We start from the raw sequence: 56229 nt of genomic DNA, 5'->3' as shown, positions 1-56229 counted from the left end.
TGGACCGCGCGGCCGCCGCCGTCCTCGCCCCCGCCTACCTGCTCGCCGTCTCCTCCCCGCGCGGCGGCGCCCCGCTCGTGCACAGCTCGGGCCTGGCCCCCGGCGAGGTGCCGCGGCTGGTCGCACGGCTGCTCGCCGGTGACGACCTCGGCCCCGGCGCGGTGACCGTCGACGTCGCCTCCGCCCGCCGGACCCACGGCCGGCTGGCCGCCCTGCACCGCGCCGGCGACGGCGGCCTCGGCGACGAGCGGGCCATGCTCGCCGCCTACGCCGGCCACGCCGCGGCCGCCCTCGACCTCGTGCTGGCCCTCGAGGACAGCCGGCTGGAGGCCCGCCGGGCCGGCGCCCTCCTGGAGCTGGCGCACGGCCTGGCCCAGGCAGGCGAGGCGGCCGAGGTCTGCGCCGTCGTCGCCCGGGCGCTGACCGGCATCGTCGGCTGCGGCAGCTCCGGCGTCCTGCTCTGGGACCCGGCCGGGGGTGTCCTGCGGGCGGAGTCCTGCGCCGGGCTGTCCCCGGAGCAGGAGGAGGTCCTGCGGTCGGCGGCCCTGCGGGCCGGGGACGTGCCCGAGGTCTTCGGCATCCTCACCGACCGCGAGCCCCGGGTGGTCAGCGCGACCGGCGCCAGCGCCCCGATGCGCGACCTGCTCGCCGCCCTGCACCTCACCGACGTCGTCGCCGTGCCCCTGCTCGCGGGCACCACCTTCCTCGGCGTGGTCACCGCCAGCTGGGCCGACGGCGAGGTCAGCCAGGCCCTCGACGCCGACGTCCTCGCCCGGCTGCGCGGCGTCGGCGACCAGGCCTCCACCGCCCTGCAGAAGGCCCGGCTGCTGGAGACCGTCCGGCACCAGGCCACCCACGACGCGCTCACCGGACTGCCCAACCGGGTGCTGTTCCGCGACCGGCTGGCCGCCGCGCTGGCCGCCGTCGCCCCCTCCGGCTCCGTCGGCGTGCTCTTCTGCGACCTCGACCGGTTCAAGGCGGTCAACGACACGCTCGGCCACGCGGCCGGCGACGAGCTGCTGCGCCAGGTGTCGGCCCGGCTGCGCGCCGCGGTGCGCCCCGGCGACACCGTCGGCCGGCTCAGCGGCGACGAGTTCGCCGTCCTGCTGCCGCGGCTGGCCGCGCCCGCGGACGCCGAGGCGGTCGTCGGCCGGGTGGCGGCGGCCTTCGCCGAGCCGTTCCGTCTCGACGGCGTCCCCGCGGCGGTCGGGACGAGCACCGGCGTCGCCGTGCACACCGGCCCCGGCGGCGACGCCGAGCGGCTGCTGCGGGAGGCCGACGCGGCCATGTACCGGCACAAGCACCGCGACCGCCCGCCGGCCCCGGCCACGCGGACGGCGGACTAGCGGCGGTCCACGGGGTCCGCCAGGAGCCGCGCGCCGGACAGCCCGCTCAGGGCGTCGAGGCGGGCGGGATCACCACGCGTCCACGGCCCTCTCCACGGCCTCGAGAGGGCCGCCGACGTGTGTTGATCTCGGGAACGGCCTCAGTCGCGGAGCCTCGCGCGCAGGGCGGCCCGCTCGTCGGCGCCGAGGCCGTGCTCGTCGAGCCAGCCCAGCGGCCCGCCGTGCCGCTCGCCCAGGATCTCCAGCAGCCGGCGCATGGTCGCCGCCCGCGGTGTGTGGCTGGCGACGCTGCGGCGGGTCATGTCGTCGGCGTACGTCGGCGACTGCCGCAGCTTGGCCACCAGGGCCTCGATGACCTCGGCGGTCAGCGCGTAGTCGGCGACGATCTCCTCGTCGGGCACCCCGGCCGCGGCCAGGGCGAACATCGCGACGACGCCGGTGCGGTCCTTGCCCGCCGCGCAGTGCACGACCGCCGCGCCGTCGCCGGCCACGATCGCCCGCAGCGCCGCCAGCACGTTCTCGGGGCGGTGGTGCAGGTAGCCGAGGTAGGAGCGCACCGCCGGCGGCTCGACCTCGTCGGCCTCGGTGGTCTGCCGCGGCAGCACCGTCTCGGCCCAGTCGGCCGGCAGGTCGGGGACCTCGTCCTCCTCGACGGCGAAGACGTCGGTGTGGCGGCCCCGCTCGGGCAGCAGGCTGAAGTGCCGGTGCGTGACGTCCGCGACCGCGCGCAGCGGGCCGCGGCCCTCGAGCAGCACCTCGGCGGTGGTGCGCAGGTCGATCACCTCGCGCACGCCCAGGTCCTCCACCAGCCGCCGGACGTCGGCGTCGCTGAGGGTCTGCAGGTTGTCGCTGCGCAGCACGCGGCCGAACGCCGTCGTCCCGCCGTCGGTGGTGGGCAGGCCGCCCAGGTCGCGCGTGTTCGTCGTCCCGTCGAGCCGCAGCCAGCGGTCGGTGCGCACGTTCCCGGAGGTGGAGGTCACGCGACCGACGGTACGGCCCCGGGGTGAACGGCCCGTGCCGGTCGGGGACGTGTGCTGCGTCACCACAGCGGCGGGTGCGGCTGTAGGGGGTCGCGACATGGGCAGCCCGTGACCGTCTCCCTACGGTGTGGTCCAGCCCACGCCGGACGGGACCGTCCGGAGCAGCAACCGTGCACCGTCGCACACACCGAGGAGCTCGCCATGTCGCGTCCCCGTCAGCGGTCCCGGACCGCCGTCCTGGCCACCGGTGCCGCGCTGGCCCTGTCGGTGGCCGCCTGCGGCAGCCCCACCGCCACCTCGTCGGGCGGGAGCGGCGGGGACGGCGGCGGCGAGGGCGAGCCGATCCGCGTCGGGCTCGTCTTCTCCTCCACCGGGCCGCTGGCCACCTACGGCGAGCAGTACCTGCAGGGCTTCGAGGCCGGCCTGGACTACGCCACCGACGGCACCGGTGAGGTCGACGGCCGGCCGATCGAGGTCGTCGAGCGCGACGACGCCGGTGACCCGGCCAAGGCCGTCGCCGAGGCCACCGACCTCATCGGCCAGGGCGTGCAGGTGCTCGCCGGGTCCACCGCCTCGGGGGTGGCCACCCAGGTCGCGCCGCTGGCCGAGCAGAACGACGTGCTGTTCATCTCCGGGCCGGCCGCCACCGACGCGGTCACCGGCGTCAACGACAACACCTTCCGGTCGGGCCGGCAGACCTACCAGGACATCCTCACCGCGCAGTCGTTCATCGGCGACGCGCAGGGCAAGACCGTGCTGGTCTTCGCCCAGGACAGCGCGTTCGGCCAGGCCAACGTCGGCGCCGTCACCGCCGTCCTCGGCGAGGCCGGGGCCACCGTCACCCCGCTGCTGGTGCCGGCCAGCGCCACCGACCTCACGCCGTTCGCCTCCCAGGCCCGCGACGCCGGCGCCGACCTGGTCTTCGTCGCCTGGGCGGGGGAGACCGCGCCGGCCATGTGGCAGGCGATGGGCCAGCAGGGCGTGCTCGACTCCACCACCGTCGTCACCGGCCTGGACATCCGCGCCAGCTACGCCACCTACGGCGCCCAGGCCACGCAGATCGACTACCTGTCGCACTTCTTCGCCGAGGCGGTCGACAACGAGGTCAGCCAGGCCATGACCGAGCGGGTCGAGGAGGCCGGCGGCACGGTCGACCTCTTCACCCCGGACGGCTTCACCGCCGCCCAGATGGTCGTGCACGCGCTCCAGGAGGGCGGCGACGACGTCGGCGCCATGGTCGACGCGCTCGAGGGCTGGACCTTCGACGGCGTCAAGGGCGAGCTGACCATCCGCGAGGAGGACCACGCGCTCCTGCAGCCGATGTTCCAGGCCCGCCTGGAGCAGCAGGGCGACGAGCTGGTCCCGGTGCTCGTCGAGACCCTCGACCCGGAGGCCACCGCGCCGCCGGTCGCCACCTCCTGACCCGGACGCCGCTCCCGAGGACCGGGCAGTGACCACCTCCCTCCCCGCCCCGGCACCGGCCGCCCGCCCCGCGGGCGAGCCGGTGCTCCGGGTGGCCGGCCTGACCTGCGCGATCGGCGGCGCGGTCATCGTCTCCGACGTCTCCCTCGACGTCGCCCCCGGCGAGTTCGTCGCCGTCATCGGGCCCAACGGGGCGGGCAAGACGTCGCTGTTCAACCTGCTCTCGGGGCTGCTGCCGGTCACCGCCGGCACGATCACCCTGGACGGCGCCGACATCACCCGTGCCGCCCCGGCCGCGCGGGCCCGGCTGGGGCTGGGTCGCACCTTCCAGTCCTCGTCGGTGTTCGCGGGCCTCGGCGTCCGGGAGAACGTGCGGCTGGCGGCGCAGGCCCGGCTCGGCGGCAGCCTGCGGCCCTGGCAGCGGGTGCGCCCCTCGGACCGGGCGTTCGAGGTGGCCGAGCGGGCGTTGGCCCGGGTCGGCCTCGCCGCCCGCGGCGACGCGCTCGCCGGGTCCCTCTCCCACGGCGACAAGCGCAAGCTGGAGCTGGCGATCCTGCTGGCCACCGACCCCGCCGTGGTGCTGCTCGACGAGCCGATGGCCGGCGTGAGCACCGGGGAGGTCGCCGGCCTCACGCAGGTCATCGCCGACGTGCACCGCGAGGAGGGCCGGACGGTGCTCATGGTCGAGCACCACATGGACGTCCTGCTCGGCCTCGCCGACCGGGTCGCCGTCATGCACCACGGCTCGCTGCTCGCGCTGGACACCCCGGCGCGGGTCACCGCCGACCCCGTCGTCCAGGAGGCCTACCTGGGGGACCAGCTGTGACCGCCGACCGGCCGGTGCTGCTCCGGCTCTCCGACGTGCACGTCCGGCTCTCCGGCTCGCACATCCTGCAGGGCGTCGACCTCACCGTCCGCCGCGGCGGCGTCACCGCGCTGCTCGGCCGCAACGGCGCGGGCAAGACGACGACGGTGAAGTCGGTGCTCGGCCTGGTGCCCTCGACCGGCCGCATCGAGCTCACCGACGCCGCCGGCCGGGTGCACCGGCTGTCGGGCCGGCGCACCCACGACGTCGTCCGGCTCGGCGTCGGCTACGCCCCCGAGGACCGCGAGGTCTTCGGCGGGCTGACCGTCGCCGAGAACCTCACGCTGGCCGAGCGGCGCGACTCCGCGCACCACCACGACCGCGTGTACGAGCTGTTCCCGGAACTCGCGAAGCGCAGCCGGCAGCTCGCCGGGACCCTCTCGGGCGGCCAGCAGCAGATGGTGGCCATCGCCCGGCTGCTGCTCAACGACAACCAGCTGCTGCTCGTCGACGAGCCGACCAAGGGCCTGGCGCCGCTGCTGGTCGCCGAGGTCGCCGACGTGCTCGCCCGCGCCGCCGAGGAGGTGACGGTGCTGCTCGTCGAGCAGAACCTGTCCGTGGTGCGCCGCATGGCCACCGACGCCGTCGTCGTCGACCAGGGGCGCGCGGTGTGGAGCGGGTCCGCGCCGGAGCTGCTGGCCGACGCCGACCGCACCCGCGAGCTGCTCGGCGTGGCCACGAGCGGGGGTGCGCACGCAGTGGGCGAGCTCGCGAGCCCACCGGGGACAGAGCCACGGGTGCGCATGCACCGGACGAGCGCCAGCGAGGCCGGCGCATGAGCACGATCGTGCTGCTGACCGTCACCGGCCTCGGGCTCGCGGCGCTGTACTTCCTCGTCGCCTCCGGCCTCTCGCTGATCTTCGGGCTGATGGGCGTGCTCAACTTCGCCCACGGCGCCTTCCTCACCATCGGCGCCTACGGCACCTGGTGGGCCTCGGAGAACCTGCCCGGCGCCGGGTCCGGCGGGTGGGGCTTCGCGCTCGCCGTCGCCTTCGGGGTCGCCATCGGCACGGTCGTCGCCGCGTTGATCGAGCTGCTGCTCATCCGCCCGCTCTACGAGCGGCACATCGAGCAGGTGCTGGTCACCGTGGGGCTGAGCCTGGCGCTGGTCGCGCTGGTGCGGGCCGTCTGGGGCGCCGACCCACGGCCGTTCCCGGCGCCCGCCTGGGCCGAGGACACGACGTCGGTGCTCGGCGCCAGCGTGCCCAACGACCGGTTCCTGCTCATCGGCAGCGCCGTCGTCGTGCTGCTCGCCGTGCTGGCCTTCCTCCGCTACACCCGCTTCGGCCTGGTCATCCGCGCCGGCGTGGAGAACCGGTCGATGGTGACCGCGCTCGGCATCGACGTGCGGCGGGCGTTCACGCTGGTCTTCGCCATCGGCGGCGCGTTCGCCGCGCTGGCCGGCGCGCTCGGCGGCGTCTACCTCGGCTCCATCTCCCCGGGCCAGGGCACCTCGCTGCTGATCTTCGCCTTCATCGTCGTCGTCATCGGCGGGATGAGCTCGATCACCGGCGCCGCGGTGGCCGCGGTCCTCGTCGGGCTGGTGCAGCAGTTCGCCAACTACTACGCGGCCAGCGGGGTGGGGGACCTGTCGGTCGTCCTGCTGCTCGCCGTCGTCCTGCTGACCCGCCCCGGCGGGCTGACTGCGAGGGTGGCATGAGCCGGAAGCTGACGCGGCTGGCGCCGCTGGTCGTGCTCGTCGTCCTGGCGGTGCTGCCGTACTCGACGCTGCAGGTCCCCGGCCTGTTCGACGGCGTCCTCAACAGCCCCGGCACCCTGCAGCTGCTGGCGCTGTGCCTGGTGTTCGGCGGGGTGGCGCTGTCCTACGACCTGCTGTTCGGGTTCACCGGGCTGCTGTCGTTCGGGCACGCGCTCTACTTCGCCGCCGGCACCTACGTGGCGAACCTGGCGCTCACCGAGCTCGGCTGGGGCCTGGGCGCGGCGCTCGCGCTGACCACCGTCATCGGCATCGCGCTGCCGCTGCTGGTCGGCGGGGTGGCGCTGCGGGTGTCGGGCATCGCCTTCTCGATGGTCACGCTGGCCATGGCGCAGGTCGGGTCGATCGTCGTCCTGCGCGACCCCGGCGGCCTGACCGGCGGCGAGGAGGGCCTGGCGCTGGACCGCTCGAACGTGCCCGACGCGTTCGTCGGTGTGCTCAACACCGTCAACCTGTACTGGCTGGCGCTGGCCTACCTCGCCGTCGTCTACGTCGTCGTGGCGTGGGTGACCGGCTCGCGGGCCGGTCGCGTGTGGCAGGCGATCCGGGAGAACGAGCGCCGCGTAGAGGTGCTGGGCCTGCGCCCCTACTCGTTCAAGCTGGTCGTCTTCGTCCTCGCCGGCCTGCTCGCGGCGCTCGGCGGGGTGGTGCACCTGCTGCTGCTCGGCGGCTCCACGCCCCGGACCACGACCGCCGACTTCACCCTCGGCCTGCTGGTCATGGTGGTGCTCGGCGGCGCGGGCAGCCGGTGGGGCGCGGTGCTCGGCGGCGTCCTCTACACCTACCTCGACAGCCGGCTCACCGACCTCGCCTCCTCGCCCGCCGTGCAGGACCTGCCGGCCTGGCTGCGGGTGCCGCTGTCGGAGCCGCTGTTCCTGCTCGGCGCCCTGTTCGTGGTGGTCGTCTTCTTCGTGCCGGGCGGCATCGCGGGCCTGGTCGCCCGGCTGCGCGAGCGCCGCTCGGGCCGCCGGCCCTCGGCGCCCACCGGCGGGGAGACCCCGCCGCCGGGCCGGGTGGTCGAGCAGCTGCGCGAGACGGCGGCCCGCGGGGTCGGGGTCGGCGCGGCCGGCCCCCGCGACGGCGTCTGACGCGGGCTCCGCGGCACGCTCAGGTGACCTGATCGTGCTGCGTCCTGGCTCACCGCCGACCGTGAGCCAGGACGCGCCGCGGTGGGCTAGGACGCCAGCAGCACGTCGCAGACCTCGACCAGCCGCCGCCGCAACGGGGCGGCGCGCTCGGCGAAGCCCCGCTGTGCGGTGACGTACTCCGCCTTGCCCTCGGCCGTCTCGATCCGCACGGGGGCGTACCCGCGGTCGGCCAGGTCGTACGGCGAGGCCCGCATGTCCAGCTCGCGCACCTCGACGGCGAGCTCGAAGCAGTCGGCGACCAGCTCGCCGGGCACCGCGGGGGAGAGCTTGTAGGCCCACTTGTAGAGGTCCATCGTCGCGTGCAGGCAGCCCGGCTGCTCCATCGCGACCTGCGTCTCCCGCGTCGGCCGCAGCCGGTTGAGCCCCACGGCGGACGGCGTGAAGAACCGGAACGCGTCGAAGTGGCTGCACCGGATCGCGTGCGCCTCCACGACGGCGTCGGTGCCCGCCCGTCCCAGCCGCAGCGGGACCGCGTGCCGCCGCTCGTCCGCGCGGTGCACCATCGCCCACTCGTGCAGCCCGAAGCAGCCGGTCTGCGCCGGCCGGGACGCGGTGGCGGCGAGCAGGTCCCGCACGAAGCGGACGGTCGGCGCGCGGTCGGCCAGGTACGCCGCGACGTCGAGCCGCACCGCGCCGTCGTCGCCGGTCGCGTACCAGCGCCAGGCGGCGTGCGGCGCCGGTCCCTCCGCCGACGGCGCCAGCGCGACGCCCGCGCCCGGGTGCCAGCGGCGCAGCCGCGACGGCGTCTCCGAGTAGTAGGTGAACAGGAAGTCCAGCACCGGGTGCGCCTCGCCCCGGCGGCGGCGGTCGCGGTGCGGCGCGGTCCACCGCTCCACCCGCGCGTCGTGCGCGGCCGCCCGCGCCGTCCACTCGGCCGCCGGCAGACAGGGCAGGACGGCGGTCACCGGACCAGGGTAGGAGGGTCCTCCGGCCCACCGGCCGGGGGCGGGACGGTGCCAGCCTGGGGGTCTGCCACGAGGGAGGCGATCGCCATGGCCGGCGACGCGCGGACCACCCCGAAGCCGCTGCTCTGCCGCCTGGGGCTGCACGCCTACGTGCAGCGGCACCCCGACGACGAGCGGCTGCGCGGCCCGGACCAGAAGGTCTGCCGGCGCTGCGGCAAGCACCACGACATCGTGAACACGATCGTCCCCGGGGGCTTCGGCCCCGCCTGACCGGTCACACGCCCTCGGCGGCGGTCAGCCGGTGCAGCCGCAGCGCCAGCTGCACCTCCAGCGCCCGCTCCGGCGCCGACCAGTCGCGGCCCAGCAGCCGGCCCACCCGGTCCAGCCGCTGGGTGACCGTGTTGACGTGCACGCTGAGCACCTCGGCCGCCCGCGCGGGGGAGCCGCCGGCGTCGAACCAGGCCCGCAGCGTGGCGACCAGGTCGGTGCCGCGGCGGGCGTCGTAGTCGAGCACCGGCGCCAGCGTGGCCTGCACGAAGCCGGGCACGTCGCGGCCCTCGCCCACCAGCAGGCCGACGAAGCCCAGCTCGCCCGCGCTCGCCGACTCCCCGGTGCGGCCCAGCGCCTCCAGCGTCGAGGCGCACCGCGCGGCCTCGGCCCAGGCGCCGGCCACCGCGGCCGGGCCGAGCGCGGGCCCGGCGCCGCCGGCGGTGACCGGCCGCCCGACCGCCGCAGCGACCTCCCGGCGCACCAGCGCGGCCGCCGCCCCCGGCGCGAGGTCGGGCAGGCACAGGACGACGCGGCCGTCGCGGACCCCGGCGAGCCCGCCGCGGGTGGCGGCCAGGTGGGCGGCGGCGGCCAGCGCCCGGCCGCGGCAGCGCTCCTCCACCCGGACGACGACGACCGACGCCGGCCGGTCCAGGTCGGTGCCCAGCCGGCGGGCGCGCTCGCGCAGGCCGTCGGGGTCGCGCAGCGGCACGGTCAGCAGCTCGTCGAGCAGCTCGCCGCGCACCCGCCCCTCGGCCTCGCCGGCGGTGCGCCGGATGAGCAGCAGCAGCGCGGTCACCAGCGCGGCGCGCTCGAGGATGCGCTGGTCGGCGTCGGACAGGTCGCCCTCGCGCTGCAGCACCAGCCCGCCGAGCAGGTCGCTGCCCACGGTCACCGCCGCGGTCCACCAGTCGCCGTCGCGCACGGTGCGGCCGGTGGACCGGGCCAACGCCAGCGCCCCGGCGGGGTCGGGCGGGAGCGCGCCGCCGCCGTCGGCCGCGGGGGACGGGCGGCCCTCCTCGTCGATCACCGTGATCCGCCCGCCCAGGGCGTCGGTCACGGCCGCGGCCACGCCCTCGACGCCGCCCCCGCGGAGCACCACGTCGATGAACCGGTCGTGCGCGCCCGCGGCCCGCTCCACCGACTCGGTGTGCGCCCGCAGCTCCCGGGTGGCCGCCGACAGCTCCTCGAGGGCGGCCCGGGTCTCCTCCAGCAGCCGCGCGTTGTCCAGCGCGATCGCGGCGTGCGCGGCCAGCGAGCCGAGCAGCGCCACCTCGGACCGGTCGAAGGTCCGCTCGGCGCGGTCGGCGGCGTAGAGCACCCCGATGACCTGCGACCCGCGGATCAGCGGCACGCCGAGGATCGCGACCAGGCCCTCCTCGCGGACGCCGCCGTTGATGTCGTCGGTGTGGTGGAACCGGGCGTCGGTGAAGTAGCTCGCCGTCGCGTAGGGCGCCGCCGTCTGGGCCACCAGCCCGCCCAGCCCCTCGCCCATCGGCAGCCGCAGCGCCTGGAAGCGGGCCGACACCGAGCCGTCGGTCACCCGCATGTAGGTGTCGCCGTGGGCGTCGTCGTTGAGCGTCAGGTACGAGACGTCGCTGCCCAGCAGCTGGCGGGCGCGGCGGACGATCGCGGTGAGCACCGAGTCGACGCCGCGCAGCGTGGCGAGGTCGCTCGCGGTGTCGAACAGCGCCGACAGCTCCGACTCCCGCCGGCGGCGCGCGGCGAAGGCGGCGCGCACCTGCAGGGCCAGCAGCCGGACCTGCTCCAGCTCGGCGAGCGTGGCGGGGTCGGCGCCCGCGGCCCGGGCGCGCACCAGCGGGCCCTCGTACTCGATGGCCGCGGCGTCGTCGAGGACCATCTGCAGGTACTCGGCGGCCGCCGAGGGGACCCGGGGCGCGCGGCCGGGGCCGTCGGCGGGCAGCGCTGCGGTCCGGGCCACGACCGGCATTGTCACCGGCCGGGCCATCAGTGGGCGGTCCACCCGCCGTCCATGAGCAGCGAGGTGCCGGTGACCGAGGCCGCGGCGGGCGAGCACAGCCAGGCGACGGCGTCGGCGACCTCGGCCGGCTCGATCAGCCGCTTGAGCGCCGCCGGGGCGAGCATCACCTGCTCGACGACCTCGTCCTCGGAGATCCCGTGGCTGCGGGCCTGGTCGGCGATCTGCCCCTCGACCAGCGGTGTGCGCACGTAGGCCGGGGCCACGCAGTTGGACGTGACCCCGTGCGGGGCGCCCTCGAGCGCGACCACCTTCGACAGGCCCTCGAGCGCGTGCTTGGCGGTGACGTAGGCGGACTTGAACGGCGAGGCCCGGTGCCCGTGCACCGAGCTGACGTTGACCACCCGGCCCCAGCCGCGCCGGTACATGTGCGGCAGCGCGCCCCGGACCAGCCGGAACGGCGCCTCGACCATGAGCCGCTGGACGGTGGAGAAGACCTCGACGGGGAACTCGTGCAGCGGCGCGACGTGCTGGAAGCCGGCGTTGTTGACCAGCACGTCGACGTCGAGGTCGAGCGCGTCGACGGCGGCCAGGTCGGACAGGTCGACGGCGACCGCGCTGCCGCCCACGGTGCGGGCCACCTCCTCGGCCGCCGCGCCGTCCCGGTCGACGACGACCACCGTGGCACCGGCCTCGGCCAGCCGGGCGGCGACCGCGCGGCCGATGCCCGACCCCCCGCCGGTCACCATCGCCCGCCGCCCCTCGAGGTCCTTCGCGCTCATGGCGGCGACGCTAGGCCGCGGGTCCGGCCCCTCCCACGGCGGCGGCACACACACCTCCGGCCTCAGGGATGGGTGCCGCCCACACCGGGTGTCCCCGCCGGTCGTGGCACGGGTCGGCGTCGGGACATGTCGGCGGACCACATGACCTGGTTCACAGAACTGGCCTCCGGCACATGGGCAGGCCCCCGGGCGCTTCCTAGCGTCGATCGGGTCCGGATCCGTCCACCGAGGAGAACCGCGTGTCCGCACCCGCCCAGACCCACCAGAGACGGAGCTTCGGCCGCGTCGTCGGTGCGAGCATCATCGGCACCACCGTCGAGTGGTACGACTTCTTCCTCTACGGCTCGGCCGCCGCGCTCGTCTTCGGCCCGCTGTTCTTCCCCGACTCCTCCGACTTCGCCGCCGTGCTGCTGGCCTTCGGCACCTACGCCATCGGCTTCGCGGCCCGCCCGATCGGTGCGCTGGTCTTCGGCCACTTCGGCGACCGGGTAGGCCGCAAGAAGCTGCTGGTCGTCTCGCTGCTCATGATGGGCGGCGCCACCTTCGCCATCGGCCTGCTGCCGACCTACGCGACCGTCGGCGGGCTCGCCCCGCTGCTGCTGGTGTTCCTCCGCCTGGTGCAGGGCTTCGCCCTCGGCGGCGAGTGGGGCGGCGCCGTCCTCATCGTCTCCGAGCACGGCCGGCCCGAGAACCGCGGCTTCTGGGCCTCCTGGCCGCAGGCCGGGGCGCCCGCCGGCCAGCTCCTCTCCACCGCCGTGCTCGCGCTGCTGGCGGCGTTCCAGTCCGACGCGGCCTTCGAGTCCTGGGGCTGGCGCATCCCGTTCCTGCTGTCGGCCGTGCTCATCCTGGTCGGCCTGTGGGTGCGGCTGGCGGTCAGCGAGTCGCCGGTGTTCCTCGAGGCGCAGCGCGTCGCCGAGGCGAAGGCCCGGGAGACCGGCGCGGCCGAGCAGGCGCCGATCGCCGTCGTCCTCAAGCGCTACAAGCGCGAGGTGCTCGTCGCCATGGGCGCCCGCATCGCCGAGAACGTCGCCTTCTACATCCTCACGGCGTTCACCACGGCCTACCTCACCAAGGCGCTCGGCCTGGACGCCTCCTTCGCGCTCAACGCGCTGCTCATCGCGTCCGCGGTGCACCTGGTGACCATCCCGATGTGGGGCGCGCTGTCCGACCGCGTCGGCCGCCGGCCGGTGTACCTCCTCGGCGCCGCCGGCACCGGCATCTGGGGCTTCGCCCTGTTCGGCCTGTTCGACACCGGGAGCTTCGCCCTCGTCGTGCTGGCGCTGATCGTGGGCCTGCTCTTCCACGGCGCCATGTACGGCCCGCAGGCGGCGTTCTTCTCCGAGCTGTTCGGCACCAAGGCCCGCTACACCGGCGTCTCCATCGGCGCCCAGCTGGCCTCGCTGGTCGCCGGCGCGCCCGCCCCGCTCATCGCGGTCGCCCTGCTCGGCAGCTTCGAGGACCCGAGCCCGACGCGCGTGGCCGTCTACCTGGCCGTCTGCGCCGTCATCACGCTCGTGGCGGTCCTCGCCTACGGCGAGACCCGAGTCCGCGACCTCGCCGCGGACGACGCCGTCGAGACGGCGGACCGGTCGGCCGCCCGGGTCTGACCGCAGCGCACACGCCACGGGGCGCCTCCGATCCGGGATCGGGGGCGCCCCGCGGCGTGTGCGGTCTAGCTGGCCTCGTTGCCGCCGCGCACCACGGAGTCGTCGCGCTGGGCGTCGTCGTCGGTGGTGAGGGTCGTGTCCTGCTCACCGCCGTCGGACCGGTCCTCGCCGGTGACACCGTCGACCATGTTGCTCGCGGTCGGACCGTCGGTGGTGTCCGGGGACTCGCGGTAGCCGGTGTGGTCCGTCTCGCTCATCAGTCCGATCTCCCTCCGGAACGGGGCGTGGGTCCCGGGACCTCGCCGGACGGGCCGTCCGTCCGGGCCCGGGCGACGTCGCTGTCGGCACTGGCCGGCAGGTCGTCGCCGGAGGCGGCGTCCCGCTCGAGGGCCTCGTCGCGGGTCAGGGGGACGTCGTCGAAGCCGGTCCCGGTGCTGCTGTTGTCGCCCGAGCCCGACGCGGTCGGGACGTCCTGCTGGATGCGGTCACTGCCCTGCGGGTCGGTCATCGTGCCTCCTGTCCGACGGCGCTGTCGCGGGAGGCCATGCCCGCCGTCGTCCCCGCGAAACGGCCCGCCGTCGAGGTGCCGACACGACGACGGCCGCCGTCCCACGAGGGGACGGCGGCCGCCAGGAGGTGCGGGGTGCGCTCAGAAGGCGCCCTCGGGGACCTCCATCAGGGCGTTGTCGGTGGCCTCGACGACGGCCCGCTCGCCGGCCAGGCGCGGCAGCACCTGGGTGGCGAAGAAGCGGGTGGCGGCGAGCTTGCCCTCGTAGAACAGCCGGTCCTTCTCGCCCACCTCGCCGGCCAGGGCGGCCAGCGCCACCTCGGACTGGCGCACCAGCAGCCACGCGGTGACCAGGTCGCCGACGGCCAGCAGCAGCCGGGTGGTGTTCTGGCCGACCGCGTAGAGCTTCGTCGTGTCCTGCTGGGCGCCGGCGAGCTGCCCGAACATGGCGGTGAGCATCCCCTGGACCTCGCCGAGGGCGGTCGCGAGGTGGGCCCGCTCCTCCTTGAGCCGGCCGTTGCCGGCCTCGGCGTCGAGGGTGGCCTGGATCTGCGAGGCCAGCCAGGCCAGCGCGACGCCGCCGTCCTTGACGACCTTCCGGAAGAAGAAGTCCTGGCCCTGGATCGCCGTCGTGCCCTCGTAGAGGGTGTCGATCTTGGAGTCCCGGATGTACTGCTCGATCGGGTAGTCCTGCAGGTAGCCCGAGCCGCCGAGGGTCTGCAGCGACTCGCTGGTGAGCAGCTGGGTGGCCCGCTCGGAGCCGAAGCCCTTGACGACGGGGAGCAGCAGGTCGTTGACGCGGGCGGCGAGCCGCGCCTCCTCGCTGTCGGCGGTGCCGGCGGCCTCGGCCTCGGTGACCTGGTCGCGGAAGCTCGCCGCGTAGAGGTACAGCGCGCGCATGCCCTCGGCGTAGGACTTCTGCAGCATCAGCGAGCGGCGCACGTCGGGGTGGTGGGTGATGGTCACCCGCGGGGCGTCCTTCGACGTGGCGGTGAGGTCGGCGCCCTGCACCCGCTCCTTGGCGAACGCCAGCGCCTGCTGGTAGCCCGCCGACAGGGTGGCGATCGCCTTGGTGCCCACGAACATCCGGGCGTGCTCGATGACCTTGAACATCTGGGCGATGCCGTCGTGCACCTCGCCGACCAGCCAGCCCCGAGCCGGGACCGGGCCGTCGCCGAAGGTGAGCTCGCAGGTCGTGGAGACCTTGAGGCCCATCTTCTTCTCGACGTTGGTGACGTGGACGCCGTTGCGCTCGCCGAGCGTGCCGGTCTCGAGGTCGACGTGGAACTTGGGGACGACGAACAGGGACAGGCCCTTCGTGCCGGCCTTCGCGCCCTCGGGGCGGGCCAGCACCAGGTGGACGATGTTGTCGGACAGGTCGTGCTCGGCGGAGGTGATGAACCGCTTCACGCCGGTGATGTGCCAGGAGCCGTCCTCCTGCCGCACGGCCTTCGTGCGGCCGGCGCCGACGTCGGAGCCGGCGTCGGGCTCGGTGAGCACCATCGTGGCGCCCCACCTGTGCTCGATCATCAGCTCGGCCAGCCGCTTCTGGTCGGCGGTGCCGAGCTCGTGCAGGACGGCGGCGAAGGCGGCCCACGCGCCGTACATGAAGACGGCGGGGTTGGCGCCGAGGACCATCTCGAAGGCGCCCCAGGTCAGGGCGTGCGGGGCACCGAAGCCGCCGAGCTCCTCGGGCAGGTCCAGGCGGTACCACTCGCCGTCCTCGAGGGCGCGCACGGACCGCTTGAACGACTCGGGCAGCGTCACCGAGTGCGTGGCGGGGTCGAACACCGGCGGGTTGCGGTCGGCGTCGGTGAAGCTCTCGGCGACCGGTCCCTCGGCCAGGCGCCGGATCTCGGCGAGCACGCCGCGCGCGGTCTCGGCGTCCATCTGCGCGAACGGGCCGGTGCCGAACCGGTCCTTGGTGTCGAGGAACTCGAAGAGGTTGAACTCGAGGTCCCGCAGGTTCGCGGTGTAGTGGCTCATGCGGTCTGGCTCCGTTGCTCCTACCGGGGGGACGGCGGCAGGGGTACCTACTCGCCGGTAACGAACGTTATTACCGGCGGGTAACCAGGAGCAAGGCCGCGGCCCGGGACACGCTCGCAGGGGTCAGGCGCGTCCCGGGCCGGGAGGGGTCAGCGGTTGCGGCGGCGGGCGCGCAGCACGAGGCCGGCCAGCGAGGCGACCAGCGCCCCGAGCGCCGCGGCGATGAGCAGCGCCACCACCAGCGGCGCCTGCACGTCACCGAAGACGAGGCTGATCTGCACCGTCTGGCCGTTGAACACGACGAACAGCACCAGCAGCACGGTGACGAACAGCAGCAGGCCGAGGGCGAGGCCGCGGCCGACGGTGCGGCCGGCGGCCCCGGCGCGCGAGGGCCCGGAGGGGCGCGTCGTCGCGGGCGAGGTGCCGGCGGGGGTGGTGCCGGCGGACGTCGACGGGGTGCCGTAGCCGCCGGCGAGCGGGTCGCTGCCGGGCGCGGACGTGCCGGACGTCGGGTACCGGGGGTCGGCGGGCGAACCGGGAGCAGTCATGATCGCGGACTGTCCGCGGGACGGCTCCCTCAAACCGCGGACCCCCGGGTTCCGCCCGGGTGGGCGGGGAGCGGACCCCCGGGTTCCGCCCGGGTGGGCGGGGATCAGTCCCGGTGCGCGGCCGGCTCGGTCTCCGCCGGCGGCCAGGACGGGCCGGCGGCGCCGTCGGCCGGGCCGGTCGCCTCGGGCCCGTCGGAGTCGGGCGCCGGCGGGCCGGACGTGCTGCTGCCCAGCGGGCCGACGGAGCGCGGCTCGTCCGGCTCGGGCATCTTTCGCTCGCGGGTGCTCACCCGCCCGAGTCTGCGGCCCCGGCGGGCCGGCGGCGACCGGACGGCGTCAGTCGTCGAGGGCGGGGCCGGCCTCGTGCGCGGGGTGCCCGGCGGTGCGCTCGCGCTGCTTCATGCGGGCCTCGAACACGTGCCGGTCGCCGCCGGCCAGCTCCTCGCGGGCGCGCTCGTCGAAGGCGCGGAACACCGACCAGTAGTTCGCGTCGTAGTCCTCGACGACCTGGAAGGTCCACCGGTCGGCGATGACGTTGCGGCCGACGAGGTCGCGGTCGAGGTCGTCGGCGAGCTCGGTGTGCCCGGCCTTGCGGAACAGCTCCACCGCCTCCTGCAGGAGCAGGTCGGCCTTCCCGGAGTGCTGGTGGAAGCCGTAGAGCTGGCCGCGGGCCTGCTCGATCGTCTCCAGGGCCTCGGAGAGCCTGCCGAGTCCCTCGACGGTCGTGTCGTCCAGGTCGGGGCGGCTGCGGTCCACGGTCACCGGCCCATCCTGCGGGCCCGGGACCGGGCCCGCCCGGCGAGCGGTGCGACCACCCGCCGGGCGCCGGGGTCAGGCGGGGACGGCGACCGGCCCGGCGGCGACCGCGGCGGAGGTGGCGACCGCGACGTCGGTCAGCTGCTCGGCCAGCGCGCGGCCGTGGGCGGCCGGGCCGTCGGGGCCGAGCAGGCCGCCGGAGAGGTACATGCCGTCGATGACCAGGTGGACCTGGGCGGCGAAGTCCTCGCCGAAGCCGGGCGCGACCTGCTCGGCCAGCCGCTCGAGGCGGGCGTGCAGCTCGAACTTGTAGTCGGCGGCCGCGCTGCGGGCCGGGTGCGCCGGGTCGTCGTACTCGCTGCTGACGTTGGTGAACGGGCAGCCGCGGAAGCCGGCGCGGGTGACGTCGGCGTCGACGTACTCGACGACGGCGAGGAGCGCGGCGCGCGGGTCGCCCTCGTGCAGCAGCAGGAGCTCGTCGATGTGGCCGAGCACCGTGGCGGCCTTGCGGGCCAGGTAGGCGCCGACCAGCTCGTCCTTGCTCTTGAAGAGCCGGTAGACGGTCATCTTGCCCAGGCCCGTCTCGCGGACGAGCTCGTCCATGCCGACGCTGCGCGAGCTGCGGGCGGAGAACAGCCGCTCCGCGGTGTCGAGGACGATCGCCTCCCGCTCCGCGCGGCTGCGGCGGACCGGGGAGGGGCTGTCGGCGTCGGCGTCGGCGAAGGAGAGGGCGGCGGCGGTCACACGGGGGATCGTGCCGCCTGCCGTGACGGATCAGTTCGCGGCACGCCGGGCTCCCGGCACGGCTGCGCGCTCGTGGGTGCCGAGGGGCGAACGCGCAGGTCGGGGCGGTGGTGAAGCGTGGGACCGCTGTGACGACGCGCCGGGCGCGGCTCAGGCTCGGCGGGTGTGGCGCGGGTCGGCCGGCAGCCGGACGACGCGCTCGGCGGCCGCCTCGGCGGCGCCGGCCCCCGGGGCCGGCGGGGTGCCGGCGGGGTCGTCGGGCTCCTCGGGCTGCACCTGGTCCATGCGGGCCGGCCTGCCCCCTGCCCGGCCTGCGGAGGCAGCCCCGGGCGGGGGGCACACCCTCCCGGGCGGTGGGGCGTGCGTCACCCGGGGGCGCGGCGCGGCCGGGTCGCCGGGCCGGGCCGCGCCCCGGGCGGGACGGGTCCGTCCGGTCAGACGTCGGGGCTGTCGGCGGGGCCGTCGCCCAGCGGCCGGCCCTCGGCGGGCTCCTCGGAGCGCGGGGTGCGGCCGGCGTCGCTCTCGTCGCCGGGCGGGTCGCCCTCCGCGCGCTCGGGCGTGCGCGGCGGCCGTTCGGGCTCGGTCACGGCGTCCTCCTCGGGATGCGGCGGTGCGGTCGGGGAGGCCTTGCCCACCTGCGCGCCCGCCAACCCCGGCTCAGTCCACGCGGGTCGCCGCGGGCACCCGCGGCAGCACCGCCCGGACGGCGTCGGCGTCGGGCAGAGCCCCCCGTGCCCCCGCCCCGGTCGTCGACAGCGCCGCGGCCGCGACCGCCTCGCGCACCGCGCCGGCCAGGTCCGTGCCCCGCGCCAGGGCGGCACCGAGGGCGCCGCACAGGCAGTCGCCCGCGCCGGTGGTGTCCACGGGCTCGACCGGCGGCGGCGCCTGCAGCAGCACCGGGCCGTCCTCCGGCACCACGAGCGCCCCCCGGGCGCCCAGGGTCACCACGGTGGCCGCGGCGCCGAGGGTGCGGGCGAGGGCGGCCAGCTCGGCCGGCGTCCGCGGCCCGGGGTCGGCGCCGGCCAGCTGCACCAGCTCGTGCTCGTTGGGCACCAGCACCGCCACCCGCCGCAGCAGCTCCGGCGGCAGCGGCTGCGGTGGCGCCGGGGTGAGCACGACGGTGCCCGACGCCGCGTCCGCGGCCGCCTGCACGGTGGCCAGCGGCACCTCGAGCTGCAGCAGCACCACCGCGGCCCGCCGCACGGCCGGCACGTCGACGTCGGCCGGCGTCAGCTCCCCGTTGGCCCCCGGGACGACGACGATGAGGTTCTCCCCGCTGCCGTCCTCGACCGGGATCGTCGCGGAGCCGGTCGGCTGCCCCGGCGTCGGGAGGACCAGCGCGGTGTCCACCCCGGCGTCGGCCAGCGCCGCCCGCTGCCGCTCCCCGGCCGGGTCGTCGCCCACCCGGCCGACCATCGCCACCCCGGACCCGGCCAGCCGCCCCGCGGCCGCGGCCTGGTTGGCGCCCTTGCCCCCCGGGGCGAGCACCGCCTCCCGCCCGACGACGGTCTCGCCCCGGCCGGGCAGCCGCCCGACCGCGACCAGCACGTCCTCGTTCAGGCTGCCGACGACGGTGACGGACACGGGCGACCTCCGGGAGCGCGGCGACGACGGCGCTCAGTCTGCGGGCCGCTCCCCGTCGTACCGCGGGCCGGGCTCCTGGGCGGTGTCCGGCCGCCGCGCCCAGAGGGGCAGCCCGTACCAGGTCGCCGTCCCGACGAGCAGGACGCCCACCCCGGCGACGACGCCCGGCCCCCGGCCCAGGGCGACGTCGAGGACGAGCAGCACCCCGGAGCTGATCGCCAGCACGAGCAGCGCCAGGCCCACCAGGAGCAGCCGGTCGCCGACCACGATCAGGACCGCCTTGCGCCGCCGGCGGAACACCAGCCGGTGGAAGGCGACCGGGGCGATGAGGGCGACCGTCGCCAGCGCCGAAGCCAGCAGCGTCACGGTGTAGACGGTGAGCTGGAAGCCGTCGAGCTCGGTGAACCGCTGGGTGAAGGCCAGGCCGAGCAGGAAGGCGAACAGCACCTGCACGCCGGTGATCGCGACCCGCAGCTCCTGCAGCAGCTCGGCCAGGTTGCGGTCGAGGACCTGGTCGAGGCTCTCGCCGCGCGCCTCGGCGTTCTGGGTCGCGGTGGAGACGTCGGAGCCGCCGGCGCGCCCGCGCGTCGTCGTCCTCCCGTTGCCGTCCTCGCCCGGCCCCACCTCCCCCCGGTACCCGGGACGGCGCCCGCCTACCCGGACGTGCGCCGGTCACCGTTTCCCGAGGTCGGCGCCGCGGTACCGCCCGGGGAGGACCGACCGAGGAGGAGCCGTGGCCGACGACGACCGGGACGCCATCAGGAAGGGCTTCGACGAGGCGGTCAACATGAGCGCCTCGGAGCTGGAGAGGTGGCTGGACACCGACGAGTCGGGGTCGGTGGGGCAGAAGAGCGGCGGGTCGGGGGAGTCCACCGGGCACGAGTCCGGCCGGCGGATCGTCGAGCTCCTGCACAAGAGGAAGGGCGACCTCACCGACGACGACTACGCGCACATGCGGAAGGTCCACGGCTACGTCCAGCGGCACCTGGCCCAGGAGCCGGGGAAGGAGGACGTCGAGGACTCCAGGTGGCGGTACTCGCTGATGAACTGGGGCCACGACCCGCTGAAGAAGGGCTGACCCCGCCCCGTGCGCATCGACGACCCCCGCCGCAACGACCCCGCCCAGTACGACGACCTGGCCGACCAGTGGTGGGAGGTCTCGGGGGGCTTCGCGATGCTGCACTGGCTGGCCGCCCACCGGGCCCGGTACATCCCCCCGGCGCCGCACCCCGGCGCCGTGCTGGTCGACCTCGCCTGCGGCGGCGGGCTCATGGCGCCGCACGCCGCCCGCCTGGGCTACCGGCACGTCGGCGTGGACCTCGGTGCCGCCGGGCTGGCGGTGGCCGCCCGGCACGGGGTGTGCGCCGTCCGCGGCTCGGTGCTCGCGGTGCCGCTGCGGGACGGGTGCGCCGACGTCGTCGTGGCCGGGGAGATCCTCGAGCACGTCGCCGACGACGTCGCCGTGCTCGCCGAGGCCGCGCGGCTGCTCCGCCCCGGCGGCACGCTGGTCATCGACGCCATCGCCGCGACCCGGCTGGCGGAGCTGATCGCCGTCCGGCTCATGGAGCGGATCCCCGGCGGGCCGCCGCCGGGCATCCACGACCCCGCCCTGTTCGTCGACCGGCGCCGGCTGCTCGCCGCCGCCGACCGCCTCGGCCTGGACCTGCGGCTCGTGGGGCTGCGCCCGTCGGTGCGCGACCTGGTCGCCTGGCGGCTGGGCCGGCGCGACGTCGTCCGGATGCGGGAGCTGCCCACGACGGCGGTGCTGTTCGCCGGCCACGGCCGCCGGCGCGACGCTGCGCGTCCGCCGGGTGACGGCACGCCACCCGAGGGGCGCCGCACCGCCTCCGCCCGTACGGTCGGGGCGTGATCACCTCGCTGAGCAGCGCGTTCCCCCGGGAGCCCCGCGGGTGAGCGCCGCCGTGCTGACCGGCGCCGGGGCCGCCCTCCCGGCGACCCTCGACCAGGACGCGGCGTGGGAGGGCTTCTTCGCCCGCCACTACGAGGGCGTCCGCGCCGCCCGGCGGATCTGGGCGAGCGCCGGCGTGCGCACGAGGCACGCGGTGGCCAACCCGGTCGACGAGGACCTCAGCCGGTGGAGCACCGGCGCCCGCATGGCCCGCTACGTCGAGGAGGCACTGCCGCTGGGGAAGCAGGCGGTCGCCGGGGCGCTCGACGACGCCGGCCTCGCGCCGGGCGACGTCGGCCTGTTCGCCGTCGCCACCTGCACCGGGTACGCCACCCCCGGGCTGGACATCCGGCTGGCCAGCGACCTGGGCATGCCCGCGGGCCTGCAGCGGCTGCTGGTCGGGCACATGGGCTGCTACGCCGCGCTGCCCGGGCTGGCCGCCGTCGGCGACTTCGTGACCGCGCGCTCCCGCCCGGCGGTGCTGCTGTGCTGCGAGCTGACCAGCCTGCACGTGCAGCCGGCCCAGCGGGACCTGGACCAGGTGGTCGCGCACGCGCTGTTCTCCGACGCCGCGGCCGCCGTCGTCGTCGAGCCCGGCGCCGGGCGCGGGCGGCGGCTGGCCGGCGTGGTCGCGCGCACCGACCCCTCGACGGCCGACCACATGACCTGGGACGTCACCGACCTCGGCTTCCGCATGGGCCTGTCCCCGCGGGTGCCCGACGTGCTGTCCCGGCACGTGGGCGACGTCGTCGCGGAACTGCTCGACGGCGCGGGACTGCGGGTCGGGGACGTCGCCGGGTGGGCGGTGCACCCCGGGGGACCGCGGATCATCGACGTCGTCCGCGACGAGCTCGGCCTCGCCGAGTCGCAGGTCGCCGCGTCCCGCCGGGTGCTCGCCGAGCACGGCAACTGCTCCTCGGCGACCGTGCTGCTGGTGCTGCAGGAGCTGGCCGACGTCGACGGCCCGGTGGTCGCGATGGCCTTCGGTCCGGGGTTGACCCTGTACGCAGCGTTGCTCCTGCCGACCTGACCTCGCAAAACCCCTGGTTTCCGCACTACCCTCTGTGATCGCGATCACGATCGCTGAGGGGGGTCGGTCATGGTCACCGGTGCGTCCGTCCGTGTGTTCCTGGTCGACGACCACGAGGTGGTGCGCCGCGGCGTGGCCGAGGTCCTCGAGGACGACCCCGGGCTCGCGGTGGTCGGCGAGGCCGGGAGCGTCTCCGAGGCCCTGGCGCGCTGCCCGGCGGTCCGGCCCGACGTCGTCCTCGTGGACATGCGGCTGCCCGACGGCGACGGCGCCGAGCTGATCCGCCGGCTGGCGGAGCGGCTGCCCGGCGTCCGCTGCCTGGTGCTGTCCAGCTACGCCGACGAGGCGGCGGTCGCCGCGGCCGCGTCGGCGGGGGCGGCCGGCTACGTCGTCAAGCAGGTGCGCGGCGCGGACCTGGTCTCGGCGGTGCACACGGTCGCCGGCGGCGGCACGCTGGCGGGCTGGCCGGGGCGGCGGCCGGCGGCCGGGCCGGACGGCGACCGGCGGCTGGCCGCGCTCACCGAGCAGGAGCGCACCGTGCTCATGCTCATCGGGGAGGGGCTGACCAACCGGCAGATCGGCGAGCGGATGGGCCTGGCCGAGAAGACGGTGAAGAACTACACCAGCCACCTGCTGGCCAAGCTGGGGCTGGAGCGGCGCACCCAGGCCGCGATCCTGGCCACCGAGCTGCGCGGCCGCCGGTCCTCCTGACCGGGCGGGCGCTCAGGACCGCTGCGCCCGCCCGGGCACCGTCCAGCTCACCTCGGTGCCCGCCGGCCCCCCGGTCGCGGTCAGCCGGCCGCCGCGGCGCTCGGCCCGCTCGGCCAGGTTGGCCAGCCCGCTGCGGACGGTGACCTCGGGCAGCCCGCGGCCGTCGTCGGTGACCCGGACGGACACCGGCGCGCCCGGCCCGTCCTCCCCGACCTCGACCGACACCTCGACCCGGCTGGCGCCCGCGTGCCGGACGACGTTGGTCACGAGCTCCCGCACCACCGCCAGCAGGTCGGTGGCCAGGCCCGCCGGCAGGCCGTCGAGGTCGCCGCGCAGCCGGAGCCCGGGCTGCACCGGGGAGCCCTCGGTGGCCTGCCGCACCGCGTCGGCCACCCCCGCGGCCAGGCCCTCGGGGACGGCGTCGTCGTGCAGGCCGAAGATCGCCGAGCGGATCTGCGCCAGCGTCCCGTCCAGCTCGTCGACGCTGCGCCCGATGCGGCGGGCGGCGTAGGGGTCGACGTCCTCCAGCGTCCGGCCGATGCGGTCCAGCGTCAGCGCCGTCGCGTAGATCCGCTGGACGACGTGGTCGTGCAGGTCGCGGGCGATCCGGTCGCGGTCGGCCTGCACCTGCAGCCGGCGCTCGCGCCGCTGGCTGCGCGCCAGCTCCAGGGCCAGCCCCGCCTGACCGGCGAACGCGGACAGCGCCTCGAGGACCTCGGCGTCGAACGGCTCGCGGTCGGCGCGGCGCAGGCAGACCAGGGTCCCCAGGGCCGGGCCGAGCGGGACGATGACCGCGGAGCGGGCGCCGCGGACGAGCTCGACGGCGACCTCGGCGTGCCGGCCCAGCACGGGGTCCGCCGCGACGTCCTCCACCAGCTCCCCCAGCCCGGTGCGGTGCACCCGGCCGACGTGGGTGTCCTCCAGCGGGACCCGCACCCCGTCGAGCTCGCCGGCCATGTAGCCGGCCGAGGCCACGATGGTCAGCGCCTCGGGGTCGCCCTCCTGCGCGATGAGCAGCGCCCCGGCCTCGGCGTCGCTCAGCGCGACGGCCCGTTCGGCCACCGTGAGCAGCACCTCGGCCGGGTCCTCCCCCGAGAGCAGCTCGGTCGCCACCTCGGTGCCGGCCTGCACCCACGCCCGGCGGCGCTCGGCGGCCTCGGCCAGCCGCGCGTTCTCGATCGCCAGGCCCGCGGCGGCGGCCAGCGCCAGCACCGCCTCCTCGTCGGCCGCGGTGAACGGGCCGCCGGTGCGCTTCTCGGTCAGGTACAGGTGGCCGAAGACGGCGTCGCGGACGCACACCGGCACCCCGAGGAAGGACTGCATCGGCGGGTGGCCGGCCGGGAAGCCGACGGAGGCGGGGTGGGACCCGAGGTCGTCGAGGCGCAGCGGCTCGGGCTGCTCGACCAGCAGGCCGAGGATGCCGGCGCCGGCCGGGAGGCGGTCGATGCCGCCGCGGGTCTCCGCGTCCATGCCGACGATGACGAACCGGTCCAGCCGCCGCCCGTCGCGGGTGAGGACGCCGAGCGCGCCGTAGGTCGCGTCGGCGTGCGCGACCGCCGCCTCGACGATCGCGTGCAGCGTCGCCTCGAGGTGCTCCCCGGCCGCGGCCGCGCGCACGCCGGCGGCGAGCGCCGGCGGTGCGCCCTCCGGGCCGGGCGGGGTCACGGCCCGTCCGGAGGGTCCCTGGTGCGCGCCCGGCCGGTCGCCCGCCGGGGGAGTCACGCCCCGGGGCTCACGCACCGTGGGCGATGCGGCGGGCCGGTGAGCGCGGCGTGACCTGGCGCAGGAGGGCGCGTCCCGATCCGTTCACCAGCACCAGGTCGCCGCCGCGCCCGGCCCCGACCAGGGCCTCGAGCAGCGGCCGCTCCAGGGTGGCGATGCGGACGCGGCCGGTCACGCCGGTCTCGCCGATGGCGCGGACGACCTGGGCCTCGATCCGCTCGAGCGCCACGGCGCGGGCCTGCTCCGCGGCGGCGCGCTGTCCGTTCAGCGCCCGCTCCCCGCCGTCGACCACGTCGACGGCGAGCACGGTCCCCTCGCGCCGGGCCGCCTCGCGCAGCGCCCACACCAGGGCGCCGTAGCCGGAGGCCGAGCCGTCGACGTGGACGACGAGCGAGGGCGTGGGACGGCGGGACAGCTGCGGGACGAGCCGGACGGGCTCCACGGGCGGAACGGACCGGTCCTCGGGCGGAACGGGAGCGGTCGGATCTGCCATGCAGTGATCCTCGCGACACGGGGCGCACTCGGACAGGGACCAAGGGCCCGGTCAGCCGTCTCGGATCCCCGTGACGACCGCCGTGCCGTCCTCCCCGGCACCGTGGACGCCGGCCCGCAGGCCCGCGGCGGCGAGCACCGCGGCGAGCCCCGGCGCCTGGTCCTCCCCGGCCTCGGCCAGCAGGACCCCGCCCGCGGCGAGCCAGGCCGGGGCGCCCGCGGCCACGCGGCGGTGCACGTCGAGGCCGTCCGCGCCCCCGTCGAGCGCCGTCCGCGGCTCGTGCAGGCGGGCCTCGGGCGGCAGCAGGGGCAGCGCCGCGGTGGGCACGTAGGGCGCGTTGACCACCAGGACGCCGACCCGCCCGCGCAGCCGCCGCGGCAGCGCGCCGAACAGGTCGCCGCCGTGCACCTGCCCGCCCACGGGTGCGAGGTTGCGCCGGGCGTGGTGCAGCGCGGCGGGGTGGACGTCGGCGGCGTGCAGCTCGGCCAGCTCGACGGCGGTGGCCAGCGCGAGGCCGACCGCGCCGCAGCCGCAGCACAGGTCCACCGCGACCGGCGCCCGCCCGTGCCGGTCCCGGGCCGCCCGCGCCACCCCCACCGCCCGCGCGACCAGGGCCGCGGTGCGCCGGCGCGGCACGAAGACGCCGGGGCCCACGGAGACCCGCAGGCCGCAGAACTCGACCTCGCCGAGCACGTGCTCCAGCGGCTCCCCGGCCACCCGCCGTCCGGCGAGGGCGTCGAGCTCCTCCGGTGTGGCCGCGGCGGCGGTGAGCAGGCGCGCCTCGTCCTCGGCGAAGACGCAGCCGGCGGCGCGCAGCCGCGCGACGAGGTCGCCGGGAGCCGCGGGGGAGGGCTCCGGGCTCATCCCCGGCCCCCGGGGGACGGGTGCACGGGCAGACACTGGCACGGCCGCCGGTCCACGGCCGTGCCGGGGCGTCAGCGCGGGGACGCGGCCGGGACGTCCTCGCCGGCGGTGCGGGGCGCCGGGGCGGCCCGCAGGGCGGCGCCCGGGGAGTCCGGCCGGCGGCGCTCGGCCCCGGGATCCGCCCCCTCCTCGTGCGCCGCGGCGGGCAGGGGACGGCCGAGGTGGTAGCCCTGCCCGTACCCGACGCCGAGCCCGCGGAGCGCGGCCAGCTCGTCGGCGGTCTCGATGCCCTCGGCCACGAGGTCCAGGCCGAGCGTCTGGCCCAGCTGCACGATCGCGCCGATGACCGCGCGGTCCTCCGGGCTCGTGGCCACGCCGTCGACGAAGGACTTGTCGATCTTGAGGACGTCGATGGGGAAGCGGCGCAGGTAGCCCAGCGACGAGTAGCCGGTGCCGAAGTCGTCGAGGGCCAGCCGGACGCCGAGGTCCTTGACCGCCTCCAGCTTGCCGGTGGTGGCGGCGGCGTCCTGCACCAGCAGCGACTCGGTGATCTCGAGGACCAGCTGCCGCGGGTCCAGGCCGGAGCGGTCCAGCGCCTCGGCGACGTCGCCGACGAGGCTGGGGTGCTGGAACTGGCGCACCGACACGTTGACGCTCATCCGCGGGCCGCTGCCGTCCGGTCGCTGCCACGCGGCGGCCTGGCGGGTGGCCTCCCGGAGCACCCAGCGGCCGATCGGGACGATCAGGCCGCTGTCCTCGGCCAGCGCGATGAACCGCGCCGGCGGCACCAGCCCGTGCGTGGGGTGCTGCCAGCGCACCAGGGCCTCGTAGCCGCTGGTCGTGGCCGACGCCAGGTCGACGATCGGCTGGTAGTGGAGGACGAGCTCCTGCCGGTCCAGCGCCTGGTAGAGGTCGGCGAGCAGGCGCTCGCGCTCGAGCTGGGCGGCGTGGTGGCTGGGCTGGAAGGTCTCGTAGCGCCCCTTGCCGCCGGACTTGGCCACGTACATGGCGATGTCCGCCGCGCGCAGCAGGCCCAGGCCGCTGGCGGCGCAGGTGGCCGAGGTGGCGATGCCCATGCTCACGCTCGCGCGGACGGCGCGGTCGGCGACGTGGACCGGCTGGGCGAGGGCGGCGAGCACCCGCTCGGCGACCAGGGGCGCCTGCTCGCCGCTGCGGGTGCCGCTCATGAGCACGGCGAACTCGTCGCCGGCCAGGCGGGCGAGCGTGTCCTCGGGCCGCAGGCAGCCGCCGACCCGCTGGGCCACCACGCGCAGCAGGGCGTCGCCGCCGTCGTGGCCGAGGTTGTCGTTGACGGTCTTGAGGTTGTCCAGGTCCAGGAACAGCACCGCCGCGGGGGTGCCGGTGGCCCGCTCGTGCGCCTCCGCCGCGCGCAGGCGCTCCATGAACAGCGCCCGGTTGGGCAGCCCGGTCAGGGGGTCGTGGAAGGCCTGCACGCGCAGCTGGTCCTCGAGCTCCTTGCGGTCGCTGGTGTCGCGCGTGGTGAGCACGATGCCGCTGACGGCGGGGTCGTCGAACAGGTTGCGGGCGGCGGTGTCGGTCCAGCGCCAGGAGCCGTTGCGGTGCCGCATGCGGGCGGCCGGCCACGTCGCCGGCGGTTCCCCGGCGACCACGCGGGCGAGGTGCTCGCGGAAGACCTGCACGTCCTCGGGGTGGACCAGGTCGTGGACGTCGGTGCCGATCAGCGTCCCCGGCGGGTAGCCGAGGACCCAGCCCACCGACGGCGTCTGGTACGTGACGGTGCCCGCGGGATCGACGACGGTGATGACGTCCGAGGCGTTGCGCACCAGCGACCGGAAGTGCTCGCCCGCCTCGAGGGCGTCGAGCAGGCTGTTGAAGGCCCGGGCGGTCTCGCCGAGCTGGTCGTCGGAGTCCACGGTGATCCGCTGCGACGTCGACTGTGACCAGTCCCCGGTCCGGCTCGCGTGCGAGATGGTCTGCGCCACCGAGTGCAGGTGGGTGCTGAGGACGGCCAGCCGCCCCCCGACCAGGCACCGGCACAGCGCGTAGCTCAGCCCGCCGACCAGGAAGCCGGCACCGAGGCAGGCCGCGCGGAACACCGGGCGGTCGGCGTACTGGGCCGGGACCCCGAGGCCCGTGGCGAAGGGCGGGAAGACCAGCCCGACCGTGATGCCGAGGCCGACCATCCACACCGCGAGGTCCCAGAACACCCGTGAGGTGAGCCGGAAGCCCCGCAGCCGTCGCCGGTCGCCGTCGAGCCGGAACGCAGTCGTACCCATGTCCAGGGACGTCGTCACCGGCCGCCCGCGCTTGAGGCCGGGCCTCCCGCGCTCACCCCCAGGGGTGGATGCGGGCCGGGGACGCGCGACCGGACTCGATTCCGGCCGGTCCGTGCCGATGCGTAGGCCATGCGACTGGTTCCCGACACCTCCCCGGGCCGGCTCGTCGGTGCGGACGTCCGCGTCCCGACGGCCGACGGGGGACTCACCCGCTACGTCGACCTCGACGCCGCGGCCACCAGCTCGTCGTCGGTCCGGGTGGCCCGGGCGGTGCAGGAGTTCCTGCCCCGCTACTCGAGCGTGCACCGCGGCGCCGGTGCGAAGTCCCGGTACACCAGCGCCCGCTACGAGGCCGCCCGCGAGACCGTGCTCTCCTTCGTCGGGGCGGACCCCGCCACGCACGAGGCCGTCTTCGTCCGCAACACCACCGAGGCGCTGAACACGCTGGCGTTCCGGCTCGGGCTCGGGCCGGACGACGTGGTGCTCACCACCGCGGTCGAGCACCACGCCAACCTCCTGCCGTGGCGGCGCGCCGCGCGGCTGCGGGTGGTCGAGGTCGGCGCCGGCGGGACCTTCACGACCGAGGACGTCGTCGCCGCGCTGGACCAGCGCCCGACCCCGCGCGTCCTCGCCCTCACCGGCGCCTCCAACGTCACCGGCTGGCTGCCCGACCTGGCTGCGATCACCGCCGCCGCCCGGGAGCGCGGCGTGTTCGTGGTGGTGGACGCCGCCCAGCTGGCACCGCACCGGCCGATCGACGTGACCGCCCTCGGCGTCGACGCCCTCGCCCTGTCGGGGCACAAGGCGTACGCGCCCTTCGGCGCCGGCGCGCTCGTCGCCCCGCGGCGCCTGCTCGGCCGCGGCGAGCCGCTGCTGGTCGGCGGCGGCGCGGTCCGGGCGGTCTCCTTCGACGACGTCGTCTGGGCCGGCGCCCCCGACCGGGACGAGGCCGGCTCGCCGAACGTCGTCGGCGCGGTCGCCCTGGCCGCCGCGGCCGAGGAGCTGGCCGAGGACTGGCCCGGCCTGCTCGCCCACGAGCGCGCCCTCACCGCGGCCCTGGACGCCGAGCTGGCGACGGTCCCGGGGCTGCGCCGCCTCGGCCCCGCCACGGGGGACCGGCTGCCGGTGGCGGCCTTCCTCCTCGACGACCTCCCGCACGGTCTGGTGGCCGCCCGGCTGTCCGCGGAGTTCGGGATCGGCGTGCGCAGCGGCTGCTTCTGCGCCCACCCCTACATGGCCCACCTGCTGGAGCTGAGCGGGGAGCAGGTCCGCGCCTTCCACGACGCGGCCCGGGCCGGCGAGGTCCGGCTGCCCGGCGCCGTGCGCGCCAGCGCCAACCGCGGGACGACCCTGGACGACGTCGCCGCGCTCGGGGCCGCGCTGCGCACCGTCGCGGCGACGCCGGAGGAGAGCGCCCGCTACCGCGTCGACGAGCGGGGCGAGTACCTGCGCGGCGACGCGCGGACGCCGGTCCTGCTGGGCGCCTGACCGTGTGCCTCGTACTGCGGCTGCCCGCGCGGCGGACGCTGGTTGTCCGCTGCCGCCCGTGGCGGTCCCGGGGAGCTCAGACCCGGTCCAGCAGCGAGCGCAGCGGCGGCGGGACCGCCGCGGGCTCCAGCCGCTCCACGAGGGCGCGCGCGTAGCGCGCCTTGCGCCCGCTGGTGGTGCCGAGGAAGCGGCGCAGCTGCGCCTCGGCCGGGCGCCCGCGCTGCGCCGGCTGCCGCCGGAAGGTCGCCAGGGCGTGGGCCTCGCGGTGCTCGGCGACGGCCGCCTCGACCCCGGCCGTCCCCACCGCCCGGATCAGCTCGTCCTCGAGGTCGGCGACGCAGGCGAAGAACCCCGCCGTCGCCGGGTCGGGCACCCCCAGCGCCCGGCGGACGACGTCGCGCTCGGCGAGGTCGTAGAGGCCGGCCACGCGGACGCCGGGACCGGTCGCGGCGAGGTGCCGGCGCACGGCGTGCGCGCCGCCCATCGCGACGACGTCCACGCCCTCGGCGGCCAGGTCCCGGCCGAGGCCCCGCGCGGCGGCCAGCACGGCCTCGCGGTCACTGACCCCCTCGACGAGCACCACGGCGCGGAGGGCGGGGAGCGACGGCACGGGCGGACCGTCCCACGCGGGGGAGGGGAGGGCCACCGGGTTGCCGGACGGGGCGGAGGAGAGCGGGTGACGGGAATCGAACCCGCACTGTCAGCTTGGGAAGCTGATGTTCTGCCATTGAACTACACCCGCGACGGCCTGACGGCCGGACGCCAGAGTAGCAAGCGCGGCGGGAGAGGTCGGCAGGCCGGGTTCAGCCGGCGGGCCGGGGGCTGCGGATGGTCACCGTGGTCCCCTCCGGGCCCGGCACCGCGGTGATGTCGGCGAACGCGCTCATGAGCATCGACCCGCGGCCGCGGTCCATGCTCGACGTCCGCTCCTTCCACTGCCCGTGGTCGCGCACCGCGATCTCCACCGCGCCGTCGTCCACGGCGACCCGGACGTCCACGTACGGCTCGCGCGGGTCCTGCGCGTGCTCCACCGCGTTGGTCGCGGCCTCGCAGGCGGCCAGCACCAGGTCGTAGACGCGGTCCTCGTCGAGGCCGGCGTCGGTGAGCAGCGCCCGGAGCCGGCGGCGCAGCGGCGGGATCGCCGACGCGCTGGAGGGGAACCGCCAGGCCGTCGTCGTCGCGCCCGAGAGGTCCGCCGGGGGCGGCGCCGCGGGGACGGCCGGGACGACGTCGGCGACCCCGGGACGTGGCGGCACCGGTGCGGGGACGGCCGGGGCGGACGGCGACGGCGCGGCCGGGGGCGCCGGCTCCCGTCGTCCGCGCGAGCGCTCGAGGACCGCGCGCAACCGGCCGAGCAGCTCCGCGGACTCGAAGGGCTTGGGCAGGTAGTCGTCGACGCCGGCGTCGAAGCCCTCGACGGCGGCCTCCTGCCCGGCCCGCGCGGTGAGCATGACCACCGGGACGGCGCGCGTCCCGGGGTCGGCCCGCAGCGCGCGCAGCAGCCCGAACCCGTCCAGGCCCGGCATCATCACGTCGGTCAGCACGACGTCGGGGCGCACCCGGGCGACGTCGTGCAGGGCCGCCTCGCCGTCGGCCGCCGTCCGCACCGTCCACGACGGCGCCAGCAGCCGGGTGAGGTAGGCGCGCATGTCGGCGTTGTCGTCGACGACGAGCACGGTGCCCAGCGGGTCGGGCGACGCAGCGGGCCGGCGCGGCTCGTCGTCCCACGGGGTGAGCGCCGCCGCGCGGACGGCGGGCGCCGACGGGGGCGGCGGGGTGTCGGTGTCGGGCTCGCCGAAGGGCAGCCGCACGGTGAAGGTGCTCCCGGTGCCGGGCTCGCTCTCCACCGACACGGTGCCGCCGTGCAGGGCGACCAGCTCGCGGACCATCGCCAGGCCCAGGCCGGTGCCCTCCCGGCTGCGCGCGGGGGAGTCGGTCACCCGGTGGAACCGCTCGAACAGCGCCGGCAGCTCGGCGGCGGGGATGCCCACGCCGGTGTCGGCCACCCGCAGGACCACCGCGTCGTCCTCGGCGCGCAGCGAGACGGTGATGCCGCCGACGAAGGTGTACTTGACCGCGTTGGCGACCAGGTTGAGGACGACCTTCTCCCACATCCCCGGGTCCACCGCGGCGGGGCGGGGCAGGGGCGGGCAGTCGACGTCGAGGGTCAGCCCGGCCCGCTCGGCCGCGGCGCGCAGCACGCCGGCCAGCTCCACGGTGCAGGCGGCGAGGTCGGTGGCCACCCGCACCGCCGCGGTGCGCCCGGCCTCGATGCTGACGAACTCCAGCAGGTCGTCGACCAGGCGCTTGAGCCGCTGGCCGTTGCGCAGCGCGAGGGCGAGCTGCTCGCGCACCGGCGCCGGCAGCTCCCCGCCGGACTCGGCGAGCGCGTCGGCGATCGGGGCCAGCAGCAGGGTCAGCGGGGTGCGCAGCTCGTGGCTGACGTCGGAGAAGAACGTCGTCTTGGCCCGGTCCAGCTCGGCGAGCGCCTCCGCGCGGGCACGCTCGGCGGCGTAGGCGCGCGCGTCGACGACCGCGCCGGCGACCTGCGCGGCGAGCAGCTGGTGGAAGGTGCGGTGCTCCTCGTCCAGCGCCCGGTTGGGGCTGACGCCGACCAGCAGCGCGCCCACCGTCTCGCGGCCCGCCCCGCCCGCCAGCGGCAGCACGACCGCCCGCTCCACCTCGTCGCCGAACGGCCCGCCGGGCACGTGCAGGGCGGCGACGTCGACGGCGCCGAGCTCGGCCGCCGCGCCCACCGTCGCCGGCAGCGCCGCGGCGTCGACGCCCGCGGTGGCCACCCGGTGCAGCCGGCCCTCGTCGTCGCCCAGGTAGACGGCGGCGACCGGCACGTCGAGCGGGTCGGCCTCCAGCGCCGCGCACACCCGGACGGCGAGGTCCCGCTCGTCCTCGCGCCGGCCCGCCGCGGTGGCCACCTCGTGCAGCAGCCGCTGCCGCCGCTCGGCCACCACCTGGCGGGTCACCTCGGTGCACACCGCGTGCATCCCGGCCACCTCCCCGTCGTCCCCGAAGGCGGGGGCGTGCGAGACGGTGAAGTAGGTCTCCTCGCGGTAGCCGGCGCGCTCGAGCAGCAGCAGGAGCTGGGGGATCCACGAGGCCTCGCGGGTGGCCATCGCCCGCTCGACCGGCTCCTGCAGCGCGGCCCAGCCCTCGGCCAGGGTGATCCGCAGGTCGTCGCCGATGGCGCCGGGGTGCTTCGCGCCGATGAGCGTGGCGTAGGCGTCGTTGTAGAACTGCGTGTACTGCGGGCCCCAGGTCAGGATCATGGGGAACCGCGAGGCGAGCACGGTGCGGACGGCGTAGCGCAGGCTCGCCGGCCACGTCTCCACCGGCCCGAGCGGCGTCGCCGCCCAGTCGAAGGCGGCCATCAGGCGCCCGTTCTCGCTGCCGCCGGCGAAGACGTCGTCGGTGCCGGGACCCGGTGCGACGTCGCGGACCCGACCGCCCACGACGGGTTCGGCAGCCACGCACACCTCCCGGCTCAGCCGTGCGGACGCGGGCGGGACCGCCGCGACCGCGTCAGGACCTCGGGAGCCGAGCTGCTCCCCGCTGCTCGCACGGTACATCCGTGACCTGGGACCCCACCGGTGGCGCCGGGGTCAGCGCCGCATCTCGGCCAGGAACCCGGTGGCCTCCGAGCGCAGCCGCTCGGCCATCTGCGACAGGCCGGTGACGTCGGTGTCCGCGGTGCCGAGCGACGCCGTGCCGTCGACCGCCGCGGCGATCCCGTCGACCAGGCCGTTCATGTCGGTGACCGTGGTGCCGACCGAGCCGATGACGGCGGTGACGTCGTCGCAGGCCGCGCGGATCGCCTCGACCTGCGCGGTCACCCGCTCGGTGGCCTGCGCGGTCTGGTCGGCGAGGTCCTTGACCTCGGAGGCGACGACGGCGAAGCCCTTCCCCGCCTCCCCGGCGCGGGCGGCCTCGATGGTGGCGTTGAGCGCCAGCAGGCGGGTCTGCGCGGCCACCGACTCGATGAGGGCGATGACCTCGCGGATCTCGGCCGAGGTGCGGGTCAGGGAGCCGAGCGTGCCGGTCGCGTTGCCCACCTCGGCCGACGCCGCCGACGCCGCGCTGGTCAGCCCGGCGGCCGACGCGCTCATCTCCGTGGCCGCCGTCGCGACCTGCTCGCTCATCGCCAGCACCACCGACTCGAACGCGTCGGCCAGCCGCAGCCGCGAGGTCTGCGCCTCGGTGACCCGCCCGGCGGTCTCGCGCATGGCGTCGCGGGCGGTGTTGATGTCGGTGGCCGCGTGCCGGTAGGCGCCGTGCAGCCCGGTGCGCAGCACGCTGCGGTGGAAGCGGCCCTCGGCGGCGGCGGCCAGCGCCGCCCGGGACTCGCGCACGAAGGCGTCGCTGACGTCGAGTGCCCGGTTGACGCCGTGCCGCAGCGCGACCAGTTCCGGCACGGCGTCCGAGCCGTCGACCGGCACGGCGCGGGCCTCCAGGTCGCCGCACGCGGCCGCCTCGCAGGTCTCGGTCAGCCGCCGCACGAACGCGCGGTAGACCTCGAGCTCCGCGGCGTCGGAGCGGGTGCGGGAGCGGGCCATCTCAGTCCTCCTCCTGGGCGACGACCGACCACACGAAGTCCTCGTAGGACGCCGCGTGTTCGGCGATCAGCCGGTCGAACAGCTCGGACGACGCCGCGACGGCCGCGCGGGCGTTGGGGTGCCGCCGCTCCTCGGCCAGGAGGCGCTCGTAGATCGGGCGGACGCGGTCCACCGCCCGGCGGGAGGGCCGGCGGCGGTTGGAGTGGTAGCCCACGACCGACCCGTCGGCGCCGTAGGACGGCGTCACGTGCGCCAGCACCCAGTAGTGCGCGCCGTCGGCGGCCAGGTTGTTGATGTAGGCGAACAGCTCCTGGCGGGCGGCGAGGGTGTCCCACAGCAGCTCGAACACCGCGCGCGGCATCTCGGGGTGCCGGATGAGGTTGTGCGGCTGCCCGATGACCTCGTCGAGGGAGTAGGCGCCCACCCGCAGGAACACGTCGTTGGCGTACGTGATCACCCCGCGCGGGTCGGTCTTGGAGACGATGAGCTCCTCGGCCGCGAAGGTCCGCTCCTCGCCCGTCGGCCGCACGGCGAGGCGGCCGGCGCGCGGTGCGGTCCGGGGGTGGGTGTCCAGCACGCGGTGTCCTCCTGCGTCCGGCGGGTCGTCCCGGCAGGTATCGGCAGGAACCGTCCGGAGACCACCCGAGCAGAGGACGCCGGGACCTTGGTCCCGCGGGAAGCCGCAGGGGGCGTGCGGCGGCCTCCCTAGACTCCGCGCCATGCTGCTGTCCGACCGCGACATCCGCGCCGCGATCGCCGAGGGGCGTCTCGGCATCGAGCCGCACGACGCGGGGCTGGTGCAGCCCTCGAGCATCGACGTCCGGCTCGACCGCTACTTCCGGGTGTTCAACAACGCCCGCTACACCCACATCGACCCCGCCCAGCAGCAGGACGACCTGACCACCCTGGTCGAGCCCGACGGCGACGAGCCGTTCGTCCTGCACCCCGGCGAGTTCGTCCTCGGCTCCACGCTCGAGGTCGTCACCATCCCCGACGACCTCGCCGCCCGGCTGGAGGGCAAGAGCTCGCTCGGCCGCCTGGGCCTGCTCACCCACTCGACGGCGGGCTTCGTCGACCCCGGCTTCTCCGGCCACATCACGCTGGAACTCTCCAACGTGGCCAACCTGCCGATCACGCTGTGGCCGGGCATGAAGATCGGCCAGCTGTGCCTGTTCCGGCTCACCGGCCCGGCCGAGCACCCGTACGGCTCGGCGGTGTACGGCTCCCGCTACCAGGACCAGCGGGGGCCGACGCCGTCGCGCTCGTTCCGCAACTTCACCCGCGCGGAGACCCGGCGGCCGCAGGGCTGACCGCCGCCGGCGACCACCCGGGCACCTCGTCGTCGACGAACCGGTCCCGGGTGACCAGCCACCCGGTGACCGTGAGCCCGACGGTGGCGACGGCGACGAGCACGAACATGCCGGTGTAGCCGCCGGTCACGCCGCGCAGGACGCCGACCAGCAGCGGCCCGGCGCCGGCCAGCACGTAGCCCCAGCCCTGGGTGACCGTGGACAGCGCGGCCGTCGTCTCCGGCGTCCGGGCGCGCAGCCCGATCAGCGCCAGCACCATGCTGAAGGTGCCCATGCCGACGGCGAGCACGCTCATCCACAGCCACGGCAGCGTGCGCGGGGCCAGCCACAGCCCGGCCCAGCCGACGACGTAGCAGGCCATGAAGCCCAGCAGCAGCGGCCGCTGCCACCGCTGGCGGACGGTGAGCGACGGGGTGACCGCGTTGACCGGGATGACGACGACCGAGTTGATCCCGAGCAGCAGCCCGGCGGTGGCCGCGCTCAGGCCGGAGTCGCGCAGGTACTGCGCCGACCAGCCCATGACGACGTAGGCCTGCGTCGCCTGCAGGCCGAAGAACGCGGCCAGGGTGAGCGCCAGCGGGCTGCGCGCCAGCGGCGCCATCCGCACCGCGCGGTGGGCGCCCCGGCCGGCGCCGGGGGAGCGCGGGGCGAGGAACCACGGCACCGCGGCGACCAGCGCCAGCAGCGCCCACACGCCGATCGCCCACCGCCAGCCGCCCGGGCCGACGGCGGCGGCGATCGGCGCGGTGGAGATCGCGGCGACGGCGCCGCCGATGGCCATGGACGCGCTGTAGGCGCCCACCAGCAGGCCGGTGCGCTCGGGGAACCAGCGCTTGACCAGGCCGGGCAGCAGCACGTTGCCGAGCGCCCCGCCCACCATCGCCAGCACGGTGCCGGCGACGAACAGCGGGAACGAGTCGACGACCGCCCGCAGCACCAGCCCCGCGGCCATGGTGAGCAGCGCGCCGGCCAGCACGTGGGCGTCCCGGAACCGCGCGGCCAGCGGCGGCCCGGCGAAGCCGATGGCGGCGAAGCACAGCACCGGCAGCGTCGTCACCACGCCGGCCGCGGCGCTGGAGACGCCCAGCCCGCGCTCCAGCTCCTCGAGCACCGGGCCGACGGTGCTCACCGCCGTCCGCAGGTTCGCGGCGGTCAGCACGATGGCGACCGCGACCAGCGCGAGACCGCGCCGCCGCTCACCGGCCGTCGGGATCGGGGGAGCGTCGTCGGCCGTGCGGGTCACCCGTCGATGGTCCCCCGCGCGGCCGGCCCGCCCGGAGGCGGGTGCACAGGCCAACCGTTCAGGTGCGCAGCCCCGTGTGCGGCCTGGCCTCGAAGCGCGGCAGCACCTGGGGGACCCGCCGCCACAGCACCCGCTGCAGGAGCAGCGTGACCACGGCGGCCAGCAGGATGCCGGCGAGGTTGATCCCCAGCTGCAGGGCCGCGCGCCCGAACTCGGCACCGCCGCCCAGGGCCAGCGACACGGCCATGTCCGCGGCGGCGGGCACCGTCGTCACGGAGATGAAGACGCCGACCAGCGCCCCGCTCTTCGCCGACGTCAGCGACAGTACCCCGGCGATCCCGGCCAGCACCGCCACCACCACCGACCAGCGGTCCGGCGCGGTGATGAACCCGGTCTGCGGGCGGTCCGCGGCGAGCACCTCGGGGCCGAACCAGCCCAGCCCGCGGGCGGCGAGGGTGGCCAGCGTCGTCACCCCGATGGCCACCGCGAACCCGACCACCAGGGCGCGCACGGCCGCCCGGGCCACCCTCCGGCGCCGGGCGACCAGGGCCACGGCCAGCCCGGCCAGCGGCGCGAACTCCGGGCCGAGCACCATCGCGCCGATCACCAGGATCGCCGAGTCGTTCACGATCCCGATCCCCGCCAGCAGCGTGGCGATGGTGAGGAACGACAGGTAGGAGACCGACAGCGACGAGTCCGCGGCCGTCGTCCGCACCACCTGCTCCCAGACGACCGCGTCCGAGCCGTCCCCCGGCGCGGCCTCCTCCGCCCGCTCGGCGCTGGCCGACACGGCGGTGTCCACCGCCTCGATGGTGATCCCGCCGTCGCGGTCGACGTGCAGGTCGCGCAGCCTCCCGACGAGGGCGTCGGCGGACTCGCGGGCGACGTCGGCGAGGACCAGATCGCCGGCCGGCTCGACCGAGACGCCGGGCAGCACGGTCAGGTGCGCGGTCCCGGGGCAGCGGGTGAACAGGTCGCGCACGTCGTCGGTGCGGTCGGGCGGGACGGTGACCCTCAGGTGCAGCAGCACGCGCGGTGTTCTACCGGAGGACCCGCGCCCCGAGACGACGGACGCCGCCGGCTGACGGCCCCCTGCAGGGCCCCACCGCGAGCGTGCGAGTGGTGGGGCCCTGCAGGGGGTCCTTCCGTCGCCGGCGGCGTCCGTCGGGGTGGTGCGCGTCCGGGCGGCTACGCCTGGCCGTGGCCCGTGGCGGCCGAGCCGGTGCCCGCGACGTCGTCGTCCGCGGTGCCGACCTCGGCGCCGTGCTCGGTGCCCGGGGCGCCGACCGGCGCCATCGAGCGCAGCAGGATCTGGCTGACGTCGAGGACCTCGACGTGCTCGGCGGCCTCGCCGTTCTGCTTCTTCGCCGTCAGGGCGTCCGACAGCATCGTGATGCAGAACGGGCACGCGGTGGAGATGACGTCCGGGTCGAGGCCGAGGGCCTCCTCGGTGCGCTCCACGTTGATCCGCTTGCCGATCTTCTCCTCCATCCACATGCGCGCGCCGCCGGCGCCGCAGCAGAAGCCGCGGTCCTTGCAGCGGTGCATCTCCTGGGTGGAGAGGCCCTGCACGCTGTCGAGGATCTCCCGCGGCGGCGTGTAGACCTTGTTGTGCCGGCCGAGGAAGCACGGGTCGTGGTAGGTGACCTTGCGGTCGACCGGCGTCACCGGGGTGAGCCGGCCCTCCTCCACCAGCTGGCTGAGCAGCTGCGTGTGGTGGACGACCTCGTACTCGCCGCCGACCTGCGGGTACTCCCGGCCGAGCGAGTTGAAGCAGTGCGGGCAGGTCGTGACGATCTTGCGGGTGCCCGGCACGCGGCCCTCGAAGACGCCGTTGAGGGTCTCGACGTTCTCCTGGGCCATCATCTGGAAGACGAACTCGTTGCCCATGCGGCGGGCCGGGTCGCCCGAGCAGGTCTCCCCGGAGCCCAGGACGGCGAACTCGACGCCGGCGGTGTGCAGCAGCTCGGCGACGGCCTTGGTGACCTTCTTGGCGCGGTCGTCGATGGCGCCGGCGCAGCCGACCCAGAACAGGTACTCGACGTCGTAGGGCAGCGGGCCGTCGGCCATGCGGACCTCGAAGTCGACCTCCTTGATCCAGTCCTCGCGGGTGCTCGGGCTGACGCCCCAGGGGTTGCCGCGGTTCTCGAGGTTGCGCAGCATCACGCCGGCCTCGGACGGGAAGTTGGACTCGATGAGCACCTGGTAGCGGCGCATGTCGTCGATGTGGTCGATGTGCTCGATGTCCACCGGGCACTGCTCGACGCAGGCGCCGCAGTTGGTGCAGCTCCACAGGACGTCGGGGTCGATGACCCCGCCCTCCTCGAGGGTCCCGACCAGCGGGCGGTGCGCCTGGGCGTCGTTGGTGCCCTCGATGCGGGCGTAGCCCGAGGCCCAGACCTGCTCGTCGCTGGGCTTGAGGACGTCGAAGTCCGGGGCGGTCTCGCTCGCGGTCTTCTCACCGAGCAGGTACGGGGCCTTGGCGTACAGGTGGTCCCGCAGGTCCATGATCACCATCTTGGGAGACAGCGGCTTGCCCGTGTTCCAGGCAGGGCACTGGCTCTGGCACCGCCCGCACTCGGTGCAGGTGGTGAAGTCGAGCATCCCCTTCCAGGTGAAGTCCTCGATCTTGCCGCGACCGAAGACGTCGTCCTCGCCCGGGTCCTCGAAGTCGATCGGCTTGCCGTTCGAGGTCATGGGCTGCAGCGGGCCGAGGGCGACGGAGCCGTCGTCGTTCCGCTTGAAGTAGATGTTGAAGAAGGCGCTGAACCGGTGCCAGGCGACGCCCATGTTGAGGATCCGGCTGATGACGACCAGCCAGGTCAGCGAGACGACGATCTTCACGAAGGCGACGGCGCTGAGCAGGTCGGGGCTGTCGGGCAGCACGGTGGCCAGCAGGCCCGAGAACGGGTGCGACCAGGCCGGCGCGTCGGTGAGGTCCGAGGAGATCTTCAGCGCGCGGATCAGCAGGATGCAGACGCCGACGGTGAGGACGACGGCCTCGACGAAGTAGCCACGGCCCTCGTTGGAGCCGGAGAAGCGGCTGGTCCGGCCCTGCCGGCGCGGGTGGTCCTTCTGGCGCCGGTAGATCAGGTACAGGATCCCGACGATCGTGCCGGTGCCGATGATGTCGGCGAAGAGGTTCCACAGGCTCCACTCGCCGATGAGCGGCAGGTGGAAGGCCGGGTTCCAGACCTCGCCGAAGGCCTCCACCAGCGTGAGGAAGAGGCCGTAGAAGCCGACGAAGACGAACCAGTGGGCGGCGCCGATGGCCGACCACTTGAGCATCCGGGTGTGGCCGAGTGACTCGACCGCGAGCGTCTTCAGCCGCGGGCCGACCGGCCCGTTCCGGGTCGAGTCCGGCTGGCCGGTGCGGATGATCCGCACCATGGCGCGGACGGCCCGGTAGGCGAGGACGACCGAGACGATGAGGAACAGCACGCTGATCGTGCCGAGCACGATCTGCAGGGGGCCCGTCATGATTCCCTCTCCCCACGCCTCGCGGCGTCGGTTGACTCCGTCCGCACCGGACGACGAGAAGGGTCCCGCCGCCGTCTCCGGTCCCGTGAACCGGGGGCGGATCACGCGCGGGCGGCGGTGCCCGCGCAGCCCAGCACGATAGCCGGGGTGCGCTCAGGTTACTCGGCAGTAACCAGGGGCGCGGCGCCCCGATCCCAGGCGGCTGGACGGTGCTCGCTGCCCACCTGTCAGCCGTCTGACGTGCGGTTCCGCAACACGCCGGTCCCGGTGGAACACGGCGGTGGCGTGTTTCCGGGCGGGCGCCCGCCGGGTGGGGAGTGACCGGGCTCACGCCGGCCGGTCACGCCGCGGTCGCCGCGTCCCGGCCTGCTCTTCTCACGCCACGCCACCGACCTCACCGGCGGTGCCCGACCTCGCCCTGCAGTGCGAGGTCCGGCACCACGCGGTGAGGACGGGCGGTCGGGGTGCTCGCGACGTCGACCACCCCCGCGGGAACACCGCCGCGCGGTCTGCCGTTAGGGTGGGCAGGAAAGTTGAGCGGACCCCGCGCAAGGCGGGAGGTCCCTCGACCGACCCCCACGACACCCGCACCACCCGAGCACACGGAAGAGGAGCCAGCTCCATGGCACGAGCGGTCGGCATCGACCTCGGCACCACCAACTCCGTCGTCACCGTCCTGGAGGGCGGCGAGCCGACGGTCATCGCCAACAGCGAGGGTTCGCGCACCACGCCCTCGGTCGTCGCGTTCGCCAAGAACGGCGAGGTCCTGGTGGGCCAGTCGGCCAAGAACCAGGCGGTCACCAACGTCGACCGCACCATCCGGTCGGTGAAGCGCCACATGGGCACCAACTGGCAGACCGGCGAGATCGACGGCAAGAAGTACACGCCGCAGGAGATCAGCGCCCGCATCCTGCAGAAGCTCAAGCGGGACGCCGAGACGTACCTGGGCGAGACGGTGACCGACGCCGTCATCACCGTCCCGGCCTACTTCGAGGACGCGCAGCGCCAGGCCACCAAGGAGGCCGGCGAGATCGCGGGCCTCAACGTCCTGCGCATCGTGAACGAGCCGACCGCGGCCGCGCTGGCCTACGGCCTGGACAAGGGCGAGACCGAGCAGACGATCCTCGTCTTCGACCTCGGTGGCGGCACCTTCGACGTCTCGCTGCTCGAGATCGGCGAGGGCGTCATCGAGGTGAAGGCCACCGCCGGTGACAACCACCTCGGCGGTGACGACTGGGACGAGCGGGTCGTCAAGCACCTGGTGCAGACGTTCAACGCCCAGAACGGCATCGACCTGTCCAAGGACAAGCTGGCCATGCAGCGCCTCCGCGAGGCCGCCGAGAAGGCCAAGATCGAGCTGTCCGGCGCGCAGTCGACCAACGTCAACCTGCCCTACATCACCGCCGGCGCCGAGGGCCCGCTGCACCTCGACGTCACGATCACCCGGGCCGAGTTCCAGCGGCTCACCCAGGACCTGCTCGACCGCGCCCGCGCCCCGTTCAACCAGGCGATCCGCGACGCCGGCGTCTCCGTCGGCGAGATCGACCACGTCGTCCTGGTGGGTGGCTCGACCCGCATGCCGGCCGTCACCGACCTGGTCCGCGAGCTGACCGGCGGCAAGGAGCCCAACAAGGGCGTCAACCCGGACGAGGTCGTGGCCATCGGCGCCGCGCTGCAGGCCGGCGTCCTCAAGGGCGAGGTCAAGGACGTCCTGCTGCTCGACGTCACCCCGCTGTCCCTCGGCATCGAGACCAAGGGCGGGATCATGACCAAGCTCATCGAGCGCAACACCACGATCCCGACCAAGCGCTCCGAGATCTTCACGACGGCCGACGACAACCAGCCGTCCGTGCAGATCCAGGTCTTCCAGGGCGAGCGCGAGATGGCGATGTACAACAAGAAGCTCGGCATGTTCGAGCTGACCGGTCTGCCGCCGGCGCCCCGCGGCGTCCCGCAGATCGAGGTCGCCTTCGACATCGACGCCAACGGCATCGTGCACGTGTCCGCCAAGGACCTGGGCACGGGCAAGGAGCAGTCGATGACCATCACCGGCGGCTCGGCCCTCCCCAAGGAGGACATCGAGCGGATGATGCGCGACGCCGAGGCCCACGCCGAGGAGGACAAGCGCCGCCGCGAGGAGGCCGAGACCCGCAACCTGGCGGAGTCGCTGCAGTACCAGACCGAGAAGTTCCTCGCGGAGAACGGCGAGCGCATCCCGGCCGACAAGAAGGAGGAGCTCGGCGAGGCCCTGACCGAGCTGCGCTCCGCCCTCGGCGGCTCGGACATCGCCGCGATCAAGTCGGCGCAGGAGAAGGTCGCCCGCGTCTCGCAGGAGGTCGGCGGCGCGCTCTACGCGCAGCAGGCCCAGGCGGGTGCCGGTGACGGCGCCGGCGCCGGTGCCGCGGGTGCCTCCGGTGACGGGTTCGGCGCGTCGGCCCCGTCCGGCGACGACGACGTCGTCGACGCCGAGATCGTCGACGAGGACACCGACCGCCGATGAGCCAGGGGGACGAGCAGCCGCGGGTCGTGATCCGGGACAAGCGGCGGATCGACCCCGTCAGCGGTGAGGTGCGGACGCCGGCCGGCGAGCAGCCGGCCGGCGTCCCGCCCCGCCCGGCTCCGGCACAGCCACCGGCCCACCCATCGCCAGGGGAGCAGATGACCGAGAACCAGACCGCCGCCCCGGAGGCCCCGGCCGCGCCGGTCGGCGACAGCGCCGCGGACGGCGACCTGTCGCGCCAGCTGACCGAGCGCACCGAGGACCTGCAGCGGGTCACCGCCGAGTACGCCAACTACCGGCGGCGGGTCGACCGGGACCGGCAGCTCGTCGTCGACCAGGCGGCCGAGCGGTTCGCCGCCCAGCTGTTCCCGATCGTCGACGACATCGAGCGGGCCCGCGACCACGGCGACCTGACCGGCGCCTTCAAGGTGGTCGCCGACCGCGTGCTCGGGCTGCTCGACGGCCTGGGCGTGGAGGCCTTCGGCGTCGCGGGCGACCCGTTCGACCCGTCGCTGCACGAGGCCGTCCTGCACGACACGTCCGACCAGGTCACCGTGCCCACCGCGACGACGGTCCTGCGGCAGGGTTTCCGCCGGGGCGAGCGCGTGCTGCGCACGGCCATGGTGTCCGTGACCGAGCCGGCGGGTGGCGCGGCCGCCCCCGAGCAGGAGGCGACCGGCGGCGGCGTGCCGGGGGAGACCCCGGCCGCCGGCTGACCGGTCGCCACCAGACGCAGAGAGGAGGCGTCCGATGAGCACCCGGGACTTCATCGAGAAGGACTACTACGCCGCGCTGGGCGTCTCCCAGGGCGCCGACGCGGCGGAGATCAAGAAGGCCTACCGCAAGCTCGCCCGCGACCTGCACCCGGACAAGAACCCGGGCAACGCGCAGGCCGAGGCGCGCTTCAAGGACGTCTCCGAGGCCTACGACGTCCTGTCCGACCCCAAGCGGCGGGCCGAGTACGACGACGCCCGCCGGCTGTTCGGCTCCGGCGGGGCCGGGGCGCGCGCCGGGTTCCCCGGGGGCTTCCCCGGCGGGGGCGGCGGCCAGCCGTTCGACCTGGGCGACCTGTTCGGCGGTGCCGGCGGTGCCGGCGGTGCCGGGACGCGCGGCGGGGGCGGCGGGCTCGGCGACCTGTTCGGCAACCTCTTCGGCGGTGCCGCGCCGGGCTCGGCCCGGGCCCGCTCCCAGGCGGCGTCCGGGCCGGCCCGCGGGCAGGACGTCGAGACCGAGGCCACCCTCTCCTTCGAGGAGGCCGTCCTCGGCGTCACCGTGCCGCTGCGGATGCAGAGCCCGGGCACCTGCCCGACCTGCGCCGGCAGCGGCGCCCGCCCGGGCACCGCGCCGCACACCTGCGAGGTGTGCGGCGGCGCCGGTGTCACCAGCCGCAGCCAGGGCGCGTTCGCCTTCTCCGAGCCGTGCCGCAACTGCCGCGGCACCGGCCAGGTGGTCGACGACCCGTGCCCGACCTGCCAGGGCGACGGCGTCACCACCCAGACCCGCACGATCACCGTGCGGATCCCGGCCGGCGTCAAGGACGGGCAGCGGATCCGGCTGGCCGGCAAGGGCGCCCCCGGACGGCGCGGCGGCCCCGCCGGCGACCTGTTCGTGGTCGTGCACGTCAGCGAGCACGAGCTGTTCGGCCGCAAGGGCGACGACGTCACGCTCACCGTGCCGGTCACCTTCCCCGAGGCGGTCCTCGGCACGACGCTGACCGTGCCGACCCTGGACGGCAACGTCACGCTCAAGGTGCCCGCCGGCACGGCGAGCGGCCGCACGCTGCGGGTCCGGGGGCGGGGCGTGCCCGGCCGCGGCCGCACCGGCGACCTGCTGGTGACCGTGGAGGTCGCCGTCCCGCAGCGGCTCTCGGCCGAGGCCGAGCGGGCGGTGAAGACCCTCGACGCCGAACTGGGCGACCCGCGCCCGCAGATCACCGCGGCCACCCAGCGCAACGCCGACCGCGGGAGCGCCCGGTGAGCGCCGCGGGGACCGAGGGCCGCGACCGCCCCGACGCCGGCCGGGCCGTCACTGACGCCGGCCGGGCCGTCGCCGACGACGCGCCGGTCTTCGTCATCTCCGTGGCCGCGCAGCTGGCCGGCATGCACGCCCAGACGCTGCGCCAGTACGACCGGCTGGGCCTGGTCACCCCGGGCCGCACGGCGGGCGGCGGCCGGCGCTACAGCCCGCGCGACGTCGCGCTGCTGCGCGAGGTCCAGCGGCTGTCCCAGGAGGACGGCGTCAACCTGGCCGGCATCAAGCGGATCATCGACCTGGAGTCCCAGGTCGAGGCGCTGCAGCAGCGGGTGCACGAGCTGGTCGCCGAGCTCGAGGAGTCCGAGCACCGGCGGATCGCCGCGGAGACGGCGATGCGCAGCGGCTACGGCCGCGACCTGATCGGCACCGACCTCGTGCCGGTGCGGCGGCAGAGCACGGCCGCGCTGGTCGTCTGGCGCCCGAGGGAGGCCCAGCGGTGAACGGGAACCCCGGCGGCGCCGTCGACGTCCAGGGAGACGTGACCAGCACGCGCCCGGAGCAGCAGCACGAGTCCTTCGTGCGGCTGGAGCGCGAGATCGGCCTGCTGCTGCGCCGGTCGCGGGCCATCTCGGCCCGGCTCGCCCGCGAGCTGCACCCCGACCTCGACGGCGCGGCCTACGGCCTGCTCGCGCTGCTGGCCGACGCCGGCCCGCTGCGCGCCAGCGACCTGGTCACCCGGCTCGGCCTGGACAAGAGCACCGTCAGCCGCCAGGTCGCCTCCCTGGTCGCGCTCGGCATGGTCGACCGCGAGCCCGACCCCGCCGACGGGCGGGCGCAGGTGCTCACCCCCTCGCCCGAGGGCGCGGCCCGGCTCGCCCGCATCCGCGAGGCCCGCCGGGAGCGCTGGGAGGCCGACCTGTCCGGCTGGCCGGCCGAGGACGTCGCCCAGCTCGGTGAGCTGCTGGCCCGGTTCAACCGGCTCGGCGAGGCCCGCGAGGCGGGGGACGCCGCGGCCACCGCTCCCTGAGCCCCGCACGATCCACGACGGCGCCCGGACCACCCCGGTCCGGGCGCCGTCGTCGTTGCTGGGGGACACACCGCGCGGGTAAGCGGTTGTAGACAACAACCAACTTGATGTATGGTTGCGGTCTGCAATCACCTTGTCCACGAGGACGCCATGCCCATCACCTCCCGGACGCGCGAGCGGCTCACCGCCGGCGTCGCGCGCGTCGTCCGCGCCGGCCGGCGCGTGTCCAGCCGGGCCGCGGACTCCGTCTACGGGGAGCTGCCCTCCTTCGGCTGGGCGCTGCTCGTCCCGCTCGAGCGCGACGGCGAGCAGCGCTGCAGCGCGCTGGCCGTGCAGGCCGGCGTCGACGTCTCGGTCGCCAGCCGCCAGGTCGCCACCCTCGAGCGCGCCGGCCTCGTCGAGCGCCGCCCCGACCCGCACGACGGCCGCGCCTCCCTCATCCGGCTCTCCGCCGCCGGCGTCGCCGCCCTCGCCCAGACCCGCGCGCTGCGCGCGGAGTGGGCCACCCGGGCCCTCGCCGACTGGGACGAGGACGACGCGCGCCGGCTCACCGAGCTGCTCGAGCGGCTGTCCGACGACCTCGACCGCGCCGCGCCGCCGTCCGCCGTCCGCTCCGCCTCCGCCGGCTCCCCGCACGCCGTCGGGGCCGCCTCGTGACCACCACCCGCCCGTCCGGGCCGCCGTCCACCCCCGATCCCGCACCGACCAGGAGCACCGTGACCACCACCCGCGAGCCCGCCGTCGCCGCCCCGGCGGCGGCGGAGGCGCCCGCCGAGCAGCAGGGCCGCATGACGCACCGGCAGATCCTCGAGGCCCTCTCGGGGATGTTGCTGGCGATGTTCGTGGCGTTCCTGTCCTCGACCGTCGTCTCCAACGCCCTGCCCACGATCATCACCGACCTGCGGGGCAGCCAGAGCCAGTACACCTGGGTCGTCACCGCGACCCTGCTCGCCTCGACGGCGTCCACGCCGATCTGGGGCAAGCTCGCGGACCTGTTCAGCAAGAAGCTGCTGATCCAGCTGTCCATCGTGGTCTTCATCGTCGGCTCGATGCTCGCCGGCCTGTCGCATTCGGTGGGCACGCTCATCGGCTGGCGCGTGCTGCAGGGCCTGGGCCTCGGCGGCCTGCAGGCGCTGGTCCAGATCGCGATGGCCGCGATGATCAGCCCCCGCGAGCGCGGCCGGTACTCCGGCCTGCTCGGCGCGGTCATGGCCGTGGCCACGGTCGGCGGCCCGCTGCTCGGCGGCCTGCTCGTCGACACCAGCTGGCTCGGCTGGCGCTGGTGCTTCTACGTCGGCGTGCCCTTCGCCGCCGTGGCGCTGGTGCTGCTGCAGCGCACGCTGCACCTGCCGGTGACCCGGCGGCGGGTCCGCATCGACTACCTCGGCGCCGCGTTCCTCACCGCCGGCGTCTCCGGGCTGCTCATCTGGGTCACCCTCGCCGGCGACCGCTTCGCCTGGGCCTCGGTCGAGACGGCGCTGTTCCTCGCCGGCAGCGCGCTCGCCATCGTCGCCTTCGTGGTGACCGAGCTGCGGGCGGCCGAGCCGATCGTCCCGCTGCGGCTGTTCCGCGACCGGACGACGACCCTCGCCATCGTGGCCAGCGTCGCGATCGGCGTGGCGATGTTCGGGTCGACCGTCTTCCTCGGCCAGTACCTGCAGATCTCCCGGGGCTACTCGCCCACGGCGGCCGGCCTGCTGACGATCCCCATGGTCGGCGGCCTGCTCGTCTCCTCCACCGTCTCGGGCATCCTCATCACCCGCCACGGCCGGTGGAAGCGGTTCCTGGTGGCCGGGTCGCTGCTCGTCGTCGCCGGGTTCGGCCTGCTGGCGACCGTCGACCACGAGACGGACATGGTGCTGCTCGGCGTCTTCCTGTTCGTCCTCGGCGTCGGTATCGGCATGACCATGCAGAACCTGGTCCTCGCGGTGCAGAACACCGTGGCCGCGAGCGACCTCGGCGCGGCGTCGTCGGCGGTGGCCTTCTTCCGCAGCCTCGGCGGCACCATCGGCGTCTCGGTGCTGGGCGCGGTGCTCAGCAACCGGGTGACCGACCTGATCACCGCCGGCCTGCCGCCCGAGGCGGCCGCGTCGGGCGGCGGCTCGGGCAGCGTCGGCCTGGCGAGCCTGGAGGACGCGCCGCCGGCCATCCAGGAGCTCATCCGGGTGTCCTACGGCGACGCGACCGGGAGGGTCTTCCTCGTCTCCGCGGTCATCGCGGTGGTCGCCGTCGCGGCCATCCTGCTCATCCGCGAGGTGGCCCTGCGCACCGAGAGCGGCGAGGAGCGGCTGGCCCGCGAGTCCCGCCCCGCGCTCGCTGACGACCAGGCGGTCGGCACCGCCCGCTGAGAGGACGGACGACGGCCCGCTCCCCGGCCGGGGAGCGGGCCGTCGTCCGTCCTGCGGTCAGGACTCCAGCCGGGCGTCCAGCGTGATGTCGACGGCGGCGAGCGCCTTGCTGACCGGGCAGCCGACCTTCGCCGCCTGCGCGGCCTGCTCGAAGCCGTCGGCGTCGAGGCCGTCGACCTCGGCGCGCACGGTCAGCGTGATCCCGGTGATCGTGGCGCCGTCCTGGAGGCCGAGCGTGACGTCGGCCGTGACCTCGAGGGACTGCGGCGTGCCGCCGGCCTTCGCGATCTCGTTCGACAGGGCCATCGAGAAGCAGGCGGAGTGCGCCGCGGCGACGAGCTCCTCGGGGCTGGTGGAGCCACCGGCCTCCTCGGAGGTGCGCTTCGGCCAGCTCACGTCGAAGGTGCCGAGCTTCGAGCTGGACAGCTCGACCTGGCCGGAGCCCTCCTGGAGGGTGCCGTTCCAGGCGGTGCGGGCGGAGCGGGTGGGCATCGGGCTGCCTTCCGGTCGGAGGGCGCGACGGCGTCGTCTCGCCGGCGCGCGGGACCCCGCGGCCCTACCCCGGTGGGTTGCGGGCAACCCACCGGGCGGGTCACACCGCGCGCGGCGCCTCGGTGACCCGCTGGGTCAGCACGTTGAGCGTCTGCTTGAGGTCGGCGAAGGACTCCACGTCCAGGTCGAGCGCGCAGATCATGTCCTGCGAGATGGCGAAGGCCTTGTCGCGCAGGGCCCGGCCGGCGTCGGTGAGGGCGATGGCCACCGACCGCTCGTCCTCCACGCGGCGGTGGCGGGTGACCAGCCCGGCCGCGGTGAGCCGCTTGAGCAGCGGGGACAGGGTGCCGCTGTCGAGCGCCAGGCGGGCGCCGAGCTGGCCGACGGTCTGGTGGTCCTCTTCCCAGAGCAGCATCATGACCAGGTACTGCGGATAGGTGAGCCCGAGCTCCTCGAGCATCGGCCGGTACCGGGCGGTCATCGCGCGGGACGCTGCGTACAGCGCGAAGCACAGCTGGTCGTCCAGAGCCACGCTCGGGGCGGGGTGGCGCGGCTCCCCGCTCGTCGTCGTCATGACCAGAGTGTAGGGACAACCTGGTCGCGTGGCATGCAGTTGCGTCGGGTGTCAACCCCTCCGGTGCACGTGCTCGGCGACGTCCTGCACCATGACGCAAGTTGAGCGGAACAGACTCAACCACCGGTCCGTTGGACTGATCGACAACGATCCCCGCCGGGGAGCCCCGGCGCGCCGAGGAGAGGACCGACCGCACCGACCATGGAGAGCAAGCTGACCACCCGTTCGCAGGAGGCGTTCGCGGCCGCCCAGCGGCTGGCGGTCGACCGGGGGCAGGCCGCGATGGAGCCCCTGCACCTGCTCGTCGCGCTCCTGCAGCAGACCGACGGCATCGCCGCCCCGCTGCTGACCGCGGTCGGCGCCGACCCGGCCGACGTCCGGGCCAAGGCCGAGGCCGCCCTGCGCCGCATGCCCAGCGTCCGCGGCGCCACCGTCGCCGCGCCGTCGCCGTCGCGCGAGCTGCTGCGGGTGGTCAACGCCGCCGGCGAGCAGGCCAGCGCGCTGGGCGACGAGTACGTCTCCACCGAGCACCTGCTGGTCGGCCTGGCCGGCTCCGAGGGCGAGGCCGGCACCGTGCTCACCAGCGCCGGCGCCACCAGCGACGCGCTGCTGGCGGCCTTCCGCACGGTGCGCGGCAACCGCAAGGTCACCACGGCCGACCCCGAGAGCACCTTCCAGGCGCTGGAGAAGTACGCCGTCGACCTCACCGAGCGCGCCCGCGAGGGGAAGATCGACCCGGTCATCGGCCGGGACACCGAGATCCGCCGCGTCGTGCAGGTGCTCTCCCGCCGCACCAAGAACAACCCGGTCCTCATCGGCGAGCCCGGCGTCGGCAAGACGGCGATCGTCGAGGGCCTGGCCCAGCGGATCGTGGCCGGCGACGTCCCCGAGAGCCTCAAGGGCAAGCGACTCATGGCGCTGGACCTGGCGAGCATGGTCGCCGGCGCCAAGTACCGCGGCGAGTTCGAGGAGCGGCTCAAGGCCGTCCTGCAGGAGATCGCCGAGTCCGAGGGGCAGGTCGTCACCTTCATCGACGAGCTGCACACCATCGTCGGCGCCGGGGCCACCGGCGACTCGGCCATGGACGCCGGCAACATGATCAAGCCGATGCTCGCCCGCGGCGAGCTGCGCATGGTCGGCGCGACCACCCTCGACGAGTACCGCGAGCACATCGAGAAGGACCCGGCGCTCGAGCGCCGCTTCCAGCAGGTCTTCGTCGGCGAGCCCTCGGTCGAGGACACGATCGGCATCCTGCGCGGGCTCAAGGAGCGCTACGAGGTCCACCACGGCGTCCGGATCACCGACGCCGCGATCGTCGCCGCCGCCACGCTGTCGGACCGGTACGTCACGGCCCGATTCCTGCCCGACAAGGCGATCGACCTCGTCGACGAGGCCGCCAGCCGGCTGCGCATGGAGATCGACAGCCGCCCCGTCGAGGTCGACGAGGTCGAGCGCGCCGTGCGCCGCATGGAGATCGAGGAGATGGCGCTGGCCAAGGAGGACGACCCGTCGTCCCTCGACCGGCTGGCCGCGCTGCGCGCCGACCTGGCCGACCGGCGCCAGGAGCTCGCCGAGCTGACCGCGCGCTGGCAGCAGGACAAGAGCGCGATCGTCCGCATCCAGCAGCACAAGGAGGAGCTGGAGCGGCTGCGCACGGAGTCCGAGCGCGCCGAGCGCGACGGCGACCTCGCGCGCGTCGCCGAGCTCCGCTACGGCCGGATGCCGCAGGTGGAGAAGGCGCTCGCCGCGGCCGAGGACGAGGTCGCCGCCCAGGCGTCGATGCTCAAGGAGGAGGTCGGCCCCGACGACATCGCCGAGGTCGTCCAGGCGTGGACCGGCATCCCCGCCGGCCGGCTGCTCGAGGGCGAGACGGCGAAGCTCCTGCGGATGGAGGACGAGCTCGGCAAGCGGGTCGTCGGCCAGCCCGACGCCGTCCGCGCGGTGTCCGACGCGGTCCGCCGGGCGCGGTCGGGCATCGCCGACCCCGACCGGCCCACCGGCTCGTTCCTCTTCCTCGGCCCCACCGGCGTCGGCAAGACCGAGCTGGCCAAGGCGCTGGCGGAGTTCCTGTTCGACGACGAGCGGGCGATGGTCCGCATCGACATGAGCGAGTACTCCGAGAAGCACTCGGTGGCCCGGCTGGTCGGTGCCCCTCCGGGCTACGTCGGCTACGAGGCCGGCGGCCAGCTCACCGAGGCGGTCCGGCGGCGGCCCTACACCGTCGTGCTGCTCGACGAGGTGGAGAAGGCCCACCCCGACGTGTTCGACGTGCTGCTGCAGGTCCTCGACGACGGCCGGCTCACCGACGGCCAGGGGCGGACGGTGGACTTCCGCAACACCATCCTGATCCTGACGTCGAACCTCGGCTCGCAGATGATCGCCGACCAGTCGCTGCCGGAGGAGGCGCGGCGGTCCGCGGTCATGGACGTCGTCCGGTCGCACTTCAAGCCGGAGTTCCTCAACCGCCTCGACGACGTCGTGGTGTTCCGGGCGCTGGGCAGCGAGGAGCTGGCCGGGATCGTCGAGATCCAGGTCGGCGTGCTCGCCCGCCGGCTGGCCGCCCGCCGGCTGACGCTGACCGTCACCGATGCCGCCCGCGAGTGGCTGGCGCTCAACGGCTTCGACCCGGTCTACGGCGCCCGCCCGCTGCGCCGGCTGGTGCAGTCCGCGATCGGCGACCCGCTGGCCCGCGCGCTGCTGGCCGGGGAGATCCGCGACGGCGACGAGGTCGTCGTCGACGCGCCGGACGACCTCGCCGAGGAGGGCCTGACCGTCCGCCGCGGCTGACCGGAGGACCCTGGAAGGACCTCCCTGCCCCCCACCCCTCGCTGGCGCGCGGGGCGGGCCCCTGCAGGGAGGCCGTTCCATCGGGCCGCCGGGCCCCTGCAGGAGGGCCGTTCCAGCACCCCGCCAGGGCCCGCCGTCCCCTCGGGGCGGCGGGCCCGTCGTGTCCCCGGGGAGGCGCCGCACGCCGCACGGGCACGATGGCAGCAGGGATCGAGGAGAGGGAGGGACCACGTGACCGAGGAACGGGGAGGACGACTCCCGGGCTACGGGAACGCGCCGTCGGCCCCCGGCGCCGAGCCCCCGCCGCCGGCCGAGCGGCCGGTGGCGGTGCGGATGGGGATCGGCGCGTTCATGGCCGCGCTGATCCTCGGCCTGGTGTCCTCGGTGGTCACGCTGTCCGACGTCGACGGGGTCGTCGCGCAGGTGCAGGCCGCGTCGGGGGCCGGGGTCCCCGAGTCGACGGCGCGGGCCGCGTTCTGGGTCGGCGCGGGCTTCGGGGCGGTGCTGGTCGGCCTGGAGGCGCTGGTCATCCGGTTCGCCTGGACCGGGCGCAACTGGGCACGGGTGGTGCTCCAGGTCCTCGGTGCGGTCAACGTCCTCGGCGGGCTGTCCGGTCTCACCGGTCCGGGGGCGACCGGCTCGGGCTTCCTCGGGTCGCTGTCGGTGTTCATCACGCTGATCAGCGCGGTCGGGCTCGTCGCGCTCGCCCTGCGGCCGGCCTCCGAGTGGTACCGGGCCGAGGGGGAGCGCCGGCGGACGTCCGCCCGCTGAACTCCCGGCCGGGCGACCGGCGCGCCCGGGGGTGGCCGGACGGCGGCCGGTCGATCATCATGCCCCGGGCGATCGCCACGGGAGAGGACGGACATGACCGCAGGACAGGGCCCGCAGGGCTGGGACCAGCCGGGGCAGGACCCCCACGGCCGGGGTGCGTACGGCCAGGGTGCGTACGGCCAGGGTCCGTACGGTCAGGGCCCCTACGGCGGGTACGCGTCCGCGCCCGCGGCGCCCGACGGCTTCGGCGCGCCCGCCCCGCTCGAGCGTCCCGCGGCGGTCCGGCTCGGCGTCGGCGCCTACGTCGCGAGCCTGGTCCTCGGCCTGCTCGGCGCGATCGTCACGTTCGCGCAGTTCGACGAGATCGTCGACCGCGCGCTGGTCGACGCCGGGCTGGACCCGGCCGAGTACGAGGGCGTCTCCGTCGTCGCCGGCGCCACGGTGGTCACCGTCGGCATCGTCTTCAGCCTCGTCCTGCTCGGCCTGCAGGCGCTGTTCCTCTGGTTCGCCTGGACCGGCCGCAACTGGGCGCGGGTCGTGCTCTGGGTGTTCGGCGGCCTGGCGGTCGTCGGGGGGCTGGTGTCGCTGGCCGGGCCGTCCTTCGGCGGGCTGACCACCGTGCTGAACCTGGTCCAGACGCTGCTCATCGTCGTCGGCATCGTGGCGCTGGCGCAGAAGCCGGCGAGCGCCTGGTACCGCTACCGGGGCTGGCGTCGGGCGCAGGGACGCTGATCCGTCGCGCGCGATCTGATGCCGTTGCCATTCCGTTACCTCCGGTGGTGAACCGCCCGTCCGGCCGGACCGAACGCCGGACGTGACCACCACCGAGCAGGCCCCCGCGCCGGCCACCGGACCGGACGGGGCCGACCGCCCCGCCGGCCGCGGCCCGCGCCGGCTGGTCGCCGCGCTCGCCGGACTGCTGGCCGCCGCGGTCGCGCTGGGCGTGGCCGAGCTGGTCGCCGCGTTCGTGGGGCCGGCGTCCTCGCCGGTCGTGGCGGTCGGCGACACGGTCATCACCCTGGTCCCCGAGCCGGTCAAGCAGTTCGCCGTCGCGACGTTCGGCGAGGACGACAAGGTCGCCCTGGTCGTCGGCACGCTGGTCGTCGTCGCGCTGTACGCGGTGCTCGTCGGGCTGGTGTCGCTGCGCTCCCGGCGGGCCGGCGTGGCCGGGATCGCGCTGTTCGGCGCCATCGGCGCCCTCGCCGCGGCCACCCGGCCCGCGGGCGGCCCGCTCGACGCGCTGCCCTCCGTCGTCGGCGCGGGGGCCGGTGTCGTCGCCCTCCTCCTGCTGGTGGCCCCGCTGACCGCGCCGGTCGCCGCGCAGCGCCCCGCGGCCAGGAGCGACGGCGCCGGCCTGGACCGTCGCCGCTTCGTCCTCACCGGCGGCGTCGCCCTGGGCGCGGCCGCGCTCACCGGCGGCGGCGGGCGGCTGCTGCAGCGCCGGTTCGACGTCAGCGGCGCCCGCGGCGACCTCACCCTGCCGACGCCGTCGTCCCCGGCCGCCGCGCTGCCCCCGGGCGCCGACCTCGCCGAGCGGGTCGAGGGGCTGACACCGCTGTTCACGCCCAGCCGCGACTTCTACCGGGTGGACACCGCGATCACCGTCCCGCAGATCCGCCCGGCCGACTACCGGCTCGAGCTGACCGGGATGTTCGACTCCCCGCGCACGTACACGCTGGCCGACCTGCTCGACCGCGACGACGTCGTCGAGCGCGACGTCACGCTCACCTGCGTCTCCAACGAGGTCGGCGGCGGCCTGGCCGGCACCGCGCGCTGGACCGGCATCCCGCTCGGCGCCTTCCTCCGCGAGAACGGCGTCTCCGACCGCTCCGACCAGCTGGTCTGCCGCTCGGCCGACGGCATGACGATCGGCGCGCCCACCCGCTCGGCGCTGCAGGTCGAGGACGCGATGATCGCCTTCGGGATGAACGGCGAGCCGCTTCCGGTCGAGCACGGCTTCCCGGTCCGCATGCTCATCCCCGGGCTGTACGGCTACGTCTCGGCCTGCAAGTGGATGACCTCGATCGAGGCCACCACCTACGACGCCTTCGACGCCTACTGGGTCGAGCGCGACTGGGCCGCCCAGGGCCCGGTCAAGGTGGCCTCCCGGATCGACACCCCGGCCCCGCTGCGCCAGTTCCCCGCCGGCCGGCGCCCGATCGCCGGCGTCGCCTGGGCGCAGACCCGCGGCATCTCCCGCGTCGAGGTCCGGGTCGACGACGGCGACTGGCTGGAGGCCGAGCTCGCCCCCGCGGTCGACGCCGACGTGTGGCGGCAGTGGCAGCTGCCCTTCGACTTCGCCCCCGGCTCCTACCAGCTCACCGTCCGGGCCACCACGGCCGACGGCGAGGTGCAGACCGCGGACCGCGAGCGGCCGTTCCCCAACGGGGCCAGCGGCCTCCACTCGATCCGGGTGATCGCGACCTAGCGGTCCCCGCCCCGCGGGGCGGCACCCGGCACACCCCCAGAGCCCGTCTCGGCCACCCGGCCGCAGACGCCTCTCCCGACCCCTCGAACGGGCCGGGAGGACCATGGACCGACGACCGAGGAGCACACACCGTGAAGAGCACCCTGACCCGCGGCCTCCTGCTGGCCTCCGCCTCGACCCTCGCGGTCACCCTGAGCGCCTGCGGCTCGGAGGACACCAGCGCGGCCTCCGACAGCTCGCCCTCCGACAGCAGCCCGGCGTCGGCCTCGGAGAGCCCGGACTCGACGGAGAGCAGCAGCCCGATGGCCGAGCCGGCCTCCGACGAGCCCTTCGGCGCCGCCTGCTCCTCGGTCCCGGCCGACGGCGAGGGCAGCTTCGCCGGCATGACCGACGACCCGGTGGCCACCGCGGCCAGCAACAACCCGGTCCTGTCGACGCTGGTGCAGGCGGTCACCCAGGCCAACCTGGTGGACACGCTGAACACCACCGACGACATCACCGTCATCGCGCCGGCCAACCCGGCGTTCGAGGCGATCCCGGCCGACCAGCTGCAGGCCGTGCTCGCCGACCAGGCGATGCTGACCCAGGTCCTGACCCACCACGTCATCCCGGGCCGGCTCTCGCCGGACCAGCTGGCCGGCACGCACACCACCGTGGCCGGCGACGAGGTCACCATCGAGGGCTCGGGCGAGAGCTTCACCGTCGCCCAGACCGTCACCGGCACCCCGGCCTCGGTGATCTGCGGCGACGTGCAGACCGCCAACGCCACCGTCTACATCGTCGACCAGGTCCTGGCGCCCGCCGCCGGCTGACGAAGGACCCCGCTGCCCCCCCACGCCTCGCAGGCTCGGCGCGGGCCTCTGCAGCGGGGCCGACCTGACGACCGGTCACCAGCCCGGTTCCCTCGCGGGAGCCGGGCCGGTGCCGTGCGTAGGGTCCATCCCATGACGGCGCCCGCTGCCCAGCCCGACCGCGACCGCCTGCTCGAGCTGGTCGTCGAGCTCGCCGTCGTCCACGGGCGGGTCACGCTGTCCTCCGGGCGCGAGGCCGACTGGTACATCGACATGCGCCGGCTGACCCTCCACCACGAGGGCGCGCCGCTGGTGGGCCGGGTGATGCGCCAGCTCACCCGCGACCTGCGCTACGAC

At 75.6% G+C, this 56229-nt stretch carries 55 protein-coding genes and 1 tRNA gene (2 of these 56 only partly in view); 27 read left to right on the top strand and 29 right to left on the bottom strand.

Annotation, left to right across the window (positions count from 1 at the left end; translation table 11 throughout):
- A protein-coding gene (locus tag ACI8AA_RS09260; protein WP_457044179.1) for a diguanylate cyclase domain-containing protein crosses the window boundary here: on the top strand, nt 1-1346 show its 3' portion. The gene continues 745 nt to the left of window position 1, outside the view; 1346 of the gene's 2091 nt are visible here — the last part of the coding sequence; the start codon falls outside the window, past its left edge; it ends in the stop codon at nt 1344-1346.
- Between the two features lie 140 nt (nt 1347-1486).
- On the opposite strand, the gene ACI8AA_RS09255 is transcribed toward ACI8AA_RS09260, so the two are convergent.
- Nucleotides 1487-2326: a tyrosine-protein phosphatase gene (locus ACI8AA_RS09255; RefSeq protein ID WP_457044178.1), complete on the bottom strand. Its 840-nt coding sequence runs from the start codon at nt 2324-2326 to the stop codon at nt 1487-1489.
- Nucleotides 2327-2527: 201 nt separating this feature from the next.
- On the opposite strand from ACI8AA_RS09255, the gene ACI8AA_RS09250 reads away from it, so the two are divergent.
- Genes ACI8AA_RS09250 through ACI8AA_RS09230 form a run of 5 tightly spaced genes read left to right on the top strand, consistent with a single transcriptional unit; the run spans nt 2528 to nt 7418 of the window.
- Nucleotides 2528-3748, top strand: coding sequence for a substrate-binding domain-containing protein (locus ACI8AA_RS09250; RefSeq protein ID WP_457044177.1), 1221 nt, complete (start codon nt 2528-2530; stop codon nt 3746-3748).
- Between the two features lie 28 nt (nt 3749-3776).
- On the top strand, nt 3777-4574 hold the full coding sequence (locus ACI8AA_RS09245) for an ABC transporter ATP-binding protein (RefSeq protein ID WP_457044176.1): 798 nt from the start codon (nt 3777-3779) through the stop codon (nt 4572-4574).
- Nucleotides 4571-5392 carry an ABC transporter ATP-binding protein gene (locus ACI8AA_RS09240; protein ID WP_457044175.1) on the top strand — a complete coding sequence of 274 codons (822 nt, stop codon included), beginning with the start codon at nt 4571-4573 and terminating at the stop codon, nt 5390-5392. Before ACI8AA_RS09245 ends, ACI8AA_RS09240 begins: the two co-directional genes overlap by 4 nt.
- Nucleotides 5389-6273 (top strand): branched-chain amino acid ABC transporter permease, encoded by an 885-nt coding sequence (locus ACI8AA_RS09235; protein WP_457044174.1) that lies wholly within the window; start codon nt 5389-5391, stop codon nt 6271-6273. The genes ACI8AA_RS09240 and ACI8AA_RS09235 overlap by 4 nt, the downstream gene beginning before the upstream one ends.
- Nucleotides 6270-7418, top strand: coding sequence for a branched-chain amino acid ABC transporter permease (locus ACI8AA_RS09230; RefSeq protein WP_457044173.1), 1149 nt, complete (start codon nt 6270-6272; stop codon nt 7416-7418). Before ACI8AA_RS09235 ends, ACI8AA_RS09230 begins: the two co-directional genes overlap by 4 nt.
- A gap of 86 nt (nt 7419-7504) precedes the next feature.
- On the opposite strand, the gene ACI8AA_RS09225 is transcribed toward ACI8AA_RS09230, so the two are convergent.
- Nucleotides 7505-8383, bottom strand: a complete 879-nt coding sequence (locus ACI8AA_RS09225) for a 3-methyladenine DNA glycosylase (protein WP_457044172.1) — start codon at nt 8381-8383, stop codon at nt 7505-7507.
- An 87-nt stretch (nt 8384-8470) separates the two neighbouring features.
- Between ACI8AA_RS09225 and ACI8AA_RS09220 the strand changes: the two genes are divergently transcribed.
- Nucleotides 8471-8653 carry a hypothetical protein gene (locus tag ACI8AA_RS09220; RefSeq protein ID WP_457044171.1) on the top strand — a complete coding sequence of 61 codons (183 nt, stop codon included), beginning with the start codon at nt 8471-8473 and terminating at the stop codon, nt 8651-8653.
- A gap of 4 nt (nt 8654-8657) precedes the next feature.
- Here the strand turns inward: ACI8AA_RS09220 and ACI8AA_RS09215 are convergent, their stop codons facing one another.
- On the bottom strand, nt 8658-10601 hold the full coding sequence (locus ACI8AA_RS09215) for a helix-turn-helix domain-containing protein (protein WP_457044188.1): 1944 nt from the start codon (nt 10599-10601) through the stop codon (nt 8658-8660).
- Nucleotides 10602-10618: 17 nt separating this feature from the next.
- Nucleotides 10619-11371, bottom strand: a complete 753-nt coding sequence (locus ACI8AA_RS09210) for a 3-hydroxybutyrate dehydrogenase (RefSeq protein ID WP_457044170.1) — start codon at nt 11369-11371, stop codon at nt 10619-10621.
- Nucleotides 11372-11610: 239 nt separating this feature from the next.
- Here ACI8AA_RS09210 and ACI8AA_RS09205 point away from each other — a divergent pair, with 239 nt between their 5' ends.
- Nucleotides 11611-12978 (top strand): MFS transporter, encoded by a 1368-nt coding sequence (locus tag ACI8AA_RS09205; RefSeq protein ID WP_457044169.1) that lies wholly within the window; start codon nt 11611-11613, stop codon nt 12976-12978.
- 65 nt (nt 12979-13043) lie between these two features.
- Here the strand turns inward: ACI8AA_RS09205 and ACI8AA_RS09200 are convergent, their stop codons facing one another.
- From ACI8AA_RS09200 to ACI8AA_RS09150, 11 genes are all read right to left on the bottom strand, one after another.
- The gene (locus ACI8AA_RS09200; RefSeq protein WP_457044168.1) at nt 13044-13235 is read right to left on the bottom strand and encodes a hypothetical protein; all 192 of its coding nucleotides are present in this window, start codon (nt 13233-13235) and stop codon (nt 13044-13046) included.
- Nucleotides 13235-13486: a hypothetical protein gene (locus tag ACI8AA_RS09195; protein ID WP_457044167.1), complete on the bottom strand. Its 252-nt coding sequence runs from the start codon at nt 13484-13486 to the stop codon at nt 13235-13237. The genes ACI8AA_RS09200 and ACI8AA_RS09195 overlap by 1 nt, the downstream gene beginning before the upstream one ends.
- A 141-nt stretch (nt 13487-13627) precedes the next feature.
- Nucleotides 13628-15472, bottom strand: coding sequence for an acyl-CoA dehydrogenase (locus tag ACI8AA_RS09190; protein WP_457044166.1), 1845 nt, complete (start codon nt 15470-15472; stop codon nt 13628-13630).
- 149 nt (nt 15473-15621) lie between these two features.
- Complete coding sequence (locus ACI8AA_RS09185; protein WP_457044165.1) at nt 15622-16020, bottom strand: lipopolysaccharide assembly protein LapA domain-containing protein; 399 nt, start codon at nt 16018-16020, stop codon at nt 15622-15624.
- Nucleotides 16021-16124: 104 nt separating this feature from the next.
- Complete coding sequence (locus ACI8AA_RS09180; protein ID WP_457044164.1) at nt 16125-16310, bottom strand: hypothetical protein; 186 nt, start codon at nt 16308-16310, stop codon at nt 16125-16127.
- 46 nt (nt 16311-16356) lie between these two features.
- The gene (locus ACI8AA_RS09175) at nt 16357-16782 is read right to left on the bottom strand and encodes a hypothetical protein (RefSeq protein WP_457044163.1); all 426 of its coding nucleotides are present in this window, start codon (nt 16780-16782) and stop codon (nt 16357-16359) included.
- Between the two features lie 69 nt (nt 16783-16851).
- A complete protein-coding gene (locus ACI8AA_RS09170) occupies nt 16852-17520 on the bottom strand; it encodes a TetR/AcrR family transcriptional regulator (protein ID WP_457044162.1) in 669 nt (222 codons plus the stop codon).
- Between the two features lie 150 nt (nt 17521-17670).
- Nucleotides 17671-17805 (bottom strand): hypothetical protein, encoded by a 135-nt coding sequence (locus ACI8AA_RS09165; RefSeq protein ID WP_457044161.1) that lies wholly within the window; start codon nt 17803-17805, stop codon nt 17671-17673.
- Nucleotides 17806-17954: 149 nt separating this feature from the next.
- Nucleotides 17955-18107, bottom strand: coding sequence for a hypothetical protein (locus ACI8AA_RS09160; RefSeq protein WP_457044160.1), 153 nt, complete (start codon nt 18105-18107; stop codon nt 17955-17957).
- A 70-nt stretch (nt 18108-18177) separates the two neighbouring features.
- On the bottom strand, nt 18178-19104 hold the full coding sequence (locus ACI8AA_RS09155) for a ribokinase (RefSeq protein ID WP_457044159.1): 927 nt from the start codon (nt 19102-19104) through the stop codon (nt 18178-18180).
- 33 nt (nt 19105-19137) lie between these two features.
- Nucleotides 19138-19728, bottom strand: a complete 591-nt coding sequence (locus ACI8AA_RS09150) for a DUF6328 family protein (RefSeq protein WP_457044158.1) — start codon at nt 19726-19728, stop codon at nt 19138-19140.
- 109 nt (nt 19729-19837) lie between these two features.
- On the opposite strand from ACI8AA_RS09150, the gene ACI8AA_RS09145 reads away from it, so the two are divergent.
- The 4 genes from ACI8AA_RS09145 to ACI8AA_RS09130 all read left to right on the top strand — a co-directional run bounded on the left by ACI8AA_RS09145 (nt 19838) and on the right by ACI8AA_RS09130 (nt 22754).
- Nucleotides 19838-20182 (top strand): DUF3140 domain-containing protein, encoded by a 345-nt coding sequence (locus ACI8AA_RS09145; protein WP_457044157.1) that lies wholly within the window; start codon nt 19838-19840, stop codon nt 20180-20182.
- Between the two features lie 9 nt (nt 20183-20191).
- Nucleotides 20192-20974, top strand: coding sequence for a methyltransferase domain-containing protein (locus ACI8AA_RS09140; protein WP_457044156.1), 783 nt, complete (start codon nt 20192-20194; stop codon nt 20972-20974).
- 40 nt (nt 20975-21014) lie between these two features.
- The gene (locus tag ACI8AA_RS09135; RefSeq protein ID WP_457044155.1) at nt 21015-22043 is read left to right on the top strand and encodes a type III polyketide synthase; all 1029 of its coding nucleotides are present in this window, start codon (nt 21015-21017) and stop codon (nt 22041-22043) included.
- Nucleotides 22044-22112: 69 nt separating this feature from the next.
- Nucleotides 22113-22754 carry a response regulator transcription factor gene (locus ACI8AA_RS09130; protein ID WP_457044154.1) on the top strand — a complete coding sequence of 214 codons (642 nt, stop codon included), beginning with the start codon at nt 22113-22115 and terminating at the stop codon, nt 22752-22754.
- A 12-nt stretch (nt 22755-22766) separates the two neighbouring features.
- Here the strand turns inward: ACI8AA_RS09130 and ACI8AA_RS09125 are convergent, their stop codons facing one another.
- The 4 genes from ACI8AA_RS09125 to ACI8AA_RS09110 form a co-directional block, all read right to left on the bottom strand.
- The gene (locus ACI8AA_RS09125) at nt 22767-24419 is read right to left on the bottom strand and encodes a GAF domain-containing protein (RefSeq protein WP_457044153.1); all 1653 of its coding nucleotides are present in this window, start codon (nt 24417-24419) and stop codon (nt 22767-22769) included.
- A 67-nt stretch (nt 24420-24486) separates the two neighbouring features.
- Nucleotides 24487-24918: a universal stress protein gene (locus ACI8AA_RS09120; RefSeq protein ID WP_457044152.1), complete on the bottom strand. Its 432-nt coding sequence runs from the start codon at nt 24916-24918 to the stop codon at nt 24487-24489.
- A 102-nt stretch (nt 24919-25020) separates the two neighbouring features.
- Entirely contained in the window at nt 25021-25833 is an 813-nt protein-coding gene (locus ACI8AA_RS09115) for a putative protein N(5)-glutamine methyltransferase (RefSeq protein WP_457044151.1), read from the bottom strand.
- A gap of 71 nt (nt 25834-25904) precedes the next feature.
- Nucleotides 25905-28091, bottom strand: coding sequence for a putative bifunctional diguanylate cyclase/phosphodiesterase (locus tag ACI8AA_RS09110; protein ID WP_457044150.1), 2187 nt, complete (start codon nt 28089-28091; stop codon nt 25905-25907).
- A 129-nt stretch (nt 28092-28220) separates the two neighbouring features.
- Between ACI8AA_RS09110 and ACI8AA_RS09105 the strand changes: the two genes are divergently transcribed.
- Nucleotides 28221-29579 carry an aminotransferase class V-fold PLP-dependent enzyme gene (locus ACI8AA_RS09105; protein ID WP_457044149.1) on the top strand — a complete coding sequence of 453 codons (1359 nt, stop codon included), beginning with the start codon at nt 28221-28223 and terminating at the stop codon, nt 29577-29579.
- Between the two features lie 76 nt (nt 29580-29655).
- Here the strand turns inward: ACI8AA_RS09105 and ACI8AA_RS09100 are convergent, their stop codons facing one another.
- From ACI8AA_RS09100 to ACI8AA_RS09080, 5 genes are all read right to left on the bottom strand, one after another.
- Nucleotides 29656-30189, bottom strand: a complete 534-nt coding sequence (locus tag ACI8AA_RS09100; RefSeq protein WP_457044148.1) for a TOPRIM nucleotidyl transferase/hydrolase domain-containing protein — start codon at nt 30187-30189, stop codon at nt 29656-29658.
- Between the two features lie 61 nt (nt 30190-30250).
- A tRNA-Gly gene (locus tag ACI8AA_RS09095) sits at nt 30251-30321 on the bottom strand.
- 61 nt (nt 30322-30382) lie between these two features.
- Nucleotides 30383-33064, bottom strand: coding sequence for an ATP-binding protein (locus ACI8AA_RS09090; RefSeq protein ID WP_457044147.1), 2682 nt, complete (start codon nt 33062-33064; stop codon nt 30383-30385).
- A 132-nt stretch (nt 33065-33196) separates the two neighbouring features.
- Nucleotides 33197-34147: a methyl-accepting chemotaxis protein gene (locus ACI8AA_RS09085; RefSeq protein ID WP_457044146.1), complete on the bottom strand. Its 951-nt coding sequence runs from the start codon at nt 34145-34147 to the stop codon at nt 33197-33199.
- Nucleotide 34148: 1 nt separating this feature from the next.
- Nucleotides 34149-34724, bottom strand: a complete 576-nt coding sequence (locus tag ACI8AA_RS09080) for a PAS domain-containing protein (protein ID WP_457044145.1) — start codon at nt 34722-34724, stop codon at nt 34149-34151.
- A gap of 142 nt (nt 34725-34866) precedes the next feature.
- Here ACI8AA_RS09080 and dcd point away from each other — a divergent pair, with 142 nt between their 5' ends.
- Entirely contained in the window at nt 34867-35457 is a 591-nt protein-coding gene (gene dcd / locus ACI8AA_RS09075; RefSeq protein ID WP_456936686.1) for a dCTP deaminase, read from the top strand.
- Here dcd and ACI8AA_RS09070 read toward each other — a convergent pair.
- The 3 genes from ACI8AA_RS09070 to ACI8AA_RS09060 all read right to left on the bottom strand — a co-directional run bounded on the left by ACI8AA_RS09070 (nt 35423) and on the right by ACI8AA_RS09060 (nt 40180).
- Nucleotides 35423-36700 carry a CynX/NimT family MFS transporter gene (locus ACI8AA_RS09070; RefSeq protein WP_457044144.1) on the bottom strand — a complete coding sequence of 426 codons (1278 nt, stop codon included), beginning with the start codon at nt 36698-36700 and terminating at the stop codon, nt 35423-35425. The two genes, dcd and ACI8AA_RS09070, sit on opposite strands and share 35 nt — an antisense overlap.
- Before the next feature lie 58 nt (nt 36701-36758).
- A complete protein-coding gene (locus ACI8AA_RS09065; protein WP_457044143.1) occupies nt 36759-37730 on the bottom strand; it encodes a DUF389 domain-containing protein in 972 nt (323 codons plus the stop codon).
- 158 nt (nt 37731-37888) lie between these two features.
- On the bottom strand, nt 37889-40180 hold the full coding sequence (locus ACI8AA_RS09060; protein ID WP_457044142.1) for a heterodisulfide reductase-related iron-sulfur binding cluster: 2292 nt from the start codon (nt 40178-40180) through the stop codon (nt 37889-37891).
- 622 nt (nt 40181-40802) lie between these two features.
- Between ACI8AA_RS09060 and dnaK the strand changes: the two genes are divergently transcribed.
- From dnaK to ACI8AA_RS09025, 7 genes are all read left to right on the top strand, one after another.
- Complete coding sequence (gene dnaK / locus ACI8AA_RS09055) at nt 40803-42680, top strand: molecular chaperone DnaK (RefSeq protein ID WP_457044141.1); 1878 nt, start codon at nt 40803-40805, stop codon at nt 42678-42680.
- Nucleotides 42677-43396 carry a nucleotide exchange factor GrpE gene (gene grpE / locus ACI8AA_RS09050; protein WP_457044140.1) on the top strand — a complete coding sequence of 240 codons (720 nt, stop codon included), beginning with the start codon at nt 42677-42679 and terminating at the stop codon, nt 43394-43396. Before dnaK ends, grpE begins: the two co-directional genes overlap by 4 nt.
- A gap of 34 nt (nt 43397-43430) precedes the next feature.
- Nucleotides 43431-44657: a molecular chaperone DnaJ gene (gene dnaJ / locus ACI8AA_RS09045; protein ID WP_457044139.1), complete on the top strand. Its 1227-nt coding sequence runs from the start codon at nt 43431-43433 to the stop codon at nt 44655-44657.
- Nucleotides 44654-45154: a heat shock protein transcriptional repressor HspR gene (locus ACI8AA_RS09040; protein WP_457044138.1), complete on the top strand. Its 501-nt coding sequence runs from the start codon at nt 44654-44656 to the stop codon at nt 45152-45154. Before dnaJ ends, ACI8AA_RS09040 begins: the two co-directional genes overlap by 4 nt.
- Nucleotides 45155-45192: 38 nt before the next feature.
- The gene (locus tag ACI8AA_RS09035; protein WP_457044137.1) at nt 45193-45681 is read left to right on the top strand and encodes a MarR family winged helix-turn-helix transcriptional regulator; all 489 of its coding nucleotides are present in this window, start codon (nt 45193-45195) and stop codon (nt 45679-45681) included.
- A 150-nt stretch (nt 45682-45831) separates the two neighbouring features.
- Complete coding sequence (locus ACI8AA_RS09030) at nt 45832-46338, top strand: MarR family winged helix-turn-helix transcriptional regulator (RefSeq protein WP_457044136.1); 507 nt, start codon at nt 45832-45834, stop codon at nt 46336-46338.
- A 59-nt stretch (nt 46339-46397) separates the two neighbouring features.
- Complete coding sequence (locus tag ACI8AA_RS09025) at nt 46398-48029, top strand: DHA2 family efflux MFS transporter permease subunit (protein WP_457044135.1); 1632 nt, start codon at nt 46398-46400, stop codon at nt 48027-48029.
- Between the two features lie 57 nt (nt 48030-48086).
- Here the strand turns inward: ACI8AA_RS09025 and ACI8AA_RS09020 are convergent, their stop codons facing one another.
- A complete protein-coding gene (locus ACI8AA_RS09020; RefSeq protein WP_457044134.1) occupies nt 48087-48521 on the bottom strand; it encodes an OsmC family protein in 435 nt (144 codons plus the stop codon).
- A gap of 100 nt (nt 48522-48621) precedes the next feature.
- Nucleotides 48622-49095, bottom strand: coding sequence for a MarR family winged helix-turn-helix transcriptional regulator (locus tag ACI8AA_RS09015; RefSeq protein WP_457044133.1), 474 nt, complete (start codon nt 49093-49095; stop codon nt 48622-48624).
- 201 nt (nt 49096-49296) lie between these two features.
- Here ACI8AA_RS09015 and clpB point away from each other — a divergent pair, with 201 nt between their 5' ends.
- From clpB to pyrE, 6 genes are all read left to right on the top strand, one after another.
- Nucleotides 49297-51882: an ATP-dependent chaperone ClpB gene (gene clpB / locus ACI8AA_RS09010; protein ID WP_457044132.1), complete on the top strand. Its 2586-nt coding sequence runs from the start codon at nt 49297-49299 to the stop codon at nt 51880-51882.
- Between the two features lie 231 nt (nt 51883-52113).
- Nucleotides 52114-52653 (top strand): hypothetical protein, encoded by a 540-nt coding sequence (locus ACI8AA_RS09005; RefSeq protein WP_457044131.1) that lies wholly within the window; start codon nt 52114-52116, stop codon nt 52651-52653.
- A gap of 93 nt (nt 52654-52746) precedes the next feature.
- A complete protein-coding gene (locus tag ACI8AA_RS09000) occupies nt 52747-53385 on the top strand; it encodes a hypothetical protein (RefSeq protein WP_457044130.1) in 639 nt (212 codons plus the stop codon).
- 82 nt (nt 53386-53467) lie between these two features.
- A complete protein-coding gene (locus tag ACI8AA_RS08995) occupies nt 53468-55081 on the top strand; it encodes a molybdopterin-dependent oxidoreductase (RefSeq protein WP_457044129.1) in 1614 nt (537 codons plus the stop codon).
- A 131-nt stretch (nt 55082-55212) separates the two neighbouring features.
- On the top strand, nt 55213-55893 hold the full coding sequence (locus ACI8AA_RS08990) for a fasciclin domain-containing protein (protein ID WP_457044128.1): 681 nt from the start codon (nt 55213-55215) through the stop codon (nt 55891-55893).
- Nucleotides 55894-56025: 132 nt separating this feature from the next.
- Nucleotides 56026-56229 carry the beginning of an orotate phosphoribosyltransferase gene (pyrE, locus tag ACI8AA_RS08985; protein WP_457044127.1) on the top strand. It continues 351 nt past the right edge of the window, so only the first 204 of its 555 coding nucleotides appear in the window; the start codon lies at nt 56026-56028; its stop codon lies off the right edge, out of view.

The organism is Geodermatophilus sp. SYSU D01180, assembly GCF_054050415.1.
Note: the sequence above shows the minus strand (reverse complement) of the source record. Positions and strands in the feature narration are given on the sequence as shown.

Bases quoted from the DNA above. Each gene is read 5' to 3' on its own strand.
- dnaJ (WP_457044139.1), top strand. From the start codon at position 43,431: ATGAGCACCCGGGACTTCATCGAGAAGGACTACTACGCCGCGCTGGGC.
- ACI8AA_RS09130 (WP_457044154.1), top strand. From the start codon at position 22,113: ATGGTCACCGGTGCGTCCGTCCGTGTGTTCCTGGTCGACGACCACGAG.
- ACI8AA_RS09210 (WP_457044170.1), bottom strand. From the start codon at position 11,371: ATGAGCGCGAAGGACCTCGAGGGGCGGCGGGCGATGGTGACCGGCGGG.
- ACI8AA_RS09200 (WP_457044168.1), bottom strand. From the start codon at position 13,235: ATGAGCGAGACGGACCACACCGGCTACCGCGAGTCCCCGGACACCACC.
- ACI8AA_RS09190 (WP_457044166.1), bottom strand. From the start codon at position 15,472: ATGAGCCACTACACCGCGAACCTGCGGGACCTCGAGTTCAACCTCTTC.
- ACI8AA_RS09115 (WP_457044151.1), bottom strand. From the start codon at position 25,833: ATGAGCCCGGAGCCCTCCCCCGCGGCTCCCGGCGACCTCGTCGCGCGG.
- ACI8AA_RS09230 (WP_457044173.1), top strand. From the start codon at position 6,270: ATGAGCCGGAAGCTGACGCGGCTGGCGCCGCTGGTCGTGCTCGTCGTC.
- ACI8AA_RS09220 (WP_457044171.1), top strand. From the start codon at position 8,471: ATGGCCGGCGACGCGCGGACCACCCCGAAGCCGCTGCTCTGCCGCCTG.
- ACI8AA_RS09000 (WP_457044130.1), top strand. From the start codon at position 52,747: ATGACCGCAGGACAGGGCCCGCAGGGCTGGGACCAGCCGGGGCAGGAC.
- ACI8AA_RS09250 (WP_457044177.1), top strand. From the start codon at position 2,528: ATGTCGCGTCCCCGTCAGCGGTCCCGGACCGCCGTCCTGGCCACCGGT.
- ACI8AA_RS09215 (WP_457044188.1), bottom strand. From the start codon at position 10,601: ATGCCGGTCGTGGCCCGGACCGCAGCGCTGCCCGCCGACGGCCCCGGC.
- ACI8AA_RS09020 (WP_457044134.1), bottom strand. From the start codon at position 48,521: ATGCCCACCCGCTCCGCCCGCACCGCCTGGAACGGCACCCTCCAGGAG.
- grpE (WP_457044140.1), top strand. From the start codon at position 42,677: ATGAGCCAGGGGGACGAGCAGCCGCGGGTCGTGATCCGGGACAAGCGG.
- ACI8AA_RS09060 (WP_457044142.1), bottom strand. From the start codon at position 40,180: ATGACGGGCCCCCTGCAGATCGTGCTCGGCACGATCAGCGTGCTGTTC.
- ACI8AA_RS09030 (WP_457044136.1), top strand. From the start codon at position 45,832: ATGCCCATCACCTCCCGGACGCGCGAGCGGCTCACCGCCGGCGTCGCG.
- ACI8AA_RS09235 (WP_457044174.1), top strand. From the start codon at position 5,389: ATGAGCACGATCGTGCTGCTGACCGTCACCGGCCTCGGGCTCGCGGCG.
- ACI8AA_RS09085 (WP_457044146.1), bottom strand. From the start codon at position 34,147: ATGGCCCGCTCCCGCACCCGCTCCGACGCCGCGGAGCTCGAGGTCTAC.
- ACI8AA_RS09165 (WP_457044161.1), bottom strand. From the start codon at position 17,805: ATGGACCAGGTGCAGCCCGAGGAGCCCGACGACCCCGCCGGCACCCCG.
- dnaK (WP_457044141.1), top strand. From the start codon at position 40,803: ATGGCACGAGCGGTCGGCATCGACCTCGGCACCACCAACTCCGTCGTC.
- ACI8AA_RS09185 (WP_457044165.1), bottom strand. From the start codon at position 16,020: ATGACTGCTCCCGGTTCGCCCGCCGACCCCCGGTACCCGACGTCCGGC.
- ACI8AA_RS09105 (WP_457044149.1), top strand. From the start codon at position 28,221: ATGCGACTGGTTCCCGACACCTCCCCGGGCCGGCTCGTCGGTGCGGAC.
- ACI8AA_RS09015 (WP_457044133.1), bottom strand. From the start codon at position 49,095: ATGACGACGACGAGCGGGGAGCCGCGCCACCCCGCCCCGAGCGTGGCT.
- ACI8AA_RS09195 (WP_457044167.1), bottom strand. From the start codon at position 13,486: ATGACCGACCCGCAGGGCAGTGACCGCATCCAGCAGGACGTCCCGACC.
- clpB (WP_457044132.1), top strand. From the start codon at position 49,297: ATGGAGAGCAAGCTGACCACCCGTTCGCAGGAGGCGTTCGCGGCCGCC.
- ACI8AA_RS09110 (WP_457044150.1), bottom strand. From the start codon at position 28,091: ATGGGTACGACTGCGTTCCGGCTCGACGGCGACCGGCGACGGCTGCGG.
- dcd (WP_456936686.1), top strand. From the start codon at position 34,867: ATGCTGCTGTCCGACCGCGACATCCGCGCCGCGATCGCCGAGGGGCGT.